This window comes from Corallococcus exiguus, from assembly GCF_009909105.1.
Classification (GTDB): Bacteria; Myxococcota; Myxococcia; order Myxococcales; family Myxococcaceae; genus Corallococcus; species Corallococcus exiguus.
This window is the reverse complement of sequence record NZ_JAAAPK010000001.1, coordinates 966,358-1,024,028: the sequence shown is the minus strand read 5'-3', so window position 1 is coordinate 1,024,028 and position 57,671 is coordinate 966,358. Positions and strand designations below refer to the sequence as shown.

The window sequence follows — 57,671 nt, the reverse complement described above, 5'->3', positions numbered from 1 at the left end:
GCGCACCATGGCCAGCAGGTCCATGGGCTCGCGTTTGAGCGGGCGCTCCTGACCGCGCGTCACCTCCAGGAAGTGGTCGATGAGCTCGGCCATGCGGTGCGCCGCGCGCACGATGTGCCCCAGGCGCGTCTCCAGGGCGGGCGTCATCGCGGCGGCGGGAATCTGCCGGCGCAGCACCTGGGCGTTGAGCGTCATGATTTGAAGCGGGCCCTTCAAGTCGTGCGTCGCCAGCGAGAAGAGCTCATCGCGCACGGCCAGGGCCTCGCGGGCGGCGGCCTCGGCGCGCTCGGTACGCAGGCGGCGTTCCTCCAGCTCGCGCGTCATCAGCACCGTGTCCACCGCGGCGCGCAGGCTGCGGCGAAGGCGCTCCGGGGTGAAGGTCTCCTTGACCAGGTAGTCCTGGGCGCCAGCCTTCATGGCGTCCACCGCGACGCGCTCGTTGCCGCTGCCGGTGAGCACCACCACGGCGGGCATCTTGGGCAGCGCCAGCTCCGCGAGCTTCTGGAGCATGCTGACGCCGTTCATGCCGGGCAGGTGGTAGTCGAGCAGCATCGCGTCCACTGCGTTGGCGGACAGGTACGCCAGCGCGTCCTCCGCGGAGGACACCGGCACCACTTCCCACTTCATGTCCGGGTCACGCGCCAGCGCGCGGCTGACCACGAGGCGGTCCGCCATGCCGTCGTCGACCAGCAGCACGCGCAGGCTCATGCTTCCGGCTCCTGCTCGGGCAGGCGCGCGGCCCTGAACCAGAAGGCATGGAGCGCCTCCGCGGTGGCCTGCAGCTGGGGACCGACTTCGGGCTTGAAGAGGTAGCTGTTGGCGCCATCCGCGTAGGCGCCCTCCACGTCCCCCTCCTCCACGGAGGAGGAGAAGATGATGACGGGGATGGCGCGCAGGTCCGGGTCCGCCTTCAGCGTGGCCAGCACCTGGCGCCCGTTGATGCCGGGCATGTGCAGGTCCAGCAGGATGAGCACCGGGCGCTCCACGTCCGCGTAGGCCCCGCGCCGGTAGAGGTAGTCCAGGGCGCTCTCGCCGTCGCGCACGCGCACCACCGGCACGGGCAGGGGCAGCCGCTTCGCGATGCGCATCAGCGCCTCCGCGTCCGGATCACTGTCCTCCACCAGCAGCAGCGGCTTCATGGTCGCGGTCCCTCGCCCAGCGTGAAGAAGAAGGTGGAGCCCTGGCCCAGCGCGGAGTCCACCCAGAGCGCGCCGCCGTGCAGCGACACCAGCCGGCGCGCGATGGCCAGCCCCGCCCCCGTGCCGCCGCCATAGGCCTGCGCGGGATGCAGGCGGCGGAACAGCTCGAAGATGGCTTCGTGGAACTGCGGCGCGATGCCGATGCCCGGGTCCTTCACGTAGAAAAGGTAGGGCGCGGTGACGTGCCGCGCCGCCTCCGGACGCGCTTCGTCCGGCCCCACGAAGCCCACCTCCACCCAGCGTGGCTCGGCTGTCTGGTACTTGGCCGCGTTGCTGATGAGGTTGGCCCACACCTGACGGATGCGGATGGAGTCACACGCCAACGTGGGCAGGCGGCGGGGCAGGCGGACCTCCACCCTGCCCTCCTGCAGCCGTGCGCCCAGCGTCTTGAGCACGTCCTCCACCAGGGTCTGTTGGTCCGTCTCCTCCCACGACAGCTCCAGCCGACCCAGGCGGCTGTACTCGAAGAGGTTGTCGAGCAGCTCGTACGTGCGCTTCGCCAACCACCCCAGGGCCTCCAGCTGCCCGAGTCCATCCGGGCCCAGCGCGGGGCCGAAGTCCTCTTGGAGGAAGGAGCTGTACTGGAGGATGCCGCGCAGGGGCTCCTTGAGGTCGTGCGCCACGGTGCCGCCAAACGCATCAAGCTCCGCGTTGGAGCGGGCCAGCTCCCGCGACAGCCGGGCCAGCTCCTCCGCGTGCCGCAGCACCACGCCCACCAGCGCGCCCTTGAGCGCGCGCGCCGCCTCCAGGTCCTGCGCGGACCACGGGGTGGAGGCGCCCTTCATCTCCTCGCGCCACACGTCGAAGGACGCGCGGGGACGCAGCCGCGCGTGGCCCGGTTCCGGCCGCACGGGCTTGTTCGGGTTGCCGGCCCACGCCACGGTGCGCGCCACCTCCGGGCGGAACCACAGCGCGAAGTGCGGCACGGACGGGTCCAGGCGCACCGCCAGCAGGCCCGCGGCCACGTCCGCGCGCGAGGCCAGCGGCGGGTACACATCCCCCAGCCGGTCCACGTGGAAGGCTTCATCCGGCAGCTCGCGCGCCGAAAGCCACGCCACCAGCGCGCGCACCTCCTCCGCGGACGGCGTGGTGCCGAGCAGCAGGGGCGACGCCTCCGGGCCCGCGCTCGCGCCCAGCACCAGCGCCACGCCGTGGGCCCCCGTGAGTTCCTTCAGCAGCGGAGCATGCGCCTCCAGCGCCTTCGCGGGGCTGCGCTCGCCCAGGTTCGGAAGGACGAGCGCGTTGAGCAGCGCCGCGTGGCGCGCCTGGGCGGCGGACTCCAGGCTCCGCTCCTCCGCGGAGAGCTGGAGCGACAACAGCCGCGCCAGCACCTCGCACGCCTGCCGCCGCGCGGCGGACACCGTGCGGGGCGCCAGGTGGTGGCAGGCCATGAGCCCCCAGAGCTGTCCGTCCTTCAGGAGCGACACGCTGAAGGACGCGCCCACGCCCATGTTGCGCAGGTACTCCAGATGGATTTCCGACACGCCGCGGAGCGCGGAGCCGGACAGGTCCAACGGGCGCTGGGGGCCGGGCAGCACCGGAGGCACCAGGGCCACGGCCTTCGCGTCCACGTCCGCGATGAGGCGCACGGGGTTGCGCGTGTAGAGGGCGCGCGCCTGCGCGGGGATGTCGCTCGCCGGGTAGTGCAGGCCCATGAAGGCGTCCACGCCCTCGCGCACGCTCTCCGCCACGACCTCACCGTGGAAGTCCGCGTGGAAGCGGTAGACCATCACCCGGTCGTAGCCGATGAGCTCCCGCACCGCGTCCGCGGCTTCTTGAAGCAGCGCGACCGTGCCCTTCGCGCGAGCCAGCGGTGACGCCAGCCGCTGCACCGCGCTCAGCGCTGTCTCGTCCGAGCCCACGTCCTCGTCCGCCAGCGGCTCCAGCTCCAGCACACGCAGGCCGTCGCTGTCATGCAGGAGCGCGGAGCAGCGCTGTCCCGACACCTCCACGGTGACGGGCCCCGGCCCCTTGCCCGCCTCCACGCGCGCGAGCAGCCCGCGCGGAAGCACGCCGGACAGGGGCTTGCCCAGGAGCGCATCCGGCCCGGCGCCGAGCAGCGCCTGGACGTTCGCGCTCACGACCGCGACGGCCTCCGTGTCCCCTCGGAAGGCGACGAGCACACCCCGGGGCTGGATGCCCCCCAGCAGGTGGATGGGCTCGCGGTCACAGACGCTGAGGTCGGCATCAGAGACGGACGGGGACATCGTGCTCTCGCATCAACCAGGCGGCGAAGGTGTCGAAGGTATCGCGGGCGCCCTGCACGACGGCCGCGTCGAAGGTCTCGGAGGCCGCCCGTTCGGACGCCCGGGTGAGGGCGTCACCGAACGCACGCCACATGGGGCCCACCTGGTCGCCATAGGCCCGGAAGAAGGTGAAGTTCCCCACGCGCGCGTCCGGCCCGAAGTGGCGCGTCAGGTGGCGCAGGATGAGCTGGCCCCCCAGCGTGGAGCCCTCCAGCACGTACGCGCAGCCCAGCGCCTCCGCCAGGCCCGGCAGCGCCGGCAGCGAGGAGGCGCGCGGCAGCCGTGCGAGCGAGGCCGTGTCGTGCCCCATGGCGCGCAGATCCGCGTCCAGCAGCGGCGTCTTCCAACGCGCCCCCAGGTCCAGCGCTGGCTCCAGGGCCGCCAGGGGACCGGCGAGCAGCGCCTCCAGGGGCAGATAGAGGCCGTAGAAGGCCTCCAACTGGCGCTGGTAGTCCGCGGGCGTCAGGTGCGCGTCCATCAGACGCACCACGCCCTCCGTGCGCTCGTGGTGGGGGCGCGTCTCCGTCTTCAGCCGCTGCATCAGTTCCAAAGTGGCCGGAGGATCGGGAGCGGCGCGGCGGGGGAAAAGAACCAATTGCGCTGAATGTTGGCCGTTCATCGCAGGCGACTGTCGTCCGTTCACTCACGCCTGCGGCGGGGGGCGCACGGAGCGTGAGGCTTCACGGGGTGCCTGTTTCCCCGGCACCACTCCACGCGGTGGCTCGACCCCCTGGACCACCCTGTCTTTACGGGCTGCGACACGACGCGTTAGCCTGGAGGCTCAACAGCTTGGCTTCCCGCGTCATGCGGGAAAGGGGTCCTGACGATGCCGTTCACCCTCCCTCCGCGCTACGGGCTGTATGAGCCGGAGACCGAGCACGACGCCTGCGGCGTGGGATTCGTGGCCCACATCCGGGGACAGCGCTCTCGGGGCATCGTGGAGGACGCGCTGGAGCTGCTCAACCGCCTGAGCCACCGCGCCGCGGCAGGGCGCGACCCGGAGACGGGCGACGGCGCCGGCATCCTGGTGCAGTTGCCGCACCGCTTCTTCAACCATGAAGCGCCGCGGCTGGGTTTCGAGCTGCCGCCGCGCCGCCAGTACGGCGTGGCGCAGGTGTTCCTGCCGCAGGAGCCGGAGGCGCGTCGCGCGTGCGAGGCGCTGTTCGAGGACGTGGTGGAGGAGGAGGGGCAGCGGCTGCTCGGCTGGCGCGACGTGCCGGTGGCGCCGGAGGAGCTGGGGCCGCTCGCGCGAGAGGCCGCGCCGTTCATCCGGCAGCTGTTCATCGCTCGGCGCCGCGTGGTGCCCAGCGCCTTCGAGCGCAAGCTCTACCGCATCCGCAAGCTGGTGGAGAACCGCGTGCAGGCGCGCGGCGTGGATCCGCAGGGGCGCTTCCACGTGGCCAGCTGTTCGTCGGAGACGCTCATCTACAAGGGACTGCTCCTGCCCCGGCAGCTGCCGCGCTTCTACGCGGACCTGCGGCACCCGGAGTTCGTCAGCGCGCTGGCGCTGGTGCACTCGCGCTTCTCCACCAACACCTTCCCCACGTGGGAGCTGGCGCAGCCGTTCCGCTTCATCGCGCACAACGGTGAAATCAATACACTGCGTGGCAACCGCAACTGGATGACGGCGCGGCGCGGGCTGCTCCAGACGGCGAAGCTGGGCGGGAGCCTGGAGCCGCTGTGGCCCATCATCGTCCCGGGCAAGAGCGACTCCGCGCAGTTCGACAACATGGTGGAGCTGCTCTACCTGGGCGGCCGCACCCTGCCCCACGCGATGATGATGATGATCCCGGAGGCGTGGGAGGGTCACAAGGAGATGGGCGACGAGCGCCGCGCCTTCTACGAGTACTCCGCGTCCCTGCTGGAGCCGTGGGACGGCCCCGCGGCCATCGCGTTCACGGACGGGCAGCTGATTGGCGCGACGTTGGACCGCAACGGCCTGCGCCCCGCGCGCTACCTGGTGACGGAGGACGACCGCATCATCCTGGCGTCGGAGACGGGCGTCATCGACGTGCCCCCGTCACAGGTGCGCCGCAAGGGCCGGCTGACGCCGGGCCGCATGCTGCTGGTGGACACCACGGAGGGGCGCATCCTGGAGGACGAGGAGGTGAAGCATGAAATCACCTCGCGCTGGCCCTACCGCCGCTGGCTCCAGCGCAACGTCTTCACCTTCGAGGACCTGCCCGCCGTCCCCGCCCCCGCGCGCCTGAAGGGCGAGACGCTGTGGCGGACGCAGCGCGCGTTCGGCTACACGGATGAAGACGTGCGCACCACGCTGGTGCCCATGGCGGAGACGGGCAAGGAGCCCACGGGCTCCATGGGCACGGACACGCCGCTGGCGGTGCTGAGCGACCAGGCCCCCACCCTCTTCAACTACTTCCACCAGCTCTTCGCGCAGGTGACCAACCCGCCCATCGACCCGCTGCGCGAGGCGCTGGTGATGACGCTGGCCACCGCGCTGGGCCCGGAGGGCAACACCTTCGAGGAGACGCCCGAGCAGTGCCACCGGCTGTCCCTGCCCGGCCCCATCCTCACCAACGGGCAGCTGGCGCGACTGGCGAACCTGCGCGGAGACACCGGCCTCTTCGAGCCGCGTCCCTTGAGCCTGCTGTACCCGCACGCGGGCGGCGCGGCGACAGCGCTGGAGGTCGCGGTGGAGCGGCTGTGCACGGCGGCGGTGGATGCCGTCGACGCGGGCGCGAGCATCCTGGTGCTGAGCGACCGGGGCGTGGACGCGGCGCACGCGGCCATCCCCGCGCTGCTGGCCGTGTCCGCGGTGCACCAGCGGTTGGTGCGCGACGGCACGCGCATGTACACGGGCATCGTGCTGGAGACGGCGGAGGCGCGCGAGGTGCACCACTTCGCGTGCCTGTTCGCCTACGGCGTGTCCGCGGTGAACCCGTACCTGGCGCTGGACACGCTGCGCGCACTGGCGGACGCGGGGGAGCTCAAGGCGGACGCGGACAAGGCGCAGGCGCAGTACCTCCACGGCCTGGAGGAGGGGCTGCTCAAGGTGATGTCCAAGATGGGCATCTCCACGCTCCAGTCCTACCGCGGCTCGCAGCTCTTCGAGGCGGTGGGTCTCCAGCGAAGCCTCATCGAGAAGCACTTCACCGGCACGTCGTCGCGAGTGGAGGGCGTGGGCCTGCCGGAGCTGGGCCGCGAGGTGGCCGAGCGGCACGCGCGCGGCTTCGGCGTCGGCGCGGACGGCGAGGAGGACCTGCTGCCCGTGGGCGGTCAGTTCCGCTGGCGCCGACAGGGCGAGCGGCACAAGTGGAACCCGGCCACCGTGGCGAAGCTCCAGGCAGCGGTGCGCGCGAACGACGCGGCGCAGTTCCAGGAGTACTCGAAGCTGGCGGACGACGAGACGCGCGAGCACAGCAACCTGCGCGGCCTGTTGGACGTGGTGACGGACGGCTGCACGCCGGTACCGCTGGAAGAGGTGGAGCCCGCGCTGGAGCTGGCGCGGCGCTTCGTCACCGGCGCCATGTCCTTCGGCTCCATCAGCGCGGAGGCGCACGAGACGCTGGCCATCGCGATGAACCGGCTGGGCGGCAAGTCCAACAGCGGCGAGGGCGGCGAGGAGTCCCGCCGCTACACCCAGGACCCCAACGGCGACTCGCGCCGCAGCGCCATCAAGCAGGTGGCCAGCGCGCGCTTCGGCGTGACGGCCGAGTACCTGGTCAACGCGGACGAGCTCCAAATCAAGATGGCCCAGGGCGCCAAGCCCGGCGAGGGCGGCCAGCTTCCGGGCCACAAGGTGGACGAGCGGATTGCGCGCGTGCGCTGGAGCACGCCGGGCGTGACGCTGATTTCGCCGCCGCCGCACCACGACATCTACTCCATCGAGGACCTGGCGCAGCTCATCTACGACCTCCAGTCCGTGAACGCGAAGGCGCGCGTGAGCGTGAAGCTGGTGAGCGAGGTGGGCGTGGGCACCATCGCCGCGGGCGTGGCCAAGGCGGGCGCGGGCTGCGTGGTGGTGGCGGGCTACGAGGGCGGCACGGGCGCCTCTCCCCTCTCCAGCCTCCAGCACGCGGGCCTGCCGTGGGAGCTGGGGCTGGCGGAGACGCAGCAGGTGCTGGTGCACAACGGCCTGCGCTCGCGCATCCGCGTGCAGGTGGACGGCGGCCTGCGCACCGCGCGCGACGTGCTGGTGGCGGCGCTGCTGGGCGCGGAGGAGTTCGGCCTGGCCACCGCGAGCCTCGTGTCCGTGGGCTGCATCATGCTGCGCAAGTGCCACCTCAACACCTGCTCGGCGGGCATCGCCACGCAGGACCCGGCGCTGCGCGAGCGCTACCAGGGCACGCCGGAAAACGTCGTGAGCTTCTTCCTGCTGCTGGCGGAGGACCTGCGCCTGCACATGGCGAAGCTGGGCGTGCGAAAGCTGGATGAGCTGGTGGGCCGGGTGGACCTGTTGCGCCAGCGCGCGGCGGTGGACCACTGGAAGGCGCGAAAGCTGGACCTGTCCGCGCTGCTCACCGCGCCGTCCGCGCCGGCCACCGAGCCGCGCCACTGCCAGACGCCGCACCGCAAGGACGTGGCGGACCACCTGGACCACGAGCTGCTCACCAAGGCGCAGTCCGTGCTCGCGGGCGGGCCGCCGTTGATGCTGACGCTGCCGGTGGCGAACACGCACCGCGCGGTGGGCGCCATGCTTTCCGGTGAGATTGCCCGCCGACACGGCGCGCAGGGGCTGCCGGACGGGAAGCTGCGGGTGAAGCTGAAGGGCTCCGCGGGCCAGAGCTTCGGCGCGTTCCTCGCGTCGGGCGTGACGCTGGAGCTGGAGGGCGACACCAACGACTACCTGGGCAAGGGGCTGTCCGGCGGACGCATCATCGTCTATCCGCCGGAGGGCAGCCGCTTCACGCCCGAGGAGAACGTGCTCGTCGGCAACACGGTGCTCTACGGCGCCACGGCCGGCGAGGTGTACCTGCGAGGACTCGCGGGTGAGCGCTTCGCGGTGCGCAACAGCGGCGCGCAGGCGGTGGTGGAGGGCGTGGGCGACCACGGCTGCGAGTACATGACGGGCGGCGTGGTGGTGGTGCTGGGCCAGACGGGCCGCAACTTCGCGGCCGGCATGAGCGGCGGCACCGCGTACGTGTTGGACCGCGAGCGTTCCTTCCGCGAGCGCTGCAACCTGGAGATGGTGGAGTTGGAGTCGCTGGTGGACGAGTCGGAAATCTGGCTCGTGCACGGGATGATTGAACGCCACCTGCACCACACCGGCAGCGCGCTCGCGCGGCGGGTGCTCGACAACTGGGAGCTGATGGTGCCGCAGTTCATGAAGGTGATGCCGTCCGACTACAAGCGCGTGCTCCAGGCGCGAAGGGCGGCGCGCAGGCCGCCACCGGCCGCGGGTGTGCAGCAACTCCACGTCGTTGGCGGGGGGGCCTGAACCATGGGCAAGCCCACGGGTTTCATGGAGTGGCAGCGCGTCCACGCACCCAAGCGGGACAAGGTGGAGCGCCTGGAGGACTGGCGCGAGCTGCACCTGCCGCTGGCGGCGGACGAGGCGAAGCGTCAGGCGGGGCGCTGCATGGACTGTGGCATCCCCTTCTGCCACCAGGGATGTCCGCTGGGGAACCTCATCCCGGACTTCAACGACGCGGTGTACCGGGGTCAGTGGAAGGAGGCGTACCAGGTGCTCAGCCGCACCAACACCTTCCCGGAGTTCACCGGACGGCTGTGCCCCGCGCCGTGCGAGGCCGCGTGCGTGCTGGCCATCGACCGGGACGCGGTCACCATCGAGCAGATGGAGAAGGAGATCTCCGAGCGCGCCTTCGCGGAGGGCTGGGTGAAGGCCCGGCCTCCGGCGCGGCGCACGGGCAAGCACGTGGCGGTGGTGGGTTCCGGGCCCGCGGGCCTGGCGGCGGCGGCGCAGCTGAACGCGGCCGGGCACAGCGTGACGGTGTACGAGAAGGACAGCCGCGCCGGAGGCCTGCTGCGCTACGGCATCCCGGACTTCAAGCTGGAGAAGGCGGTGCTGGACCGCCGGCTCGCGCTGATGGAGGCGGAGGGCATCGTCTTCCGCACGGGTGAGGATGTGGCCGTCACGCCGGGCTGGCGCGCGCTGCGCGAACAGTACGACGGCGTGGTGCTGGCCCTGGGCGCGCGCAAGGCCCGCGAGCTGGACGTGCCGGGCCGCGAGCTGTCCGGCGTGCTGCAGGCCATGGACTACCTGGAGCACCAGAACCGCGTGGTGACGGCGGGAGCGGCGCCGGACGCGCGGCTGGAGGCCCAGGGCAAACGGGTCATCATCCTGGGCGGCGGCGACACGGGTTCGGACTGCCTGGGCACGGCGCTGCGCCAGGACGCGGCGAGCGTGATGCAGGTGGAGCTGCTCCCCGCGCCGCCGCAGCTGCGCGCGAAGGAGAACCCGTGGCCGCGCTGGCCGCTGGTGTTCCGCACGTCGTCCAGCCAGGAGGAGGGCGGCGAGCGCGCCTTCGCGATGATGACGAAGCGGCTGGAGGGCGAGGACGGCCAGCTGAAGCGCCTGCACGCGGTGCGCGTGGAGATGCAGCGCGAGCCGAACGGCGCACTGAAGCTGGTGGAGGTGCCGGGCTCCGAGGAGGTGTTCGAGGTGGACCTGCTCGTGCTCGCCATGGGCTTCACCGGCCCGAACACGGACCGGCTGGCGGAGGAGCTGGGCGTGACGCTGTCGCCGCGCGGCACGGTGCAGGTGGACGCGAAGTTCTCCACCTCCGCGCCGGGCGTGTACTGCGCGGGCGACGCCAGCCGGGGCGCGAGCCTCATCGTCTGGGCGCTCGCGGACGGACGTGAGGCGGCGCGCGCGCTGGACACCTGGCTGTCCGGCACCGCCTCCGTGCTGCCCACGCGCGGTCAGGACTGCGCGTTCTAGGCACCGCGTCCCGTCAGTGGACGCGGGCCGCAGGCGCCTGGAGGAAATCGAGCGGCAACTCCCGCGGCTGCGTCCTGAAGCCGGGACGCAGCTCCAGCAGCTGCTTCACCACGCCGATGTCACGGATGGGACCCACCGTGAGCGTCGGCGCGGGCGCACCGGGAGGCACGTCCAGGGGCACGCTCCCGGCGAGCGCCTCCATCCGGGACAGGAAGCCCAGGTCCAGGTCGATGAACCATCCGCACGTGGTGCAGCTGGCCAGCTCCTGCAGCCGCTGATGCCGGCGCAGCAGGTCCGCGAACGGCCACGACGCCACGGCGGACCCGAACTGGGCATCCGGCACGGTGAACATGAAGCCCGGGCCCCCACCCGTCAGGAACTTGGACAGCCGGGCCGGGATGCCCGACGTGGGGCTGACGTGCACGAAGGCCAGGTTGTCCGTGCCCGAGAAGTCGTTCGTGCCCGTGTCCTTGAAGTGACAGCCATTGCACGTGTTGACGGAGAACTCCTTCCGCGCGCAGACCTCCGTGGCATCCGTGGGCACCACGCTGAAGCCTTCCCAGTGGGTGGGCGGCGCCACCAGCGCGTTGGCGCCCAGGAACGGTCTGCCATTGAGGGTGCGAGGCACCGTGAAGTGCGCGGTGCACCGGGTGGGGACAGTCACCGGCTGCTCGACGCCGTTCTTGACCTGCGTGCGGACGAAGGTGTCGATGTCCGGATCCGTCTGGGAATCGTGGGTCGCGTCATCGGGAGTCAGCGCCATCGTGTGGACGCGCAGGGGCCCATTGGAGGGCTTGTCCTTGCCGGTGACGGGGTGCTCGTCCGCCAGCCGGAACTCCCGCATCTCCCACGGAAACGCCAGGGCCACCTCGTTGGTGCGAATCTGGTTGAGCGCGTTCGCGTTGCCCTTCCCCGGAGCCCGTCCCCGCAGGACGACGCTCTGGGTCATCTGCGTGAGCTGTGCCTTGTAGGCCACGTTGAAGGACGTGAACGTCCCCAGCAACGCCCACTGCCGTGCCCAGGCGACGACCGGCGCGCACCCTTCGCCGGGCACGCCGTATTCGAAGATGACGGTGAAGGGCTTGAGGTTGCAGGTCGCCTCCGTGCCACCGCCCCAGGGCGAGGGGCGCGTCAGCCCGAAGATGAAGCGCAGCTCGCCCGGGTCCGTCGGCTTGTCGTCGTAGTCCCGGGTGCCGGCCAGGTCGATGCGGTTGACGATGGACAGCAGCCGGAAGGGCGCGATGTCCAGGTCCAGCGGCTTGCTCAGCACCACCTCCCAGCGGCCCGTGGAGGTGTTCTGCTGGAGGGCCGAGGTCGCGCCGCTGGCGGCGGCCCAGGGGGCAATCACTTCGTCATGCATCTTGCGGCGCGCGGGCACCGTGTCGCCGTTGGACTGGAAGTCATTGAGCCAGAGCGACAGCCAGTTCAGCACGAAGGCCTCCGGCCGCGCGCCGGAGCCCTGGGCCATCTCCCGCATGAGGTGCGCGAAGGTCCACACCCCGCCCTTCGTCCCCGCGCCGGTGCAAGGGTCCCACGTGCGCGCCGGGTCGAGCACCACGGCCGGGTCGCGGATCATCTGCGTCCGCTCCCACTGGGGCTGGGTGGAGGTCGGCACCAGCGGGCAGTTCGTGACCGGCGTCCGCGCGCCCCACCTGAAGGCCTCCGCGTCCACGGGAAGCCCCTCATAGCGGGCGACCGGGTGGCGGCCGTTGAACAGGATGGACTCCCGGGTGGTCGACCCAAGTTCGCCCGAGGCCAGGCGGCGCTCGTTCTCCTGGCGCCGCTCCAGCTCCGAGTCCGGGAGCCGCGCGAAGAGCGTGAAGAAGTCAGGACCGGGGCTCGAGGGAATCGCACCCAACCGGGCCAGCGTGTCGGAGTGGAACAGGACCGAGGGCCGCGCCGGGTCTCCCACCACGCGCACCAGGCTGTCCGCGAGGAGCCGGTTGGCCGGAGGCGGCAACTTCACGTGCACCGCCGTCGTCTCCCCCAGCGGCGTTGGCTGTTCCAGCTTCTGGACGAAGGTTCCGGCGACGGACAGGCCCGGCACGAGAGGCAGCTCACCCAGGCTCGTGCTGCTCCCCCGCGACTCCTCCGCGGCGTCCTGCCGCGAAGGTTCCTGCGCCGGATCCTTCGCGCAGCCACTGACTGCCAGCGCGGCTCCCAAGACGGCGATTCTCAACTCCTCGCACTTCCGAAACATACATGTCCCCCCGGTAATGCCAGCCTTTGCATGAACTGGCTGGCATTGACTCAACGCCGCAGGGGTGAAGTGCGCGCACGGACGTCCAACCCATGACGGGTCGCAGTCTCGCCCCGGACAAGGTGCTGCCCGCGCGAGTGATCAGCAGGGGCTCCACCCATTCCCTTCCCGACAGGCTCACGGCCTCGCGGGGTCCACACGCTTGGAGGCCCAACGCATCACGGGGCCACCCGCGTGAAGCGGAGGGCCCCGTGTCCACGGCATCGACTGGGAGAGGATGTTACGCGGGCACGGGCTCCGACGAAGCGGCGTGCTCCGGAGCGATGGGCTCGCTCGCGACGGGCGGCGTGGGGACGGCGAGCGCGGCGGTGGGGACCTCGCCCACGGTCTCTCCGTGCTGGCTCAGGTCGAGGCCCTCCTCCTCCTGCTCGCGGGTGACGCGCAGCGGGACGATGCGGTCGACGATCTTGTAGAGGATGTACGAGCCCACGAAGGAGAAGACGGAGACGACGACCAGCGCCAGCAGGTGCATGAGGAAGGTGCGCGTGCTGCCGTAGAGCAGGCCCACGTCCTTGGCGAGCACGCCGGTGAGCACCATGCCCACGATGCCGCCCAGGCCATGGCAGGGGAACACGTCGAGCGTGTCATCCAGCGCGGTGCGGCTCTTGAAGTGGACGGCGGCGTTGCTGACGAAGCTGGCGACCAGGCCCACCACGATGCTCTGCCCCACGGTGATGAAGCCGGCGGCGGGGGTGACGGCGACCAGGCCCACCACCGCGCCCACGCAGGCGCCCATGGCGCTGGGCTTGCGGCCGCGCAGCCAGTCGAAGGCGATCCACCCGAGCATCGCGGCGGCGGAGGCCGTGTTGGTGGTGGCGAAGGCGAGCGTGGCCAGCGACGACGCGGACAGCGCGGAGCCTGCGTTGAAGCCGAACCACCCGAACCACAGCATGCCCGTGCCGAGCATCACGAAGGGAACATTGGCGGGAGCATGCGTGGCGTGCGTCAGGTGCACCTGGCGGCGGCCCAGGACGATGGCGCCCGCGAGCGCGGCGAGGCCCGCGGACATGTGCACCACGGTGCCACCGGCGAAGTCGAGCACGCCCCACTGGCGCAGGAAGCCCTCCGGGTGCCACGTCCAGTGGGCGAGCGGCGCGTAGATGAAGACGCTGAAGAGCACCATGAAGAGCAGGTACGCCTTGAAGCGCACGCGCTCCGCGAACGCGCCGGTGATGAGCGCCGGGGTGATGATGGCGAACTTGAGCTGGAAGAGCGCGAAGAGGAGCAGCGGCACGGTGGGCGCCAGGTCCGGGTGCGTCTCGCCGCCCACGCCGCTGAACATGAAGAAGGTGCGCGGATCACCGATGAGGCCGTGGAAGCTGTCGCCGAAGCAGAGGCTGAAGCCCACCACGACCCACAGCACGCTGATGACGGCCATGGCGATGAAGCTCTGCATCAGGGTGGAGACCACGTTCTTCAGCCGCACCATGCCGCCGTAGAAGAACGACAGGCCGGGCGTCATCAGCAGCACCAGCGCCGTGGCGGTGAGCAGCCACGCGGTGTCCGCCGCGTTGATGGGACCGCCCTGCTTCACCTGCGCCGCCGGGGCCACCAGCAGTCCCGCCACCCCCACCGCCACCAGCAGGACCATCGCCATCCACTTCTGCATCGCCGCACCTCTCCAGAGAGCTGACGCGATGCATTGTGGGTTCTATGCGGGCTAGTTTCAACCCTCCGGAAGCTAAAACCCATCGAATTAAGTCTAAATTTCAAATCAATAGACCCAGCACACAACATTTCAGCAGCAACCACCAGGACGGCGGCCTGGTCGCTACCTTCTGTCCAGGATGCGTCCCTGCCCATCGATGGCGTAGACGGCGCCCCCGTCCAGGATGGGCTCGCTCAAGCCGCAGCGTGATGGCTGCGGGGAGAACCACACGAAGAACAGGTCGGCTCCCGATTGGAGGACATGGGTGTCGTAGGTGCTACGTCTGGAGAGGCACTGCGCCATCCGCTTGTCAGGGTTCTGGGTCTGGAGCTCCGAACCCGGGGGAAGGAACTCGTTCATCGCGACCTCAAGGGCGGCCATCACGGGGCCCTCCAGGTGGACACCTTCCTTGAACGAGTTCGGGAACACCACGGCCGCGGCCTCTTGGGGAGGCGCCCACGAGGCCTTCTTCGCCTTGTGATACCCGAGCAGCGAACACCCGGTCAGTGGAAGGCAGAGCAGGGCAAGCCACATGGACGTCTTCATCGCGAATCCTCCCTGCGAACGACTACGGCAACCATGACTGCCCCTCGAACAGGTCGAAGCTGAAGTCCCCCGCTGTTCCGGAAGCCTTCCCGATGGGGATCCATCTTCCACTTCGCAGCGCCGACACGACCCGGGAAGAGTAGTTGTAGTCGTACGCAAGGCATCCACCATTCCGAGGCCCATAGAAGAGGCGCAGTTCGTGCTCCCAGATCCGTCCGGACCTGTCCACGAAGCGGGCGGAGCCCCACGGCGACCAATCCGGCTCGTGGTTCGCGCCCATGTCCTCGCGGGAAAACTCCCAGTTGTGGGGATGCGGATGCGCGGGTCCAAGGATGACGGGGTCGCGGGTGTTGGCATCCCGGAGCGCCAGCGGCACCTTGCAGTACTTCCTGCCTCCTGCCCCATCACCTCCCAGGTCCGAGAAGTAGCTGAGGAAATAGGCCTGCTCTTGAGGGGAGTAGTACCAGAGCGCGCAGTACTCCTTGCCCTGTCGGCCATGCAGGGTCGAAGCACCGGGCATCTGGATCATCCGCTCACAGGCAACTTGAGCCAGCTCCTCGCGTGTCTTGAAGGGACCCGCCAGGGGCCCCTCGACCTCGTACATGCCATTGGCGAGCTGGCGTACACGAACGTTCGGATGCGGCGCCGAGCATCCCAGCGCCAAGAGCAACAGCATCCAGTATGGATTCGTTGGCATCCAAGCTCCTGTGGCAAACGCACGTGGGTCAGTCCTCGGAGTCGTCAGTGCCGAGTTCTACAGGCAGCGGGTTGTTCATCAGGGTGAGCCGCCCGGGGAGCTGGACCACCAGGAAGCCCTTGCCGTCGATTCGGATCTGCATGCGGTGGACGGCCTCGCCACTCTTGATCCAGGCCTCCGCTTCGTCCCGGGTCGCGAAGTCCCGCTCGACCTTGATCTTGAAGTTGGGGTCGAGGCGCTCGCGGTAGTAGTGCGCGAAGTCATCGAGTTTGCCGTGCTCACGGACGTAGAGCAGGCAGAACGCAGCGGTTTCAAACGCCTTCGACTCCCGAGAGCCTTTCCCTTGGCGCTCCATCGCGGCCCCGAGGACTTCGAGGACTTCCTCCACGTTGACTTCCGGTTTCTTGCTCAAGGGCGACGCCTTTCCGTCAGATGTGCCTCAGCACCAAAGAGCCCGCCGGTGCCACGACGAACGTGAAAGCCCCCGCGACGATAACAACGGTTCCCAGCACGACCTCTGTCTTGGGCCCCGGAGCCAGTCCAGCGCGGTTTCATGTCGGGACGTTGGGTGTGTCCACAAGCGGTAGCGATCATCACCGTGAGGATGAAGAAGGCCCCGGCATGACAACCGGGGCTTCCGTGCCGGACGCTGGGGCTCATGGGAGTCACCCCACTCCCGAGCTCCAACCGCCTTCAAGCCGCGACGGGCCTCTGTCCTGCGCAGGTCAGTTCACCTGCGCGAGCGAGCCATCGACTTCCGCGTCCTCGTTCTCAGACGCGTCCTCTACCGCGTCCACGCCCTGCGGAATCCCATCCACGTAGGTGACGACGTTGTTCGGCAGCGCGGCCACGCGCGGGCCCGGTGTCACCACGCCCGTGAGGTTCAGCGGATCCACTCCGGACAGCTGGATGCGCACGCCGGACGGAGGCGCGCGCCGCACCGCGCGCGCCATGTCCACGGCTTCCGGCAGCGCGAACTGCTCACCCACGAAGCCCGATACGAAGCGCCCACCGCGCAGCTCGCCTCGTGCCTCCATGCGCCGGTAGACGAACAGCAGGTCGCGCCACGTGGGCGCCAGCGATTCGCGCATCACCAGGTCGCGCCAGACGATGCCGTAGCGCTGGAGGAACAGCTTCGCCAGCGACTCCGTCACCTCTTCCTGCGACTTCGGCTCCGCTGGCGCCAGCAGGCTCCAGCGGCCCGGCCCGCCCCGGTTGAGCAGCTTCTGCCGCTTGCGGTGCGCCGGGCTCTGCAGGATGCGCAGGTTCTGCACCGCGTCCGCCGTCACGAGCCCCTTCGCCACCAGCTCCCACAGCGCGTCCTCCACCTCCGCCGGCAGCCGCCGCGCTCGCGTCACCAGGTCCTGGAAGAAGCACGCGCCCCGCCGCTCCAGCACGCCCACCACGTCCTTCGCCGCCGCGCTCAGGTCCGGCGGCGTCCACACGCCTCCGTCCGCCAGCACCGCGTGCGGACGCGCCGCCGCGAGCATCCACTCCAGGTCCTCGCGCACCGTGAACGTCAGCGGCGCGTTGCGCGTCGGGGATGACCGCTTCGCCACCACCGGCTCTGGCGCCTCCACCGGCGCGCCCCGGCGCGGGCCCGCGGGCTTCGGCGGATCCTTCAGCGTCACGCGCCCCCACGCCACCTCGCCCGCGTAGCACGCGCGCTCCATCAGGTCCGGCGTGTAGCCCCTCATGCGCGCGGGCAACAGGAAGCGCTCCCACGCGGAGGCCGGCGCTTCGTACCCCTGCAGCAGCCGCACCGCCTTGAGCAATCCCGTGGAGCCTCGCAGCGCGTCCACGTCCTCCAGGTGGTGCCACCGGAAGAGGAAGCGCATGAAGTCCTGCGGGCTCAGCGGTTCAATCTCGCGACGCAGCCGCCCCACCGTCAGCCGGTGGATGCGCTGGAGCAGGCGCCGGTCGCACCACTCCAGCACCGGGCTTCCGTCCGCGTCCCGAGGCACCGGCACGTCGTCCTGCGCGCGGAACTGGCCTCGCAGCACACTGCCCTGGCTCTCCAGGTTGTGCAGCGCCAGGTTGATGTCGTCCGGATCCAACAACGTCAGCCGCGCCAGCTCCGTCACCGTGGTGGGCCCCACCAGCTCCATCCGCCCACGCACCACCTGGAGCACCGCCGCGTCGCGCTCCACCGGCCGGTCGTATTCCAGCACCGGCAACACCGGCTGCGTCTGCGCGTCCGGGAAGAGCGCTCGCACCGCGTTGCCCCGCTCCGCCGACACCAGGAACCGCCCGCCCTGCCGCTCCAGCCAGGCCACGCGCCCCTGCTTGAAGAGCCCTGTCTCCAGGCCTCGCGGCACCTCCGACGCTCGCACCAGCACCAGCTGCAACAGCGCGTCGTGCAGCTCGTCCTCGTCGCGCATCGGCTGCGCGGCGTCCTCCACCACCTGCCGGATGGCGTTCGCGTCCAGCGCCCCGAACGCCGCCGCGTCCTCGGCGGGCATCGCGCGGCGCAGGGCCACGTTGCGCACGCGGCGCTCCTCGGCCGGCGCGTCGTCCAGGAAGGTGTAGGGCTGGCTGTTGATGAGCGCGTGCGCGAAGACGCTCGGCTCCGGGACGTCTCGCGCGACCAGCTGGATGCGCCCGTCCTTCATGCGCCGGAGCACCTCGCGCAGGCCGTCGATGTCCATCGCCTCGCGCAGACAGTCGTCCATCGTCTGCTTCACCAGCGGATGGTCCGGCAACTCCACGTCCCCGCCGCCGTGGTTGTCCTGGCAGCCCACCTGCGCGGGGAACACCGCCGCCAGCAGGTCCTCGCTGCGCGCGCGCTGGAGGTTCGGCGCCACGCGCTTGCCTCCCATCATCCGGTGCAGCGTCAGCGCTCGCGACGCCACCCACCGGAAGCGCGTGCCAAAAATCGGCGCCTGGAGGATGGCCTGCACCAGCACCTCCTCCACGTTGTCCGGGTGCAGGAAGTCGAAGATGTCCGCCAGCGGGAACGAGTGCTGTTCCCCCAGGCTCAGGAGGATGCCGTCCTCCGTGGCCGCCGCCTGCAACTCGAAATCGAACGAGCGGCAGAAGCGCTTGCGCAGCGCCATGCCCCACGCGCGGTTGATGCGGCTGCCGAACGGCGCGTGGATGATGAGCTGCATGCCGCCCGCCTCATCGAAGAAGCGCTCGGCGACGATCTGCGTGTGGCTGGGCACCACATCGCCCAGCATCTTCTTGCCCAGCCGCAGATAGCCCAGCAGCGCGTCCACCGCGGGCGGGGGCACGCGCAGGAGCTTCTCCAGGAAGCCCGCGGGGTCGTCGTGGCGCAGTAGCTCTTCGCGCAGCCGACCTACCTGGAGGCTCAGCTCGTCCGTGCGGCCCGGGGCCTCGCCACGCCAGAAGGGCACGTTGGGCGGCGCGCCCTTCGCGTCCTCCACCATCACCGTGCTGCCCATGACGCGCTGGATGCGCCACGCGGTGCTGCCCAGCAGGAAGATGTCTCCCGGCGAGGACTCCACCGCGAAGTCCTCGTCCAGCGTGCCCACCACCTTGCCTTCCGGCTGCGCGGTGACGCTGAAGTTGAACGTGTCCGGGATGGCGCCGCCGTTGGTGAGCGCGGTGATGCGCACGCCCCGGCGCCCCTTGAGCCGCTGGTTCACCCGGTCCCGGTGCAGATGGATGCTGCCCCGGCCCCGGCGCTCGGAGACGCCTTCCGACAGCATCTCCAGCACCTGCTGGTACTCCTCCCAGGTGAGGTCCTGGTACGGGTACGCACGCTGGAAGATGCTGAAGAGGGCGCGCTCGTCCCATTCCTCGCACGCGCACGCGGCGACAATCTGTTGCGCCAGCACGTCGAGCGGCTTCTTGGGGATTCGGACCGCGTCCAGATCTCCCTCGCGCACGGCGTTGAGGAGCGCGACGCACTCCACCAGTTCGTCGCGCGTCATCGCGAAGAGGATGCCCTTGGAGATGCCCGCCTTGTGGTGGCCAGCGCGGCCCACGCGCTGGAGCAACACGGAGATGGCCTTGGTGGTGCCCAACTGCACGACCAGGTCCACGTTGCCCACGTCGATGCCCAGCTCCAGCGACGCGGTGGCGACCATCACGCGCAGCTGGCCGGCCTTGAGGCGCTCCTCGGCGGACAGGCGCATTTCGCGGGACATGCTGCCGTGGTGCGCGGCCACCGACTGCTGGCCCAGGCGTTCGCCCAGGTCGTGCGCCACGCGCTCGGACATCTTGCGCGTGTTGACGAAGATGAGCGTGGTGCGGTGCTCGCTGGAGAGCTGGATCAGCCGGTCATAGACCTGCCCCCACATCTCGTGGCTCGCGATGGAGGACAGCTCCGCGTCCGGGATCTCGACCTTGAGGTCCCACGGACGCTGGTGGCCCACCTCCACGCGCTTGCACTCGGTGAGGGACGCGCCGGTGAGGAAGCCGGAGATGGCGTCCAGCGGCTTCTGCGTGGCGGACAGGCCCAAAAGCTGAGGGCGCACGTCGGTGAGGGCCTTGAGGCGCTCCATGGACAGCGCGAAGTGGCTGCCGCGCTTGTCTCGGGCGAGCGCGTGGATTTCGTCCACGATGACCGTGCGCACATGGCGCAGGGTGGCGCGGGCGCGCTCGGCGGTGAGGTAGAGGTAGAGGGACTCGGGCGTGGTGATGAGGATGTGCGGCGGGCGGCGCACCATCTGGGCGCGCTCGCCGGCGGGCGTGTCGCCGGTGCGCACCTGCACGCGCAACTGCTGCGGTTCGTAGCCCTCCTCGCGCGCCAGGGTCATCAGCTCCTCCAGCGGCTGGAGGAGGTTCTTCTGCACGTCGTTGCCCAGGGCCTTCAGGGGCGACACATAGAGGACTCGCGTGTGGTCTGGCAGCGTGCTGTCGAGCGCCATGCGAAACAGCGAGTCCAGCGCCGCGAGGAACGCCGTGAGCGTCTTGCCGCTGCCCGTGGGCGCGGCGATGAGCACGTCGTGGCCGGCCTGGATGAGCGGCCAGCCTTCAACCTGCGGCCGGGTGGGTTCGCCCAGGCGTGAGGCGAACCAGCGCCGCACCACCGGGTGGAAGGCGGCGAGCGCCGGATGGGCCGCGAACTCCGACGTGAAGGCGAGGGCGATTTGAGGGGACATGGCGGGCTCCCAGAGGGCCAGCCTGAACACAGGTACAGCGCGTCGTCAACGGACGCCGGGTGCCCACCCGGGGCCCAGGCCTCCCTCCAGACGGGGGGTCTGTGCCAAGGAATGCGGCGCGGTAGCCTCGTTCGGATGACCCAAGTCTTCTTCTCCGACCTGGAGACACACTCGCCCAGCGGGCGCTTCACCCTGACCGCCCGCTCACCCCACAACGGGGCGATCCTCCGCCGCGGCGGGCGGAAGGCTTCCTGGTGGTGGGGCAGGCGCACCGCGTTCCAGAACGAGTTCCGCTTCCAGTTGCTCGAACACATCCGCGGGAGCGCCGAGCCTCGCCTTGTCTGGGAGCGGTGGCAGAAATGGAACGAGAGCAGTCCGCACCAACTGTTCGTCTCGGACACGGGCTGGTCCATCCTCCGGACCCACGGCCCTCAGCTCATCGCCGTGTCTCCCTCGGGACGCGACGTGCTTCGGGTGGACATCCTCGGTCCCAGGGAAGGGAAGGTGGGACGCAATGCGTGGCAGGCCGACCACGCCACGTACACGACCGCGGGGCTGTTCTGGTCGAAGCATGCGTGGCCCTACTTCTTCCGCGACGCCGAGACGGACTTCTTCATCTGGCGGACCCACAGAGGGCAGCGGCTGGTGCTCGACCTCACCCACGCGGCCATCCTCCCGGAGGCGGATGTCCGGGCTCGCGAATGGGATGCCGCGGAGCAGCGCGATGCGTCCGCGCTGCTGGCGATGCTGACGGAGCAGCTCCAGGAGGTTCAAGCGCTCCTGTCGAAGTCATCCACCGCTCCGCAGAAGGAAGTCCCTAGCGAGTTGCGGAAGCACCTCGACAGGGTGGTGGGCGCCGTCGTGCTGGTGGGCGCACACCGCATCCACGCGTGCCTGCCACTCCTCCAGCAGTGGGAATCCGTGGAGGATTGGAGCAGCGTCTCGCGCAGTTCCGTGTTCCACGAAGCGTCCCTGGAGGAGCAGGCCTTCCGCCCCATCGTCCAGCAGTCCCTCCGGCGGCTGGGGGTCCAGCCCCGGGGCTTCGCGGCCTATTCCTTCCTCGACGCGAAGCATGAACGGTACGCGATCCCAGAGTGCCTGCCGGACCGGCGCGAGCGGGCAGCGACCCTGGAGAAGACGATGTCGGCCTGGGAAGTCCTCCAACGGGTGGGAGCACCGGACCTCATCCATCACGGGACCGAGATCTCCGACGACGTGGAGCGCGCGTTCGAGCACTGGGAATACGACTTCCAGGCCGACGGCCAGTGGACGACGCTTCAGTTGCGCTGGGAGCTGAACTCGCGCCCGCCCTTCATCGCCGAGCTCCAGGAACGCCCTGCCTCCTGGCTCCAGTCGAACGCGCGCGAGCGGGCACTGCTGGAGCGCTAGGCTGGAGCCACGGCTCACCTCAGCCAGACATCGCAGTGCGGACAGCGGTCCAGCGACAGGGTGGGCGATCCGTCCGAATCCGTGTTGTCGAAGTCCCGCAGGTTGTTCCCGCATCCCGGACACAGCAGGTGGAAATACGTGCTGACCATGGAGGTCAGGCTGGCGCAGATGAAGCCCGCCGCGAAGGGGACCCCCGCCAGGTCCCACCCGTCCGGAGGAGGCGCGCGCCGCAGGAAGAGCCAGAGGCCCCCGCCCAGCAGCCCCACGACACCGCCCGCGAACACCACGGTGTTGTGCAGCGCCAACCGCCTGCTGAACTCCTCGCGGATCCTGACGAACCGCTGGAAGTCCAAGTCCCTCCGGTCGGACACAGTCAGCACCGTCCCCGTGGCGGGCGAGCTGTCCTGGACCGCTTCCCGCGCCGACGCCGCCAGCGCGCGGTGGTTCTCCGCCGTGGACTGGAGCGCGGAAGCGACCCCCGCGAGGTCCCGCAGGAGCTCCCGGATGGACTCTTCGGAGAGCGAGCCCCTTGGGGAGGCGGTGAGCTCCTGCCCCTGGAGCTGGAACGGAGCACCGCGAGCCTGGAGCTGGCGCAGCGCATCGCGGACGACGGGTTCGCCCAACAGGCGGATGACCGCCGCTGGATTCGCGCCCCGGATGAGGAACGCCGCATCCAGCGCGGACTGGCCCACCTGGATGTCCCGTTCCTTCGAGGCCCCGCGCCAACGCAGCCCCCACCCCTGGGGGAACAGCGCGAAGTCCTGAGGCAGCTTCACCCCCAGCGTGAGACGAAGCCGTGAGGCTCCCGTGCGCAACAGGGACACCTCCACCGGATGGCCCCGGTAGCGCCCCGCCAGCAGCACGCGCGTGGACGACGGGAACGGTGACAGCTCCAGGATGGGGCCCAGTGCCCGCCAGCGACGCCGGGCCCATGCGCGGCGCCACGCCCGGAGCGTCAGGGGTGTCAGCGCCAGTACGGTCGCGACGGCAAGCCCGAGGAACCCAGGGGACATTGTGAAGCCCAGGCTAAACGCGGATCCAACACGGAGAAAGCACGGCGTCCAACGGTGCCTCCCCACCCCGGTCCGAGTGAAGCGTCCGAGCACGGAACGTCCGGGAGAAAGTGGCCGCGCGGGACGGGAACCCAGGCACACTGAGCGCCTTGAAAAGGAGCCACACCATGAGCTGGGAAGAAGACCTGCAGGGCCGTGAGCCCCCGCCCTCCCTGGAGACGCTCATCGTCCCGCGCGTGCGCGACCTGGGCGATGGCTTCCACGTGCGCCGCGCCCTGCCCTCCGCGCGCCGCCGCATGGTCGGCCCCTTCATCTTCCTGGACCAGATGGGCCCCGCGGACTTCGACCCCGGCCGCGGCCTGGACGTGCGCCCCCATCCGCACATCGGCCTGTCCACCGTCACCTATCTCTTCGAGGGCGAAATCCTCCACCGCGACTCGCTGGGCTTCGTGCAGCCCATCCGCCCCGGCGCCGTGAACTGGATGACCGCCGGCCAGGGCATCGCCCACTCCGAGCGCACCGGCCCCGAAACCCGCTCCGCCGGTGGCCGCCTCTTCGGCATCCAGGCGTGGATCGCCCTCCCCAAGCAGCACGAGGAGGTCGCCCCCGCCTTCGTCCACCACCCCGCGGACACGCTCCCCATCATCGACGGCGAGGGCATCCACCTGACCGTCATCGCGGGCCAGGTGCATGGCGGCAAGTCCCCCGTGCGCGCCCACTCCGACCTCTTCTACGCGGACGCGAAGATGGAGGCGGGCTCCCGCTTGAAGCTCTCCGCCGAATACGAGGAGCGAGGCCTCTACCTCGTCGAGGGCACCGTGGAGGTGGAGGGCACGCGCTTCCAGCCCGGCGAACTGCTCGTGTTCAAGCCGGGCAGCGAAATCATCCTCAAGGCGGAGTCCTCCGCGCGGATGATGCTCCTGGGCGGCGAGCCCATGGACGGCCCGCGCTACCTCTTCTGGAACTTCGTGTCGTCCTCCAAGGACCGCCTGGAGGCCGCCAAGGCGGACTGGAAGGAAGGCCGCTTCGCCGCCGTGCCCACGGAGACGGAGTTCATCCCCCTGCCTCCGGATGATCCGCCGGCGCCCGTGCGCTACCCGTAGAGCCGGCGCACCGGCGCGAGCGTGCCCGCGGGCCGCTGCGACTTCGCCTGCGACCACGTCAGCCGGTACGTCGCCGCCGTCCCGTCGAAGGCGATGGGCTTCACCTCGGGTGAGCCCGCGCCCGACGCGCGCAACGTCTCCGCCAGGAAGCCGCAGGCGAAGAAGGGGTTGTCCGCCAGCACGTCCTTCACCCACAGGGTGGCGTCCTGCTTGGACAACTCCTCCACCCGCACCTCGTTGAAGTTGTTGCCCGCGCGCAGGTTGTACGGCACGCGCTCCAGCGTCTTCTGCGGCCCCAGGTGCGTGACCAGCTGCATGCTCGCCCGCCCCACGGACGTCTGCTGGAAGCCCTTCAGGTAGCGGGCGCCCAGCTCCAGGTAGGCCGACTCCAGGGACTGGCCGGGGAAGACGTCCCGCGCGGCCACGTCCAGGAAGACGCGCCACTGCTCCAGCGAGTAGTGGGGGCGCAGCGGCTCGGACAGGTTCAGGCCCGCGGCCTTCAGCTTCTGGCGCCCGTCACGCGTCAGGTACGGCCCCAACGCACGCACGAAGAGGGCTTCCACGCTCTGGGCGAAGATTTGCTTTTCGGATGGGACCATGCCCCCAGGGTGGGGGCGCGCCTGCGCATCCGGAAGGGTGGCCGCAATGCATCCGTCCACGAGTCGTCAAACCCGTAGGATTTTCAGCCTCGCGGCAGACGCACCGTGAAGGTCGTCCCCTGGGCCTCGGTGGAGGTCACCTTCACGGTGCCGCCGTGGGAGTGGACAATCTGAGCGGTGATGTAGAGCCCCAGGCCCAGCCCTCCGGCCGCGCCACGCTCCCGGTCGCTGCGGCCGGCGCGGCGCCACGCGGCGAAGAGGTGCGGCAGCTGCTCCGCCGGAATGGGCGCGCCCAGGTTGTGCACCCGCACCACGGCCTCGCCATTCAGCCCCTCCGCGCTCACGCGCACGGGTGAATCCGAAGGGCTGAACTTGAGCGCGTTGGACACCAGGTTGCCCACCACCTGCTCCAGCCGGTCCGCGTCCCACGCGCCGCGCCCGTCCCCCTGCATGTCCAGCAGCACCTCGCGCTGGGGCTGGCTGGCGCGCACTTCCTCCACCGCGCCGCGCACCACGTCGAACAGGTCACACCGCGAGCGCACCACCGGCAGCCCCGCGCCCAGCCGCGCCCTGGCGAAGTCCAGCAGCTGGCGGATCATCCGCTCCATGCGCTCGGCGCTGGTGAGGATGCGCTCGGTGAAGACGCGCTGGCGGTCGGACAGCTCCCCCTGGCGCTGGAGCTGCTGCGCGGACATGGACAGCGCGTTGAGCGGGTTGCGCAGGTCGTGGCCCAGGATGCCGATGAACTGCTCGCGGAAGTCCTCCGCGTTGCGCAGCTCCGTGACGTCCTGACCGGTGGCGATGACGGCCTCCACCGCGCCCGTGGGGCCGGTGGCCGGGGACATCGTGTACTCGAAGTGCCGCGGCCCCTGGTCCGAGGACAGGGTGACGCGTCCGCGCTGCACCTGGCCCGTGCGCCGCGCCGCGTCCAGCGCCGTCGCGTAGGACTCCAGCTGCGGGTCGATCACGCGAATCGCGTCCATGCTCCTGCCCGGCACGTGCACGTGATGCGAGCCACGCGACGCGGCCACGGCCTGGTTCGCGTAGATGAGCGTCCCGTCGCCGTCATAGAGCGCGATGGGGTCCGCCGCCGCGGCCATGGCCAGCTCCAGGAGGCGGCGCTGCTGCTGCACCTGGTCGGAGAGGACGCGCACCTCGCGCTCGGCGCGGCGCAGGCGCAGGAGCGCGTGCACCTGGGCCACCAGCTCCTCTGGATCCACCGGCGCCACCAGGTACGCGTCCGCGCCGTGCTCCAGCCCCTGCGCCCGGTCCGCGGCGCCCACCGCCTGCGCGGACAGGTGCAGCACCAGCGCGCTGCGAGTGCGCGGGGAGGCCTTCAGTCTCCGGCACACCTCCAGGCCGCTCATGTCCGGCAGGCGGACGTCCAGGATGACCAGGTCGGTGTGCTCGTCCGCGAGCGCCAGCGTCTCTCCGCCCGTGCCCGCCTCCAGGACCTGGAAACCCGAAAGGGACAGCACGCGCGACGTGACGTAACGGCTGGCCAGGTCGTCATTGACGTTGAGGATGATGGGCGCGGAGGACATGCGAGCGGATGGAACCGTGGCCCTTCTTCGTAATGGCTGCCCCCGGGCGCGCCAAGTGTTGCACGTGGGAAAATGTCTTCTCCGACGGAACAGCCAGGGGAACGGGCGTCCGCCGCCGCTCGCTGGATGACAGGGTGGCTCCCGCGCCAGCCGGATTCGCGATAGGGATGGTCCATGCGCCCTCCCTGCCGCCCGCTTCCCGCTGATGGTCGCTTCCTCCAGGCCGTGGGGCCCACGCCGCTCGTGCCCGTGCGGCTGGACCCGGAAGGTCCGACCATCTGGTGCAAGTTGGAGTTCCTCAATCCCAGCGGGTCCACGAAGGATCGCATCGCCCGGTACATGCTGGAAAAGGCGTGGCGTCTGGGGGACCTGAGCCCGGGCGGCGACGTGGTGGAGGCGTCCAGCGGCTCCACCAGCATCGCCATGGCGTTGGCGAGCGCGCAGATGGGCTGCCGCTTCACGGCGGTGATGCCGGAGGGCGTGACGGAGGAGCGGCTCATCGCCATCCGCGCCTACGGCGGCGAGGTGGAGCTGGTGCCGCGCTCGGAAGGCATCCGGGGTGCCATCGCGCGGGCGGAAGCGCTGGCGAAGGAGCGCGGCGGCTACGCGCCCCGCCAGTTCGAGAACCCGGACAACGCGGAGGCGCATCGCGTGTGGACGGGGCAGGAAATCCTGGCGCAGGTGCCGGGCGGGCTGGTGCACGGCGTGGTGAGCGGCGTGGGCACGGGCGGCACCATCGTGGGCCTGTTCCAGGCGTTCGCGGAAGCGGGCTGTCCGGTGACGCCCTTCGTGGCGCGGCCCATCGCCGGGCTGGGCTGCGACATCGAATGTTGCAGCTTCAGCGCGCGCGTGCCGGGCGTGGTGGACGGCCTGTCGCGGCTGTACCGCGAGGCGGACATGCCGGGCCGCGTGGAGCTGGATATCTCGGATGACCTGGCCATGCGCACCGCGCGGGCGCTCATCCGCCGGGGCTTCCCGGTGGGCCCGTCCTCCGGCCTCAACTACGCGGCGGCGGTGGAGGCGGCGAAGCAGTTGGGCCCGCAGGCCCAGGTGGTGACGGTGTTCCCGGACCGCATGGAGCGCTACTTCTCCACGGAGCTCGTGCAGCCCCGGGCCGCGCCCAAGGCCAGCTGAAGGCCCCTACGTGCGCATGCGCACGCGCGTCTCGTGCACCGTGTCCGGAGGCGGCGCGGTGCGCTCGCGCTCCTGGGCGCGCATCAGGCGCAGGATGCTGGGCCCCAGGACGTCAATCTCCGTGGAGGCGTAGGCCTCCGTGCCGAAGCGGCGGATGGAGTCCGTCTGCCGCTCCAGGATGCGCACGTCCTGCCCGAAGATGTGCAGGCCCACCGGCAGCACGAAGGGCACCGCGGCCTTGAGCAGCCAGCGCGGCACGGGCAGCTTCACCGTCACCACCGCGTACACGAGCGTGTCCCAGTCATCCACCGGAGTCATGGCGGAGTTGACCAGGATGTGGCTCTTCTCTCCGATGCGGTACTCCACCTGCGCGATGGACGGCATCAGGAAGCGGTCGAAGTGCTGCACCACCCCGCCCCCCGGCGCGAGCAGCCGCCCCACGAGCCCCTTGGGCGCGGGCTCGCCCAGGTACTCCGCCTCCACGCGGTCCGCGCTCCTGCGCACCACCACGTCGATTTCGTTCTTCTTCTCCGCGGTGCGGAACAGGCCACCGTGGAGGAAGGCCGTGTGCGGCACGTCCAGCGTGTTCTCCAGCACCGCATGCAGCGAGCCCGGCGCGCGCAGCACCCGGCGCACGGTGGTGTACTCCGCCGCGTCCAGCAGCGGGAAGCGGAAGGGCTCCGACGTGGGCTCCACGCCGGGCGTGGAGTAGACCCAGACGAAGCCGTCCTGCTCGCGCGTCGGGTAGGAAGCGGCGCAGCGGGAGCGGGCCTCGGGCTCACCCACCAGGCCGGGGATGAGCCGGCACTGGCCTCCGGTGTCGAAGCGCCACCCGTGGTAGCCGCACTCCAGCTGCCCGTTCTGCACGCGCCCCAGTGACAGCGGCACGTTGCGGTGCGGACAGCGGTCCATCAGGGCGCCGGGCTTGCCGCCCTCGCCCCGGAAGAGCACCAGGGGCGTGCCCTGCAGCGTGCGCGCGAGCGGCTTGTCCCCCAGCTCGCGCGACGTGCAGAGGATGAACCAGGAGTGCGGAAGCCGGACGACGGAGATGTGACTGGGGGACGCACCTGGGGTGCGCCCCTCCTCGCGGGCGGTCATGCGCCCAGTCTAATGGGCCCGGGCCTCCGTGCACGCCCCCTTCAGGCGGGCAGGTCGGCGAAGCGTTGGGCGGCCTCCGGGTTGAGGGGCTGAGGCATCACCCCGCCGCTCATCCTCCGGCAGGACTCTTCGCAGCGGCGGCACGCGTCCGCGCAGGCCTCCATCATCCCCTCGTCGCCCATCTCCTCGCAGGCGGTCGCGCAGGCGGCGCACACCTCCGCGCAGGCGAAGCATGTGCGCGAATGCAGGTCCGAACCGCGCAGCATGAAACGCGCGCTCGTCTCGCAGATGTCCGCGCAGTCCATCAGCAGCCGGAGGTGCCCGGGCTCGGCGAGCCTGCCTCCCTGCTTCAGGCAGTCCGCCAGGGTCTCCAGGCAGACGCGGCGACAGGCCGTGCAGTTGTCGATGCACACCCGAATCGCGTCGTCGCCTCGCATCACTTCGGCATTCGCCATGGTGGGGGTCCTTTCGGGCCTCACGGTGGGCACGCGCGGGGACGCCACCATCCCGCCGCGCGCGCCCGACTGGCCGGTTGCTTCCGGACTAGAGCTTCAGCCGCCGCAACCGCAGGGCGTTGCCGATGACGGACACCGAGGAGAGGCTCATCGCCGCGCTCGCGAACAGCGGGCTCAGGAGCAACCCGAAGACGGGGTACAGCACGCCCGCCGCCAGCGGCACTCCCAGCAGGTTGTAGACGAAGGCGAAGAAGAGGTTCTGCCGGATGTTGCGCAGCACGGCCTGGCTCAACCCACGCGCCCGAGCGATGCCTCGCAGGTCGCCCTTCACCAGCGTCACGCCCGCGCTCTCCATCGCGATGTCCGTGCCCGTCCCCATGGCGATGCCCACGTCCGCTCGCGCCAGCGCCGGTGCGTCGTTCACGCCGTCGCCCGCCATCGCCACCACGCGCCCCTGGGCTTGCAGCGCCTTCACCGCGTCGCCCTTCGCGTCAGGCTGCACGCCGGCAATCACCTCCGTGATGCCCAGCCTGCGCGCCACCGCGTGCGCCGTCGTCGGGCTGTCTCCGGTGAGCATCACCACGCGCAGGCCTTCGTCCCGCAGCCTCGCCAGGGCCTCCGGCGTGGACGGCTTCAGCGGATCCTCCACCCCCAGGAGCCCCGCCGCGCGGCCATCCATCGACACCAGCACCACCGTCTGGCCCTCCTGGCGCAGCGCCTCCGCGCGCTCCGTCAGCGCCTCCACCTCCACGCCCAGGCTCCGCATCAACGCCGCGTTGCCCAGCGCGACCTCGCGTCCTCCCACGCGGCCCCGGACGCCCTGCCCTGGCACGGACTGGAAGTCCTCCACGCCACCGGGGGACACGCCTCGCTCCCTCGCGCCCGCGACCACAGCGGCGGCCAGCGGATGTTCGCTGCCTCGCTCCAGGCTCGCGGCCTGGCGAAGCAGCTCGGAGGCGTCCACACCAAGCGCGGGCTCCACCGTCACGAGTCGCGGCTTGCCCTCCGTGAGCGTGCCCGTCTTGTCCACCACCAGCGTGTCCACCGCCGCCATCCGCTCCAGCGCCGCCGCGTCGCGGATGAGCACGCCCATTCGCGCGCCCTGCCCCGTCCCCACCATCACGGACATGGGCGTGGCCAGGCCCAGCGCGCACGGGCAGGCGATGATGAGCACCGCCACCGCGTTCACCAGCGCGTGCGCGAGCCTCGGCTCCGGACCCCACACGCCCCAGACCACCGCCGTCACCACCGCCACCGCGATGACCGCGGGCACGAAGATGCCGGCCACCCGGTCCGCCAACCGCTGGATGGGGGCGCGCGTGCGCTGCGCCTCGGCCACGCGCTGGACGATGCGCGACAGGAGCGTGTCCTGCCCCACTCGCTCCGCGCGCATCACGAGCGTGCCCGTGCCGTTCAGCGTGCCACCCGTCACCTTCGCGCCCGGGCCCTTCTCCACCGGCACGGGCTCACCGGTGACGAGCGATTCATCCACCGCGCTCGCGCCCTCCAGCACCTCGCCGTCCACCGGCACCTTCTCACCGGGGCGCACGCGCAGGCGCCATCCGGCGTGCACCTGGGACAGCGGCATGTCCTCTTCGTGGCCGTCGTCCGAGATGCGCCTCGCCGTGGCGGGGGCCAACGACAACAGGGCCCGCAGCGCACCGGACGTCGCGTGGCGGGCGCGCAACTCCAACACCTGCCCCAGCGCCACCAGCGTGAGGATGATGGCCGCGGCCTCGTAGTAAACGGGCACGGTGCCGCCGTGTCCCGTGCGCGCGCCTTCCGGCAACAGGTGCGGGAACAGCGTGACTCCCACGCTGAAGACGTACGCCGCGCCCGCGCCCAGCGCGATGAGCGTGAACATGTTCAGGTGCCGGCTCTTCACCGACGCCCAACCCCGCTGGAAGAACGGCGCCCCCACCCACAGCACCACCGGCGTCGCCAGCGCGAACTGCGCCCACACGAGCGCCGAGGGCGACAGTCCGTGCCGCACCGGCAGCATGTCCGACATGCCCAGCAGCATCAGCGGCGCGCTCAGCACCAGGCCCACCCAGAACCTTCGCGTCATCGAACGCAGCTCTGGATCCGGCGGCTCCTCCACCGTCACCGTGCGTGGCTCCAGCGCCATGCCGCACTTCGGGCAGGTGCCGGGCCCGTCGCTCACCACCTCCGGGTGCATCGGGCAGGTGTATTCGACGCGCGTCTGGAGGACGGGCGGCGCTTCGGACTCCAACGCCATGCCGCACTTCGGGCACGCCCCTGGCGCGTCCTGCCGCACCTCCGGATCCATGGGGCACACGTACACGGCGCCCGGCGCGGCGGGCGGTGGCGGCGTCCGGGGCTGGAGGAACCGCGCGGGGTCCTCCTGGAAGCGCTCGCGGCACTTCGGGCCGCAGAAGAACCAGGTGTGCCCTTCGTGCTCCCAGCTCCCGCCCTTCGGTGCGCGAGGGTCCACCTCCATGCCGCACACGGGGTCGATGGCGGGCCCCTCCCCGCCCACGGAGGGCGGCGACCGGGGTGAAGGCGGAACAGGGTGATGCGGATGGTGATGCGTCATGGGAAGCCTCCTTTCCCCGGGCCAACGCGGCACCCGGCGCGCTCTTACACATGCGTAACCCTCCCTCCCGAAGCCCGTGCCGCCCGCGCTCGTCCCACTGGGAGGCAGGGCGCCAGGCGGGCCTGGGGGTTTGTCCGCACGGGGCCTTTTCCGGTAGGACGCGGCGCCAGCGGCCTGGAGTTCCGGGGGCTTGCGCGTCTGGCCGCGACGAGTCCGACGCGAAACGGCCAGGAAAATCCGCTCGCTCCGTATGGCCAGGGAAGCAAGGTCGGGGCCCGACCAGAGAGGGCATCGAATGCGACGCATGTGGGGGACGTGGGGGGCGCTGCTGGGCCTTCTCACCGGCGGCTGTGATGCCATCGACCTGTCGGAGCTCACCCAGCGCGACGCGAAGACCCGCGTTCGCCCGGAGCCTCCTGGCGAGCACTGCGAGTTCGGCGGAGACGCGGTGGAGTCCGGCCTGGACCGGGACCGCGACGGGGAACTGGACGACGCGGAGGTCTCCTCCACCGACTACGTCTGCGACGCCGCCCTGCCCCAGGTCCGCACCCGCGCGCGGACCGAGCCACACGGCGCGAACTGCACACTGGGGGGACGGGCGGTGCAGTCCGGCCTGGACCAGGACGGCAACGGGCAGCTCGACGACGCGGAGGTCTCCGCCACCGACTACGTCTGCGCCACCTCGGTCGCCAACGTGCTCCTGCGCGTGCGGCCGGTGACTCCGGGCGCGCGGTGCACGATGGGCGGGCAGGTGTCTCACGCCGGCCATGACGCCAATGGCAACGGGCTGCTGGAGGACGAGGAGATTGCCCAGGAGGTGTACGCCTGCGACGAACCGGCCCCCGTGCTCTCACGCGCGCGTTCGCTCCCGGCCTTCACCGCGCCCTGTGAGGGCGATGAAAGCGGCGGCGTCGCGGTGGAGGCCGGCCTGGACCTGGACGGAGACACCGCGCTCTCGATGTCCGAAGTCGAAGCCACTCAATACGTCTGCGACCTGGAGCCGGCCGACCTGAAGCTCCGCCACCAGGCGGAGGCCGCGGGGCCGAACTGCGCTCGGGGCGGCACGCGCGTGGACGCCTTCCAGGACCTGGATCACGACGGCCAGCCGGACCGCGATGGCTTCGCGACGACCCTGTACGTGTGTCAGGCCGCCCGCGTGCACGACGGGGACTTCGTGGTGTCGAGCCCCGTGGACCTGGTCGCGCTCGAGGGCGTCACCCACCTGCGCGGCGGGCTGACCCTCTCCGCGCCCACGCTCACCGACGCGTCCCTGCCCGCCCTCGCTGTCATCCAGAAGGGCTTCACGGCCCGGGGCAACTCGAGCCTGCGGCGGCTGTCCCTGCCCGCCCTGCGCTTCGTGGGCGGAGACGTGACGGTGAGCGCCAACGCCCGGCTGGATTCGCTCATGCTGGGCACGGCGACGGCCTTCCCCCTGTGGGTCGAGCGCAGCCTGTTCGTGGAGGACAACCCCATGCTCCCCACGCTGAACGGGCTGGCGGCGGTGCAGCCGCGCGACAGCATCATCCTGCGCGCGAACAACGCGCTGGTGGAGCCCGGCCAGCTGCTCAACATCACCCAGCTCCTGGGGTCCCTCATCATCGAGGACCACCTCCGGATGGAGCAGATGCCCTTCTACCGCCTGGTCCGGGTCCACGGGGATGTGCGCATCACGAACAACGCCGCGCTGGCGAGCACCTTCGGGCTGGGCGAATTGACGTCCGTGGACGGTGCGCTGGAGCTGCGCGAGAACGCCGTGCTGGAGTTGCTCAAGCCGCTGGGCAAGCTCAGCTCCGTGGGTGAGCTGGGCATCATCGGCAACCCGCGGTTGACCGACACGACGGGGTTCGACCGCCTCTCCTACGCGGGCCGCGTCTTCATCCAGGGCAACCCGCAGCTGGAGAGTGTGGGCGACATGCCGTCGCTGGAGCAGATCACGCAGGACATCACCCTGAAGTACAACGCGAAGCTCCAGCGCGTGCACCTCCTGCCCCGCCTGCGGAGCGCGGGCGCGGTGGTGACCGTGGGCAACACCGTGCTGACGTCCCTGGAGGGCTTCCACCCCCTGACCCGGATGGGCTCGCTGCAGGTGCTGGGCAACCCGGCGCTCAAGTCCCTGGGCGACCTGACGTCGCTGCGCGAGCTGGAGACCCTCAGCGTCCAGGGCAACATGGCGCTCACGGACTTCGGCCTGACGGAGCTCGCACGCGTGTCGTTGGACTTCGTCGTCGTGGACAACCCGAAGCTGCCCACGTGCCGGGCCACCGCGCTCGCGGCGAGCGTGTTCCAGGGCGAGCCGTGGGGGCTGACCATCGAAAGGAACGACGACGCCGCGACCTGCCCCTGAGGCCCCTGAGCCGAGGGCCGCCTCAGCGGCGCGGCTTGCAGGAGCAGTCCAGACAGCCGTGCGCCGCGCACGCGCCGCAACCGCGCTCCAGCGAACGCTTGAGCGCGAGCCGTGCACGGTGCAACCGCACGCCCGCGTTGTTGGGGGTGATGCCCACCTCGCGCGCCACGTCCGGCACCGCGCGCCCCTCCAGGTCCACCTCGCGCACGAGCTGGGCGTACTCAGGCTTGAGCGTGGGCAGCAGGTCCGCGAGGCACGCGCACACCGCGCCCTTCAGCTCCGGGTCCTCGGTGGCGGAGTCCGCGTCTCGCGCCTCCACCTCCAGCGCGCGTCCCTCCGCGACCTGCCGGCGGTGGTGATCCACCAGGGCGTTGCGCAGCAGGCGGTAGAACCACGCCACCGCGCCCTCGCCGTCCTTCAGCGCCCCGCCCTTCTCCAGGGTGCGGGCGAAGGCCGTCTGGAAGAGGTCCTCCGCGACGGCCCGGCTGCCCACCCGCCGCTCCACGAAGGCGAGGAAGCGGCGCTGATGGGCCAGGAGCGCCGCCACCACGTCCTCGCGGTCCGGGGGCAGCCCTGCGTTTGGCCCTTCAGCCTCCATGCGACTCCCTGACGACTACGGAGGGCCGTTGCCCTGGCGCACCGAGTTCAGCTCCACCGCGGTGGCGTAGATCTGCGCCCACGCACGGTACTTGAACTTCGACAGCGTGCCCTTCTGGTCGTTCGCGTAGTCGAACATGTCCTGGCGGAACTGCGCGTCCGCGGCCTTGCGGGCCTCCGGCTTCAGCGGCGTGCCCTTGCGGTCGTAGTAACGCAGCAGGTCGTAGCCGTAGTCGTGCGTCTTGGCCGCCTTGTCGAACTCCTTCACCGGGCCAATCTGGCCGGGGACAGAGGCGTAGCCGAGCGGATCCTGCATGCGCTGGCCGTGCGGCGTCTGGATGGCGTAGGGCTTGTAGCCCATCACCTGCTCGAAGTCCGCCGGAGGCGGGCGCGCGCCGGTGAGGTACTCGTTCATCAGCTTGCCGTGATCGCCCGGGGGCGCCTTGCTGATGGCGCCCGTGCGCTGGGCGGCGGTGGTGCCAGGGGAGAAGGAGTCCTTCACCACGTTGCGCGCGGCAGGGGCGGCGGGGCGCGCGGCGGTGGATTCCGTACCGGAGGAGGTCTGCGGCTGGCGGACGGGCGAGTTGCGGATGATCATGGGGGCCTGGGGGAGAAGTCTTCTCGATTTTTCGGAAACCGCCGCCCCAAAGTTGCGGATCCCCAACCAAAGTCGCGCAGAATGCATGCAACGCACCGCGTGGTGCACTGGGAGACACTGTGAAGAGCTACCCGTATTCCGAAGGAATCAAGGAACTGCGCGCCGGCAACTTCGAGAACGCGCAGCGTCTGGTCGAGCAGGCGAAGAAGCAGGGGGACGCTTCCGTGGAGGAGCTCACCGCCATGGCGTTCGCGATGGACGGGCACAACCAGCGCGGGTTCGCCACGGAGCTGCTGCAGGAGGCGCTGAAGCAGGAGCCCTCGGCGGTGGATCCGGCCTGTGCCCTGGCCATGTATCACCTGGAGAAGCAGGAAGACGCCCAGGCCGCGGCCGTCCTCAAGCCCGCGCTGGACGCAGCTCCGGATCACCCCAAGGCGAACCTGTGTATGGCCATGGCCCTGGCGAAGACGGAGGCCGCCAAGGCCCGCGCTCACGCCGCCAAGGCCGCGAAGGACACCGACGCGGACGTCCGCGCGCAGGCGGAGGCGCTGGACAAGGTGCTCTCCGAGCACGAGCCCCGCTAAAGGCCTCAGTCGCCGCGCTTGAAGTCCTCCGTGCGGACGCCATAGCGCTTGAGCAGGCGGTGCAGGCTCTCGCGTTCCATGCCCGCGCGCTCGGCCGCGTGGGTGACGTTGCCGGAGAACTCCTGCATCAGCGCGGTGAGGTAGTCGCGCGACACGGCGTCGCGCACGCGGTCCACCGCCTCTCGGTAGGGCTGCTTCGCCAGTGCCTCCGCTGGCAGCGGCCCCTGGGTCGCGGAGGCACGGGCGACGGTGAGCTCGGGCGGCAGGTCCTCCGGAGTGATTCGGGGGCCCGCCGCCACCGCCACCGCGCGCGCCACCGCGTTCTGCAGCTGCCGCACGTTGCCGGGCCAGGGCGCGGCGGTGAGTGCCTGGAGTGACGGGGGCGTGAAGCCCTCCAGCTCCGGCCGGTTCGCGCCAGCGAGGAAGTGCATGGCGAGCAGCGGGATGTCCTCGCGGCGCTCGCGCAGGGCGGGCATCCGCACCGTCACGCCGCCCAGCCGGTAGTAGAGGTCCTCGCGGAAACGCCCCTGCGCCACCTCCTGTGCCAGGTCCCGGTGCGTCGCCGCCACCACGCGCACGTCCACCGTCACCGGCGTGGTGGTGCCCACGCGGCGGATCTCCTTCTCCTGGAGCGCGCGGTTGAGCTTCACCTGCACGGGCAGCGGCAGGTCGCCCACTTCGTCCAGGAAGAGCGTGCCGCCGTGGGCCTCCTCGAAGAGGCCGGCCTTCGCGCCGGTCGCGCCGGTGAAGGCGCCCTTCGCGTGGCCGAAGAGCTCGCTCTCCACCAGCTCCGCCGGCAGCGCGCCGCAGTTCACCGCGACAAAGGGCTTGTCGCGGCGAGGGCTCTCGCGGTGCAGCGCGCGGGCGGCCAGCTCCTTGCCGGTGCCCGTCTCGCCGGTGAGCACAACGGTGAGGTCGCGCGCCGCCACCTGCGCGAGCAGCGCGTGCGTCTTCTGGAGCGCGGTGCTGGTGCCACGCAGGCCGTGGAAGTCCGGCATGCGCGCCACGCGGGCAGCGAGTCCCTGTGCATCCCGCCGTTGGCGCTGGCGCTCCAGGGCACGGGCGACCACCAGGGCCACCTCGTCCGGGTCGAAGGGCTTGGACAGGTAGTCGTATGCGCCGTCCTTGATGGCCTCCACGGCCTTGGGGATGCTCGCGTAGGCGGTGACGAGGACGACCTCCGTGTCCGGCGCGCGCCGCTTCACCTCGCGCAGCACCGTGAAGCCGTCCGCGCCCGGCATCTGGATGTCCGTGACGACCACGTCGAATGTGCGCGCGGAGACCAGGGCCAGCGCCTGCACACCGTCGGGCGCGGTCGTCACCGCGTACGCGTCCCCGAGGATGCGCGCGAACAGCTTGAGCATGTTCTCCTTGTCGTCCACGACGAGGACCGAGGGCTTCGCGCCGCTCATGCCGCAGCCTCCTGTTCACGCGACGGCGCGGGCAGGGACAGCGTGAAGCGCGCGCCGCCCAGGGCCCCGGAGTCCACGTCGATGCGGCCGCCGTGCGCCTCCGCGATGGCCTGACTCACCGCGAGCCCCAGCCCCGTGCCGGAGGGCTTCGTCGTGAAGAAGGGCTCGAACAGCCGCGCCCGCGCTTCCGGCGTCACCCCGGCCCCCGAGTCCGACACCGCCACGCGCGCGCTCCCGTCCGCGTCCACCGCGATGCGCACTTCCACCTGTCCTCCCTCGCCCGCGGCCTCCGCCGCGTTCTTCACCAGGTTGAGCAGCACCTGCCGCAGCCGGGGCGCCTGCACCCAGGCGGTGCCCTCTCCGTGCACGTCCACCGTCACGGTGCCCAGGCGCGTGGCTTCACGCAGGCGGGAGACGACCTCCTCGCACGCGTCGCGCAGCGCCACCGGCTCACGTGGCCCGCGGCCCGGACGCGCCAGGTCCAGCAGTCCCTCCACGATGTCCTGGCAGCGCACCGCCTCCTCCTCCACCACGCGCAGGTCCTCCGCGAGCGTTCCCTCCGCCCGCCGCTGCAACAGCCGCACGTAGCCGAGGATGACGCCCAGCGGGTTGTTGATTTCATGCGCCACGCCCGCCGCCAGCCGGCCAATGCCCGCCAGCTTCTCGTGCTGGACGAGCCGCGCCACCGCGTTGCCGATGTACACGCCCACCCCGGCCGCGAACAGCGTGGCCCCACCCAACAGCAGCAGCGCCCAGCGGAAGCTGTCTCGCTCCACCGCGCCCACGTGCGCCTCGAAGGCATCCATGGACGCGTCCGAGTCCGCCGTCAGCCCGTCCACCCGCGCCTGGATGCGCGACACCCACTCCAGCGCGCGCCCATGCGCCGCCTCCACCGCGCCCGCGTCCTTCGCCATCACCGCGGGCAGGAGCGTGTCCCGGTAGAGCGTGTCCAGCGCGTCGCCCGACGCCTGGATGTCCGCCACCGCCGCGCGCTCTTCCGCGTCGCGCGCGTGCTCCGCCAGCCGCCGCGTCAGCGCCTCCACGCGGGCGCGGGCCTCGGTGTGGAAGCGCCGGTGGCTGTCGTTGCCCAGGATGATGGTGTGCGCCAGATGCGCGTACTGGTCCCTCACCGCCGTGGCCAACTCCCGCGCCTCCCGCGCGCGGCCGCCCACCTCGCGCAGCGCACGCGTGCCCTCGTGGATGTCCGCCAGCCGGCCGAGCGCATAGCCCGACGCCGCCGCGAACAACGCCACCAGCGCGCCGAACGCGAGCAACACCCTGCGGGTCGTGGTGCCAGAGACAGGTCCCATGGGAAGCCCTCTTATACGGCGCGCGCCCCTTTTCGCCCGCGCCTGGCGCATGTCCGCCCCAGGCCATCCAAAGCCGCATTCCCCTTGCGCCCCTCCCCTCCGGCCGAGCATGACTCGCACGAGGCGGCGCGGGCCCACCTTTGGGGGACACCCGTTGCCAGGAGCCACTCATGGCGATGCGCTTCAAGAACCTGGATGGCAGCGGACCGCAGGCCTTCACCCGCGTCCTCAAGTGGGCCGTCACGGATAAGCTCACGGGCAAGCGCCGCAGCTCGCCCGCGCGCGCGGTCGTGCCGCACGTGGAGCCGGACCTGACGGTGCTCGCCACCCCGCCCGCCCCGGGCGAGGGCGCGCGCCTGACGTGGCTGGGCCACGCGAGCTGGCTGGTGCAGTTGGACGGAGTGTCGCTGCTCATCGACCCGGTGCTGCGCGACGCCATCAACGTCGTCATTCGCCGCAACGTGCCGCCCGGCGTGCCGGTGGAGAAGCTGCCGCGCATCGACGCGAGCCTGGTGTCCCACAACCACTACGACCACCTGGACCTGCCCACGCTCAAGCAGGTGGGCGCCCGCATCGTCACCGGCCTGGGCCACGCGCCGGTGTTCCAGGGCCAGGGCCTGCCCTTCCACGAACTGGATTGGTGGGAGTCCACGCAGGTGGGGCCCGTGCGCGTGCACTACGTGCCGTCCCAGCACTGGAGCCGCCGCGGCCTCAACGACGCCAACCAGATGCTCTGGGGCGGCTTCGTGGTGGAGGGCTCCAGCGCGCGCGTCTACCACTCCGGTGACACCGCCTACTTCCAGGGCTTCAAGGAGATTGGCGCCAGGTTCCCCAAGCTGGACGCGGCGCTGCTGCCCATTGGCGCCTACGACCCCGCGTGGTTCATGCGGCTGCAGCACATGAACCCGGAAGAGGCGGTGCAGGCCTTCGAGGACCTGGGCGCGATGGCCTTCTTCGCCATGCACTGGGGCACGTTCAAGCTCACGGACGAGCCGTTGGACGAGCCGCCCGCCCGCCTGGACGCGGAGTGGCTGCGCCGGGGCTGGCCGCGCGACCGCGTGCACGTGCTGCCGGTGGGCGGCACACACACCGTGCGGCAAGGTTGAGCGCTGGCGGGGCTTGTGGTCTCAAGCGGGCATGCTCCTGCCCACCCTCGCAGCCCTGGTCCTCACGCAGGCCCCACCCCCACTCACCACCGTCTCCGAGCAGAGCGGCTGGAAGCGCACCGGCCGCTACGCGGAAGCAGAGAGCCTCTGCCGCGCCTTCCCCAAGGCGTTCCCCGGCAAGGCCCGCTGCGACACGCTGGGCACCACGCCCGAAGGGCGCCCCATGGTGGCGCTCATCGTCAGCCAGGACGGCACGCTCACCGCGGACGCCGCGCGCAAGAAGGGGCGGCCCGTCGTCTTCTTCCAGGGCGGCATCCACGCGGGTGAAATCGACGGCAAGGACGCGGGCTTCTGGCTCCTGCGCGACGCGCTCCAGAACCGGGCGTCCACGCCGGACCTGCTCAAGGGCGTCACCGCCGTCTTCGTCCCCGTCTTCAACGTGGACGGCCACGAGCGCTTCAACCCCAACCACCGCCCCAACCAGGTGGGCCCGGAGGAGATGGGCTTCCGCGTCACCGCCCAGAACTTCAACCTCAACCGCGACTACGTGAAGGCGGACGCACCGGAGATGGTGCTGCTCTTGAAGTACCTCAACGCGTGGGACCCGCTCGTCTACGTGGACCTGCACGTCACCGACGGCGCCAAGTTCGAACCCGACGTGTCCGTGGGCCTGGAGCCCCAGAAGTCCGGCCCGCCCGCGCTTCAGGCGCTGGGCACGAAGCTGGTGGACGAGCTCTTCACCGGCCTCACACCCCAAGGGCACCAGCCGCTGCGCTTCTATCCGTCCTTCCTCGTGGACGACGACCCCACCAGCGGCTTCGCCTACGGTGTCCCCCCGCCGCGCTTCAGCCATGCCTTCTGGTCCGTCCACCACCGCTTCGGCGTGCTCGTGGAGACGCACTCCTGGAAGAACTACGAGCAGCGCGTGAAGGCCACCCGCGACGTGCTGGAGGGCCTCTTGAAGCTCGTGTCCCGCGACGGCGCCGCGCTCCTGGCCGCCGTGAAGGCGGAGGACCAGAAGGCCGTGGCCGGCGAGGTGCGTGAGGTGGTGCTCGGCTGGAAGAACACGTCCAAGCGCGAGGCGATTGCGTTCAAGGGCTACGCCTACGAGCGCCTGCCGTCGGACATCTCCGGCCAGCCGTACATCCGCTACGACGATACGCAGCCCCAGACGTGGAAGGTGCCGTACCTGCCGGACGTGCAGCCCGCCGTCACCGCGAAGCTGCCCGAGGGCGGCTACCTGGTGTCCGCCGCGCACGCCGCGTGGGTCGCGCCGAAGCTGGCCGCGCACGGCATCGCGTTCCAGCGCCTCACCCGCGCGGTGCCCGCGGCGAAGGTGGAGTCGTTCCGCTCGAAGGACTTCCAGTTCCAGGTGCGCTCCAACGAAGGCCACCAGGGCCTCACCGCGAATGGCGAGTGGACGCCGGACACGCAGGACCTGCCCGTGGGGACGCTCTACGTGCCGGTGGCGCAGAAGAACGTGCAGCTGGTGGCGCACCTCTTCGAGCCCGCGGGGCCGGACTCGCTCCTGGCGTGGGGCTTCTTCAACGCCCACTTCGAGCAGAAGGAGTACATCGAGGACTACGTGCTGGAGCCCTACGCCCGGGAGCTGCTGGCGAAGGACCCCGCGGTGAAGGCCGCGTTCCAGGAGCGCCTGAAGGACGCGGGCTTCGCCAAGGACCCGCGCGCCCGCCTGCGCTTCTTCGCCGAGCGTCACCCGACCTGGGATGAACGCCTGGGCCTCTATCCCGTGTACCGCGCCGCCAGCGCGCCACCGAGCCTGGTCCCGGCGAAGTAGCGGGGAAAGAAGAAGCCCCCGGCCCGCTTCCCCCGTGAGGGGGCGTCGCGGAGCGGGGGCTTCGGATTCAGCGCCGCGCTCCCGGTCCATGAGGCACCGGGAGCGCGTTTTCATTTCCGACTAGCCGATGGGCTTCTCGCAGACGCACGCGCTGACGTTGCAGGTGAAGCCCGGCGCGCAGCCGCCGCAGTCCGGCTTGCAGACGCAGGCGCACAGACCGGGGTCCGCGCCGAAGCCGGTGCCGCAGTTGAGCGCGCCCGTGTCGCAGACGCAGCCGCAGGCGTTGTTGTCGAACTTGTAGCCCGCGGCGCAGGTCGCGGACTGCACGCAGCTGCACGTGCAGGAGTTCGTGTTGCACGTCTCGAAGGTGCCGCACGTGCCGCCGCAGTCCGGCGCGCAGCTGAAGTCACACACCGCGCGGTCCGTGTTGCACACCTGGCCGGCAGGGGCCGTGCCACCGCAGTCCGCCGGGCACTCGCACTTGTCCGTGGTGCGGTTGCAAGCGAGCTTGCCCTTGCAGAAGTCCGGGTCGTTCGGATCGTAGTACTGCGTGTCGGACGCGCACGGCGGCGGGTTGCCGTCCGGCTTGACCGTGCGGTCGATCCAGTAGCGGTACGACAGCGCGGCCTGCGTCTTGCCGGACTCCCTCGGACGGCACGCGCCGTAGAAGGACACGGTGCGGTTGATGCCGTCCACGTCGAAGCCGTTGGTGCGGCTGCGCGGCAGGTCCCCGATGCTGGGGCAGATGGCCGGATCCACCACCGCATCCACCGCGACCTTCAGCGACGCGCCAATCGGCGGCTTGAGCGTGCGGTAACCCACCGACGCGATGACGCTGTCCACGATGGCGTTGATGGTGTTGGTGATGGAGGTGTTGTCCCGGATGCTGCCGGACACGCCGCCCGTGGCCTGGATGACGTCCAGGTGGCGCGGGGTCTTGTTGTCCTCACCCGCGTAGCACGGGGAACCGTCCGGCGGGCAGATGATGCCGTGCACCTGGATGGACTGGTTCGTGGGGTTCTTCGTGGTGCCGGACACGGTGCCGGTGTTGAGGAAGTACTCGGTGTAGTTGGCCACCGTGTCCGTGGACTGGTCCTTCACGTCCGTGAGGATGACCACCACCACCTTGGCGCCCGGACGGATCTTCGTCTCCGGGCCGCCCGTGGACGCGGCCATGTCGTTGATGGCCTTGCGCGCGGCCTCCAGCGGGCGCTCGCTGCCGTCACCGCCCAGGGCCACCCAGCAGTTGGTGTTGGCCGTACAGGTGGTGTTGGGCAGCGGCGTGTACGTGGGGTTCTGGGTGGTGCCACCCTTCACGGCGCACACGTTGTTGTTGCACACCGCGTTCTGGGTCAGCCACGCCTTGAACTGGTCGATGTTGGTGGTGAAGGGACGGATGATGTTGCGGTTGGCGCTGTTGCCCACCGTGTAGCTGGTGGTCACCATGGACACGCGCCAGTCCAGCGTCGCGTTGCCCAGCTTGTTGGCCACCGCCGTGCCCGCGTTCGCCAGCGACGTCTGCGACGACGCCATGGAGCCGGAGTCGTCCACCACGAAGAGGAAGTCCACCACGGCCGTGTTGCCGGTGAAGACCTCGCACTGCACCGCGTCCGCGTCGCCGAACTGCGCCAGCGCGGAGCCGCCCGCCGTGTCCGCCATGGTGAAGAGGCTGCCCGTGGCCGACTCGTTGTAGCGGGCCGCCGGCGTGATGGCGAGCACCACCACCACGCTCGCGTTGGAGCGGTGCACGTACTGCGCCTGGATCTTGAACGGGCCGTTGATGCCCGCCGAACCGCCGAGCGACTCGGTGCTGTTGGGCACCAGCTGGCGCGCCAGCGAGTTGGTGAACGACTTCAGCTCCGTCGTGCCGGCGAGCCCGTAGCGGGAGACCGCCGCGGGGAAGCCGTCCCAGGTGGTGAACGTCTGCGTGAACTCCACGTCCGCCGGCGCCAGGAGCGGCGTGCCGGTGCGGATGCCCGACTCGTCGGTCGAGGGCGTGGTGGAGCCGCTCAGCGGAGCGCGCTTGTACGCGATGAACGTCACCTGCTTCGTGTCGTCATAGCCCATCACGCCCACGGTCTGGCCGTTGGCCTTCAGGTTGAGGAGGTTGGCGTCCTTGAACGTGTTGGGCAGCGCGAGCCGGAGGTCCGCGCCGCTGTCCTCCTTGAAGGTCACCGTGCGCAGGTTCTGCACGCGGCACGCCTTGCCGGCGGGCGTGGTGGCCGCGCCGTCCGCGGGGTCCAGCGGGTTGAGCTCGCCGGGGTCCACCTTGCCGTTCTGGTTGGAGTCCTCCGCGCCGTCGGGAATGCCGTCGCCGTCCGTGTCCGGCTTGTTGGCGTCCGTCTTCGTCGTGGGGTCCGCGTCGCCCACGTAGCCGCAGTTGTTGCGCGGGGCCGCGGCCGTCGTCACACCACGCTCCACGCCGTCGAGCAGGCCGTCACCGTCGGTGTCCGGGTTGGTGGGGTCCGTCTCGCCGGGATCCACCTGGCCGTTGGAGTTGGGGTCCTCACCGAGGAAGCCGTTGCGGCCGGCGCCGTCCTGGAGCCCGTCGCAGTCGGTGTCGGTCAGGCGCGGGTCGGTCTCACCGGAGTCCACGCGGCCGTTCTTGTTCGTGTCCTCAACGCCGTCCGCCACGCCGTCGCCGTCCGTGTCGGCGCTGTTCGGGTTGGTGCCGGTGGCGATTTCAACGGAGTCCGGGATGCCGTCGAAGTCCGCGTCGGGGATGGACGCGGCGCAGTCCGCCTTGCGCGGATCCGTCTCGCCCGGATCCACCTTGCCGTTCTTGTTCACGTCCTCGGCGCCGTCCGAACAGGTGTCGCCGTCCGAGTCGGGCTTGAGCGGATCCGTGCCCGTCTGCTTCTCCAGGCCGTCCGGCAGGCCGTCGCCGTCGGTGTCGCGCAGGCGGGGGTCCGTCTCGCCGGGGCTCACCGAGCCGTTCTTGTTCGCGTCCTCCACGCCGTCCGGGATGCCGTCACCGTCGGAGTCCGCGGTGTTGGGGTCCGTCTCCGTGGCGTCGCGCTTGCCGTTGCGGTTGGCGTCTTCCAGGCCGTCCGGCAGCCCGTCATCGTCCGTGTCCGCCTTCACCGGCGAGGTGCGCGTCGTCGGATCCTGGTCCGCGCGGAAGTTGCAGTTCGGATCCGTGCTGACGCTAGACGTGCGGCCGACTTCCACGCCGTCACGGATGCCGTCGCCGTCCGTGTCGCGCAGGCCGGGGTTCGTCTTCAAGCCGCCGGCGTAGACCGTGGAGAACTCCTCCTGGTCCGTCAGGCCGTCGCAGTCCGAGTCCTTCGTGGCGTTGTTCGGATCATACGGGTCGACGGGGACTTCGCCGGGGTCGGGGTCGGGGTCGATGATGACGCCGGCGTCCTCGACATAGCCGGCGTCGAAGCCCGCATCGACGACGCCTGCGTCGGAGCCTCCGTCGGTGGGGATGGGATCAGGGCCAGGGCCGGGGTCCGGGTCGGTGCCGCCACACCCCGCCATGAGCGTGGCGGCAAGCAGCGTGCCGGAGAAGAGTCGGATCCAATTGCGCATAACGGGTCAGCACTCCGGGAAGGGGGGTTACGGAGAACACCCGCAGCATAGAGGGATGCGCGCCCGATTCCGATGTAGGTGCGCCCTGGGGCGGAGAGGGAATCACGATTCGTAAACTTGGCGTCCACCACTGTCGCCTGTTTCCGACTGCACTGTCTTTACGGGAGCCAGGAGGGCTCGGTTATCGTCCGCCCCGTGCCTGTGTTCGGTCTTGCGGCGGTATGGGGGGAAGCGGCTTCGCCTGAGAAGGCGGCAGCCGTCGTGGAGGGCCTGGGTGCGCTCTTGCCGTCCGCGCAGTCGATGCAACTCGTGGTGGCGTTTCGCGACGAGGCCGGCGCGCTGGAGGTGAAGGTGGAGGTGCCCGGCTATCCGCGCGCGGCGGTGGAGCGGCTGGGCGAGGAGGTCCGCAAGAGCGGCGGCACGTTCGTGGAGCTGTGGCGGCTGCCCAAGGCGGAGCGGGATGCGCTGCGCTCGCGCACGCTGTCAGGCGGCACGCCCTTCGCCGGCAACGAGCGCACACAGGCCGCGCAGGAGCTGCGGCAGCACCTGGAGGATCTGGCCGCGCGAGGTCCCCTGCCCGCTTCGTCCGCGCCGAAGACTCCACCGCCATCCGAGGCACCGCCCGCGCCCCAGGCTGCTCCCGCCGAAAGTGGAGGCGCGCCGGAGACCGGAGCGTCCGAGCAACCATCGCCGTCGGATCCGCCCGCGCCATCCCCCGTATCATCCGGCGATGAATCCCAGCGCCGCGCCCGTCGCTTCGCGGTGAAGCTGGAGATGGAGTTCCGCACGGAGCTGGACTTCGTGCGCGAGCACGCGCTGAACATCAGTAACGGAGGACTCTTCGTGCGCACGGCACACCGCCCGCCGCAGGACAGCGTCGTCATCGTGGACGTCAAGCTGCCCAACGGCCAGCGGCTACAGGGCGAGGCGCTGGTGGTGCACGTGGTGGACGAGCAGTACACCGGGGGCGTGGGGCTTGCCTTCCTGAGCGACGACGCCACCTTCTCGGCGACGCTGGACGGGTATCTGGCGAGCCTGGCCGGGGAGAAGGCGTGACGTTGGAGGAAGACCCGACATCCGAGTGGCCGCGCGACCTGGGTCGCTTCCAGCTGCTGTCGCGGCTGGGACGCGGCGGCAACGCGGAGGTGTTCCGCGCGAAGATGATCCAGGGGCCCTATGTGGGGGAGGAGATGGCCCTCAAGCGCGTGCGACCGGAGCGCCTGCGGGACCCGGAAGCGCGCGAGCAGCTCTTTCACGAGGCGGAGCTGGCACGGTGCCTGGATCATCCGCACATCGTGGGCTTCCGGGAGTACGGCGAGCTGGCGGACGGGCCCTACCTGGCGCTGGAGCTGGTGGACGGAACGGACCTGGGGCGCGTGCTGGCGCAGTGCCGGCGCCGGCGCATCGAGCTGCCCATCGACATCTCCGTGATGATGGTGCGCCACGTGCTGGAGGCGCTGGCGTACGCGCACAAGGCCACCAATTCCAAGGGCCTGCCGCTGGCGGTGGTGCACTGCGATGTGTCTCCGCACAACGTGCTCCTGTCGCGCGGCGGAGAGGTGAAGCTCGCGGACTTCGGCGTGGCCCGCTCGCGCGCGGGGCTGGAGGTGGATCTGCGGCGGGTGGGCAAGCAGAACTACCGCTCGCCGGAGCTCCTGGCGGGCGAGGTCTCCGTCGCGGTGGACCTGTGGGCGGCGGCGGTGTTGCTGTACGAGCTGCTGTCCCTGGAGTCGCCCTACGAGGAAGGGACTGCCGAGGAGGTGGAGGCCTCCATCCGGGGCCTGCGGTTGACGCCCGTGCGCATGGTGGCGCCGGAGGTGTCGGATCCGCTGGCGCTGGTGTTGGACCGGGCGCTCGCGCCGCACCCGTCGCAGCGCTTCTCCTCCGCGGAGCAGTTCGCGCGGGCGCTGGCGGCGCTGAGCGACGACCGCGTGGCGACGCCGCTGGCCGTGGCCGCGGTGGTGCGCGGCCTGATGGGCGCGGAGCCGGTGACGGGCTGAGCCGTCACGCCACCTGTTGATCCGAGGGCGCGATGATCCCCGCGTCGCCTTCGACGACGAGCTTGCTGCGGCCGCCGCCCTGCTTCACCACTCGCACCTGCACGCCGATGCGCTCGGCGAGCCCGCTCACGTGGGAGATGATGCCCACCTGGCGGCCGGTGGCCTGGAGCGCGTCGAGCGTGGCGAGCGCGACCTCCAGCGTCTCCGGATCCAGGGTGCCGAAGCCCTCGTCGATGAAGAGGGTCTCCACCTGCGTCGTCTCCGACGACAGCGAGGCCAGGCCCAGCGCGAGCGCGAGCGACACGAGGAAGCTCTCGCCGCCGGAGAGGCTGGCCACGCTGCGGACCTCGTCGCCCATGTCGCCGTCCACCACCTGGAGGTCCAGGTCGTGGCCGGGCACGCGCTCCAGGCGGTAGCGGCGGGCCAGCTCGCGCAGGTGCGCGTTGGCGTGCAGGAGCAGCGCGTCCAGGGTGAGGCTCTGGGCGAAGACCTTGAACTTCTTTCCGTCGTGCGAGCCGATGAGGTCGCCCAGCGTCTTCCACACCTCCGCGTCGGCGCGGCGCAGCTCCAGGGCCCGGGCCTCCGCGCCATGACGTGCGCGGGAGGCGTCGTCGTGGTCCAGCTTCGCGCGCAGCAGGGCCACGGCGCGGTGGCGCACCTCGACATCGGTGCGCAGGCGTTCGCAGAGCTCCGCGACGTCTGCTTCCGCGAGCGTGGGAAGCCCGGAGGCCTCATGGCGGACGCGGCGCTCACGGCGCTCCACGAGGACAGCGCGGGCCTGGGCCACGGACTCGCGCAGGGCGTTGAGCGCGCGGGCCTCCGAGTCGCACCAGGCTGCACCGCGCGACAGCAGGGCCTTGAGCTGCTCCAGGGTGGTGCCATGTCCGGCGAGGCGTTCCCCGAGGACGGCCTGGGCGGTGTCGAGCGTGCGGGCGGCCTCGGTGCGCAGGCGCACGGCGTCCTCGGCGCGGGCGGTGGCCACCTTCTCCGCCTGCTGGAGGGCTTCGGAGTCCTCGCGGGCGCGCTCGTAGGTGGACTGGGCGGCGTCGATGCGCGCCTGGACTTCCACGCGCACCTCCTGCGTGGGGCGACCCTGGAGCAGCCGGGCGCGGGCCCTGGACGCATCCTGGAAGGCCGCGTCCTTGAGGCTCGCGCGGTGGGCGGCGGTCTCCGCGTCCTCGTGCCGGGACTGGAGGCGGACTTCTTCACGGGCACGCAGGCCCTGCTGTTCCTCCAGGCGCTTGCGAGAGGCCTCCAGCTCCGCGAGCTTCTCGCGCCACTTCGTCACGCGCGCCAGGCACTGGCCCTGGAAGCGCACGGGGTCCTCCGCGAGCTTGTCCTTCCAGGGGGCAGCCTCGCTGGCGAACGGAGGGGACACTTCGGTGAGGGCGCGCTCGCGAGCGTCGCGGGCGGCGTCCCGGCGCAGGAGCGCATCGCGGTGGGACTGGGACGCGCGGGACCAGGCGTCCTCGGCCTTGCGCAGGGCATCGGCCGCGCCTTCGCGCCGGGTGCGCCGGGTCTCCAACTGGGCCCGGGCCTCGCGAGCAGCGCTGGCGCGGGCTTCCGCGGAAGCCTCTTCGTCACGAAGGGTCGCGAGCCGCGCGCGCACGTCTTCCTGCGCCGAGCGGATCCACGCCTGAGTGGTGGTGGCCTCCGCGTCGTCGGGAGGCGACGCAGCGGCACTGACACCCTGTTCGGCGTGCTCCGCGCGGGACCACCGTTCGCACGCCGCGCGCCAGGCTTCACGATGCGCCGTGCGCTTGCGGGCCGCCGTGTCGCGCCGTGATTCGGCCTGGGTCGCGGCGGTGTCCGCGGTCGCCTGCCGCACGCTCGCCGCGCTCTCCTGCTTCGCCGCGGCATCCCGAGCGGTCTCCAACTCCAGCACCCGGGCCGCGGCCTCGGCGACCAGCCCCTCCAGCGCGGAAGCCTCCCGGGCATACGGATGTTCGAGCGCGCCGCACAGCGGACACGGCTCACCTTCGTGCAGCGCGGCCCGGTGCGAAGCCAACCCCTGCGTCGCCTCCGCGCGCGACTGCGCACGACGAGCCTCGTGGAGCATCGCATCCTGCGTCGCCCGCCGCGCCGCCGCGTCCTTCGCCTCCTCCGCCGCGCGCAGGGAAACCTCGCGGTGCGCCTTCACCTCCGCCGCCGCGTCACCTTCCGCCGTGCCCTCCGCCCGAGCACCTTCACCCGCGAGCGTCAGCGCCCCCAGAACATCCTGTCGCGCCAGCAGCGCATCCCGGAGCGCCCGCCGAGCCGAGCCGCCATCCTCGCCCAGCGCGGCTTCCGCATGCGTCGCCAGGGCCTGCGCCTGCGCTTCCAATTCGACCGCGCCCTGGTGCTCCTCGCGGCACGACTGGGCCTCGTTGCCCAGACGGTCCGCGTCCTTCCCCAACCGGTCCGCGTCCGCGCCCGCCGACTGTTCGTCCTTCAGCGCCCCCGCGAAGCGCTCCAGCTCGCGCTGCCAGCGGGGCCACTCCGTGGCCAGGGACTCCCAGCTCGCATGCGACACGCGCCACGCTTCGGCCGCGTCCACCAGCACCTGGGCCTTCGCTTCCGCCGTCTGCACCAACTCCAGCGCATCTCGGGCTGACGCTTCCGCGGTCTTCGCCTGCTTCGCCAGCTCCGCGGCCTCACGGGCCTCGCGCTCCGCCTCCGCGCGGCGCGTGTCCAGCGTCGCGGCCTCCTCCAGCGCCGGACGCACCGACGCCTCCGCATCCAGCGCCGCGGCCCGCGCGGCCTCCGCCTGCATCCGCACCTGCCGCTGCGCCGCAGCCGCCGCGAGCGCCGCTTCCGCCTGCGAGGCCCTCTCCAGTTGCTCGGCCTCCGCCCTCACGCAGCCCTGCTCCGCGGCCTCCACCGCCGACACCACCGCGCGGAAGCCCTCCGCCGCGCGCACCGACTCCAGCAGCGCCTCGCGAGGCGCCGCCGCCTCCCGCTCCGAGTCCGCCCGGGCTACCGCGCTTTCGGCCTGCTGCTCCTGCTCCACGAACTCCGCGCGCTGCGCGTACCAGGACCGGGCCGCCTCCGCCTCGCGCGACCGGGTCTCCTCGCGGACCCGCGCCGCCTCCTCCTCGCCCAACTGGACGCGCACGCCCTCTCGGTCCGCGTCCGACATCAGCGCGATGGCCGCGAGCCCCAGCGACAGCCGCTTCAGCTCCTCCTGCTCCTTCGCGTTCTTCTCGTGCGCGGCGATGGACACGCGGCTGTACACCTCCGTGCCCGTCATCCGCTCCAGCAGCTCCGCGCGCTCGTTCGCGTCCGCGCGCAGGAACGCCGCGAACTCCCCCTGCGCCAGCAGCGCCGAGCGCCGGAACTGATCGAACGACAGCCCCAGCCGCTCTTGGATCGCGTGGAGCACCTCGCCCTTGGTGCGGCCGAACAGCTGCCCCGAGACCACGTCCGTCAGGCTCAGCTCCTGCGGCCGGAAGCGACCCTCCGCGCGCTCACGCGCACGCCATACGTTCCACCGCGCCCGGTAGCGCCGCCCGTCCTTGCCCAGGAAGTCCACCTCCGCGTGGCCCTTGCCCGCCCCGCGCCGCAGCATGCCGCGCACGTCGTACGCGGACAGTCGCGCCTCTTCCTCCTCGTCCGCCCGGCCCACCAGCACCTTGCTGGGCCCGCCCAGCCGGGGCGTGCGGTCGAACAGCGCCAGGCACAGCGCATCCAGCAGCGTGCTCTTCCCCGCGCCCGTCGCGCCGGAGATGGCGAACAGCCCCAGCCGGTCCAGCGGCGCCCGGTCCAGCTCCAGCGCGAAGTCCCCCGCGAAGCTCGTGAGGTTGCTGCCGCGAATCGCCAGGATCTTCACGACGCGTCCTCCTGCACCTGCGTGAGCAGCGCGTGGAACGACTCCAGCAACCCCGGCGAGGGCGCCTCCTTGAAGTCCCGCGCATACCGGGCGAGGAACACGTCCTCCGGCGTGCGCTCACGCAGCGACAACCCCGGCCGCACGTCCGCCAGCGCCCCGCCCGTGCCCGTGTAGAACGGCGTCAGCTTCACCAGCCGCGCCGCCCGGCCCTCCAGCGCCTTCTCCACCTTGTGGCGCAGCGCCGGCTCCGGCCGGGGCAGCGACACGCAGACCTCCAGGTACGGACGCATCGACTCCGGAGCCTCCGCCTCGCACGCGGGCAGCGCCGCCAGCAGCTCCAGCACCTCCGACAGCGGCGCCGCGTCCCGCGCGGGCACCCGCATCATGTCCGTGGTGCGCGGCACCGTCAGCGGACGCACCTGTGTCAGCGCCCCGTCCTCCACGTCCAGCACCAGCACCTGATGCCGGTAGTGCGCCTCCGACAGCGACAGCGGCAGCGGAGACCCGCTGTAGCGCACGCCCTCGCGGCCGCCCACGCGCTGCGCCTTGTGCAGGTGCCCCAGCGCCGCGTACGCGACGTCCTCCGGGAACAGCTCCACCGGCAGCGCATGCTGGTTGCCGCCCAGGATCTTCCGCTCGCTCAGCTCCGACAGCTCCGAGCCCGTCATGTAACAGTGGCCCATGGCCACCAGCGCCTGCCCGGACCTACGCCGCCTGCGCGCCGCCTCCAGCACCTCCGTGTAAACAGAGCGCACGCCCTCCACCAGCCGGTCCCCTTCGCTGTCTGGCACGGACGGCAGGTCCGAGGGCCGCAGGTACGGGACCGCCGCCACCCACGCGCCCACCTTCCCGCGCCCGTCGTGCACCGGCACCACCAGCCGCTCCATATCCAGTCCGCCCCGGTGGCGCGGCAGGCCGCCCACCACGCGCACGCCCAGGGCGTGGAACAGCGGATCCGGCGCGTCCAGGCGCGCGGCGGAGTCGTGATTGCCGCCCACCACCACCACGTCCAGCTTCGGCAGCGTGCGCCGGGCACGCGCGATGAAGTGGTACCAGGCCGCCTGCGCCTCCGCGCTGGGGTTGGCCGTGTCGAAGATGTCCCCGGCCACCAGGAGCGCATCCACCTCCTGGGACTCCAGCGTGTCCAACAGCCACGTCAGGAACGCGGCGTGCTCCGCTTCGCGTGAGACGTCATACAGCGTGTGGCCCAGGTGCCAGTCCGACGTGTGCAGCAGGCGCATCCGGCGTTCACCCTCCCTCGTGGCCCGGTGGCGGGTGCGAGCCGGGCAGCCTCCCCCGGTCCCATCCCCGACTCCAAGCGGCGAGCCCCCGCTCCCTTACCCGCCCCCTCTGACATTGTCGAAAAAGGGCGTCATTCCGCGAGCTTGCATCCGTGGCCTGCCCGACGCGTCCCGTCCTCCCCACCCCACGCGCCACGGAGCCTCCGCACGCGGGCCGCACGACCCAGCGGGGCACACCCGTGGCATGAGGGGCCTGCGCCATGCGTGCACTCCGCGCAGGGCGCATGCGCGTGAAGGAACGCGAGCCACGTGGGATTCCACACGTTTGCATGCGCGCGGCGACCCTTCCCCCAGGTCCACGCACCCATGCAGCAAGCCTGCCCGGCGCACGGAGGTGCATCCGCGATCGGATTGATGGTTCACGCGTCGCGTGGCCAGTGCACAATGCGCCGTCATGCTTTCCGGTGTCTTCTCTCCGCTCGGCATCCTCGCGTCCCTGCTCGTCCTGGGCGCCCTGGTCCTCGCCACGCTGTTCCAGCTCAAGCGCCGCCAGCGCGCCGCGTGGGAGGTGTTCGCGAAGGCGCACGGCCTCTCCATCGCGGATCGGCGGATGGAAGTGCAGGGGCGCTACCAAGGGCGGGCGCTGCTCCTGGCCACGGGCAAGCGCGGCGCGAGCAGCAAGAAGCGCCACACCGTGACGGTGCTGCGGCTGGACCTGGAGGGCGCGCTGCCCGCGGACCTGCTGCTGGAGCACGAGCGCCCCGAGGACAAGATTCCCGGCGCCGCCACGCCTCGCGACGAGGTGGTGGGTGACGCGGAGCTGGACGCGGCCTTCCAGGTGGAGGGGCTGGCGCCGGAAGCGCGCCCCATCATCCTGGATCCGGGCGTGCGTCAGCGCCTGCTGGGACTCAAGGGCCACCGCCGCGTGAGCATCAAGGGCGGCTGGCTCCAGGTGGAGCAGCGCGGCGTCCCCGCGAGCGCCGCCGCGCTGGAGGCGTTGCTCCGCGCGCCTCACGACCTGGCCCGCGCCGTCACCGAGGCCGCCCCCGCGACGAACGCCGTGGAGGCCTCGCCGCACGCGGAGACGTCACGGATGGACGAAGAGCTGCCCGGCTCCGAGCACGCCTGAGCCGCGTCCGGCGTTGCGTCAGTTCCGACGACGCCGGGCGCGCAGCCCCAGCAGGCCCAGCCCCACCCACGCCGCCGGAGCCAGACCGGTGGTCGCGCAGTCACAGCTCCAGGGGTCGATGATGTCGTTGCCCTCGTCCCCAAACCCGATGGGCCCCGCATCCACCGCCATTCCCGCATCGGGTTCGGGGCAAGCGATGCACACGGTGACGGTCTCGCCCAGGGTTTCGCGTCCCAACGAGTCCGTCACGACGACATCGAGGAAGTGGGGCCCGGGCTTGAGCCCCGAGATGTCCCAGCGGCCGGGAGCGCCCCCCACGGAGTAGGTGGGCCCCGGGCCCTCGCGTGTCTCCAGCAACAGCCAATCCACCCGGAAATCCGCGCGCGCGCAGCCCACGTCGTCGATGCACTCGCAGGAGAAGTCGGCCAGGGGCCCTGACAGCCGTTCGTCCTGGAGCGGGGCGACGATACGGGCCAGAGGGGGCTGGTCCTGCCCCACGACGAGCCGGAAGGACAGCTCCGCATCGGGTTGCAGCCCATTGCTCGCCACCACCACCACGTCCACCTCCCCCAGCTCAGTAGGTATCCACGTGAGGTTGCCCAGCGCATCCAGGCCCATCCCCGGAGGCGCGGTGCGCAGGGCATACGTCGGCGCGGGCCGTCCGCGCGCGTGCACGCTGAGCCGATAGGGGAAGTACGTCACGGTCCGGGTGACGGGCACGGTGGTGAAGACCGGAGCCAGCGGGTCCTGATCCGCTTCCGTCACGACGAGGGTGAGCGACTCCAGGCCCGGCGCGGACAGCGTGAAGGTGGCCGTGCCGTCCTCGTTGTCCGCATCCTTCGCGGCCGCCAGCACCACCTCCTGGGGCTCCAAGGTGGCTGGGTCGAACGTAAGCGACGCCCCTTCCCGCACCGTGAGGTCCGCGTCGCCGTCCGTCCGCTCCACCGTGACGGTGAGCGACTCACCCGGGTCGCCAGGCCACGCGAAGCCGGCCAACGCCACGCTGAAGGACGCCGTGCCCCCTTCCACCACCCTCAACGACGACACGGACAGCACCAGGTGCAAGGGGTCGGGGATTCCCGCCTCCGGCAAAGGCGTTGGAAGGGCAGGAGTCCCCGCCCATGCCGTGGAAGACAGACAGACCCCGAGCCAGCACAGGAGCAGGTGGCGCATGACCTTCACGCTACCGCGTCCGTGCTCCTTCAGCCTACCCGCGCGAGCGCCTCCACGTACTGCTCGCGCACGCGCGTGGCCAGGGCCGCCGAATCCGGCCCGAACGTCTCCGGAGGCAGCGCCGGCATCACCTGCACCGTGACGGTGGCGCGAGGGCTCATCCACGGCCCGTCCCCATCCACCAGCTCCCGCGTGCCACGCACCAGCACCGGCACCACCGGCACGTGCTCCTCCAGCGCCAGCTGGAACGCGCCGCGCTTGAAGGGCAGCAGCTCCCCGGGCGAATAGGTGCCCTCCGGGAAGATGAGCACCGGGATGCCCTTGCGGAGCCACCGGCGGCACGGGCCCAACAGCTGCTCCATGGACGTGGAGCTGCCGCGCACGATGGGCACGTAGCCCAGGAGCGTCATCATCCAGCCCACCAGCGGCGTGCGGAACAGTGACGCCTTCGCCACGAACTTGTACGGCGTGAACAACCCCATCACCGCCAGGATGTCCGCGAACGACTGGTGGTTGACGACGTAGACGCAGGGCCCCTTGGGCAACAGCTCCCGTCCCTCCACCCGCACGCGCCAGCCAGGGGACGCGTGCAGCCACAGCCCGTAGCACCACCGGCACACCAGCACGTGCAGCCACTGACGGTTCGGGTCCAACGGGTACGCCACCACGAACAACACCGCGCCCAACGTGAAGAGGATGGGCGCGGTGACCAGGAACAGCGCGAAGAACCACAGCGAGACGACGTAGCGCATGCGAGAGGAGGAGCTTCCGTTCAGCGCGACGCCGGGGGCGTCCGGTCCGTCAGGAGTACCACGTTCCAGGCAGCCAGCTCACGCCCGGCCCGGCCGCCCGCGCGCCCTCCGAAGGAGTTCGAGTGGAGCCTTCGGTAAGCCGGAGGAGCACCCGAGCGCCGGGGCAGGCAAGACGTCAGGCCCGCATCATTCTCCTGCAATGCGCTTGCAGGGCCGCCAGATTAGCGCCTTAAGGTGCCCGACGAACCCGGAGGGAGAACCGCATGGACGCGCAGGGAGTTCACATCGAAACCCATCCCCGTGAAGGCGAGCCGGTGTTCAGCGCTGGGCGCCCGGACCCCTGCACCCTGGTCCTCTTCGGCGCCACGGGCGACCTGGCCGAACGCAAACTATTCCCGGCCCTCTTCGAGCTCGCCCGCGCCGGCTTGCTCCCCGAGAACTTCGCCATCGTCGCCTACAGCCGCTCCAAGCTGGAGGACGGCCCCTTCCGCGAGCACGTGAAGGAGGGCCTGAAGAAGTTCGCCCGCACGCAGCCCCTGGATGAAGCCGCGGTGAAGCGCTTCACGGAGAGCATCGAGACCGCCTCCGGCGGCTACGACGATCCGGAGGCCTTCAAGCGCCTGGGCCAGAAGCTCCAGGACCTCTCCAAGCGCCGCAAGACGGACGGCAACCAGCTCTATTACATGGCCACGCCGGCCTCCACGTTCCCGCAGATCATCCAGAGCCTCTCCGGCGCGGGCCTGCTCAAGCGCGAGGAGCAGCCCGGCCAGAAGCCCTGGCACCGGCTCATCATCGAGAAGCCCTTCGGCCACGACCTGGAGAGCGCGAAGGCCCTCAACAAGACGCTGGGCTCGGCGCTGGATGAGAAGCAGATCTTCCGCATCGACCATTACCTGGGCAAGGAGACGGTGCAGAACATCCTGGTGTTCCGCTTCGCCAACGCCATCTTCGAGCCGCTCTGGAACCGCCAGCACATCGACCACGTGGAAATCACCGCGGCCGAGGCCATTGGCGTGGAGGGCCGCGGCGGCTTCTACGACGAGACGGGCGTCATCCGGGACATGGTGCAGAACCACCTGCTCCAGGTGCTGGCCCTGTGCGCCATGGAGCCCCCGGTGTCCTTCGCCGCGGAGGACATCCGCGACGAGAAGAACAAGGTCTTCCGCGCGCTGCGCCCCGTTGAAGGCGGCGAGGTTCCCCAGCACGTGGTGGTGGGCCAGTACGAGGGCTACCAGGAAGAGAAGGGCGTGAAGAAGGGCTCGCGCACGCCGACCTACGTGGCGATGAAGATGAACATCGACTCGTGGCGCTGGCAGGGCGTGCCCTTCTACCTGCGCGCGGGCAAGAACCTGAAGAAGCGCCTGACGGAGGTGTCCATCCACTTCAAGTCGGTGCCCATCGGCCTGTTCAGCGGCGGCGGCGCCACCTGCCAGCGGCTGCAGCCCAACGTGCTCACGCTGCGCATCCAGCCGCACGAAGGCATCGCGCTGTCCTTCGAGTCCAAGATTCCCGGCGAGGACGTCAACATCGGCGGCGTCACCATGGACATGGACTACGCGGAGAGCTTCAAGAAGCCCGTGCCGGAGGCGTACGAGCGGCTGCTGCTGGACTGCATGCGCGGCAACGCCACCCTCTTCGCGCGCCAGGACAGCGTGGAGCAGGCGTGGGGCTACATCACGCCCATCCTCCAGGCGCTGGAGACGGACGCGGGCGGCACGGTCCACACCTACGCCAAGGGCAGCAAGGGCCCTGACGCCGCGGACGCGCTGCCCTCGAAGAACGGCCGACGGTGGTCCACGCTATGAGCCAGCCCCTCGTCGTCCCCCCGGAGCGGCTCGCCCGCGAGGCCGCGGACTGGATGGCGCGTGAGCTTACGAAGGCGCTCGCGACGAAGGCGCGCGTGAGCCTGGCCCTGTCGGGCGGCAACACGCCCAAGCCCGCGTACCGGCTGCTCGCGGACCACAAGCTCCCCTGGGAGCGCGTGGACGTGTACTTCGTGGACGAGCGCTTCGTGCCGCCGGACCACAAGGACAGCAACTACCTGCTGGTGAAGGAGTCGCTGCTTGAGCCGCTGAAGTTGCCGGACGCGCAGGTGTTCCGCATGCAGGGCGAGCGCACGGACCGCGACGCCGCCGCGCGCGACTACGAGAAGACGCTGCCCGCGAAGCTGGACGTGGTGCTCATTGGCGTGGGCGAGGACGGCCACACCGCGAGCCTCATGCCCGGCCACCCTGCCCTGCAAGAGCGCACGCGGCGGGTGCTGGCGGTGGAGCAGAGCGCGAAGCCGCCGCCGTGGCGGATGACGTTGACGTTCCCCGTGCTCCAGGGCGCGGGGGCGGTGCTGGGGCTGGTGGCCGGCGAGGGCAAGCGGGACGCCATGCGGCGCATCCTCGCGGGGGATATGTCCCTGCCCGCGTCGCACGTGACGAACACGCAGTGGATGTTGGATCCCGCCGCCCACGGGTGAGGCGGGCCCTCTGGAGGGGACGATGAGCACACAGACGAAGCCGGCGCAGTTCGGCGTGGCGGGCATGGGCGTGATGGGCGCGAGCCTGGCCCTCAACATCGCGGACCACGGCTTCAGCGTCGCCGTATGGGACCGCCACCCGGAGAGCATCCAGAAGGTCCAGCAGGCGAATCCGAAGCAGGCCCTGCAGGGCTTCCCGGAGCTGGAGAAGTTCGTCGCCGGCCTGGAGCGCCCGCGCCGCATCCTCCTGATGATCACGGCCGGCGCCCCCGTGGACGAGATGATGGGGCGGCTGTTCCCCCTGCTGTCGCCCGGCGACGTCATCATGGACGCGGGCAACTCCTGGTACCTGGATACGCGCCGCCGTGAGGCGCTGTGCAAGGAGAAGGGCTTCCACTT

At 70.9% G+C, this 57,671-nt stretch carries 40 protein-coding genes (2 of these 40 only partly in view); 15 read left to right on the top strand and 25 right to left on the bottom strand.

Features of this window, described 5'->3' with window-relative positions:
- The 4 genes in view from GTZ93_RS04205 to GTZ93_RS04190 are tightly spaced (each overlapping or abutting the next) and all read right to left on the bottom strand, a layout consistent with a single transcriptional unit that may run on beyond the window.
- Nucleotides 1-708, bottom strand: the 5' portion of a protein-coding gene (locus GTZ93_RS04205; protein ID WP_139914848.1) for a hybrid sensor histidine kinase/response regulator. The gene continues 480 nt to the left of window position 1, outside the view; the window shows 708 of its 1,188 coding nt (coding positions 1-708); its start codon is at nt 706-708; its stop codon lies off the left edge, out of view.
- Nucleotides 705-1,139, bottom strand: coding sequence for a response regulator (locus GTZ93_RS04200; RefSeq protein ID WP_139914847.1), 435 nt, complete (start codon nt 1,137-1,139; stop codon nt 705-707). The genes GTZ93_RS04205 and GTZ93_RS04200 overlap by 4 nt, the downstream gene beginning before the upstream one ends.
- Nucleotides 1,136-3,406, bottom strand: coding sequence for an ATP-binding protein (locus GTZ93_RS04195; RefSeq protein ID WP_139914846.1), 2,271 nt, complete (start codon nt 3,404-3,406; stop codon nt 1,136-1,138). Before GTZ93_RS04195 ends, GTZ93_RS04200 begins: the two co-directional genes overlap by 4 nt.
- A complete protein-coding gene (locus tag GTZ93_RS04190) occupies nt 3,387-3,986 on the bottom strand; it encodes a biliverdin-producing heme oxygenase (protein WP_139914845.1) in 600 nt (199 codons plus the stop codon). Before GTZ93_RS04190 ends, GTZ93_RS04195 begins: the two co-directional genes overlap by 20 nt.
- A gap of 285 nt (nt 3,987-4,271) precedes the next feature.
- Here GTZ93_RS04190 and gltB point away from each other — a divergent pair, with 285 nt between their 5' ends.
- Both gltB and GTZ93_RS04180 read left to right on the top strand, forming a co-directional pair.
- The gene (gene gltB / locus GTZ93_RS04185) at nt 4,272-8,843 is read left to right on the top strand and encodes a glutamate synthase large subunit (RefSeq protein WP_139914844.1); all 4,572 of its coding nucleotides are present in this window, start codon (nt 4,272-4,274) and stop codon (nt 8,841-8,843) included.
- A gap of 3 nt (nt 8,844-8,846) precedes the next feature.
- Complete coding sequence (locus GTZ93_RS04180; protein ID WP_139914843.1) at nt 8,847-10,307, top strand: glutamate synthase subunit beta; 1,461 nt, start codon at nt 8,847-8,849, stop codon at nt 10,305-10,307.
- 13 nt (nt 10,308-10,320) lie between these two features.
- Here GTZ93_RS04180 and GTZ93_RS04175 read toward each other — a convergent pair whose 3' ends face one another.
- From GTZ93_RS04175 to GTZ93_RS04150, 6 genes are all read right to left on the bottom strand, one after another.
- On the bottom strand, nt 10,321-12,486 hold the full coding sequence (locus tag GTZ93_RS04175; protein ID WP_139914842.1) for a hypothetical protein: 2,166 nt from the start codon (nt 12,484-12,486) through the stop codon (nt 10,321-10,323).
- A gap of 301 nt (nt 12,487-12,787) precedes the next feature.
- On the bottom strand, nt 12,788-14,176 hold the full coding sequence (locus GTZ93_RS04170; protein WP_139914841.1) for an ammonium transporter: 1,389 nt from the start codon (nt 14,174-14,176) through the stop codon (nt 12,788-12,790).
- Nucleotides 14,177-14,338: 162 nt separating this feature from the next.
- Entirely contained in the window at nt 14,339-14,761 is a 423-nt protein-coding gene (locus GTZ93_RS04165; RefSeq protein WP_139914840.1) for a hypothetical protein, read from the bottom strand.
- Nucleotides 14,762-14,783: 22 nt separating this feature from the next.
- Nucleotides 14,784-15,458, bottom strand: coding sequence for a hypothetical protein (locus GTZ93_RS04160; protein ID WP_139914839.1), 675 nt, complete (start codon nt 15,456-15,458; stop codon nt 14,784-14,786).
- A 28-nt stretch (nt 15,459-15,486) separates the two neighbouring features.
- Nucleotides 15,487-15,870 (bottom strand): hypothetical protein, encoded by a 384-nt coding sequence (locus GTZ93_RS04155; RefSeq protein WP_139914838.1) that lies wholly within the window; start codon nt 15,868-15,870, stop codon nt 15,487-15,489.
- Between the two features lie 313 nt (nt 15,871-16,183).
- Nucleotides 16,184-20,527, bottom strand: coding sequence for a DEAD/DEAH box helicase (locus GTZ93_RS04150; RefSeq protein ID WP_167547807.1), 4,344 nt, complete (start codon nt 20,525-20,527; stop codon nt 16,184-16,186).
- Between the two features lie 135 nt (nt 20,528-20,662).
- Between GTZ93_RS04150 and GTZ93_RS04145 the strand changes: the two genes are divergently transcribed.
- Nucleotides 20,663-21,916, top strand: coding sequence for a hypothetical protein (locus tag GTZ93_RS04145; protein ID WP_139914836.1), 1,254 nt, complete (start codon nt 20,663-20,665; stop codon nt 21,914-21,916).
- 14 nt (nt 21,917-21,930) lie between these two features.
- Here the strand turns inward: GTZ93_RS04145 and GTZ93_RS04140 are convergent, their stop codons facing one another.
- Nucleotides 21,931-22,929, bottom strand: coding sequence for a TFIIB-type zinc ribbon-containing protein (locus GTZ93_RS04140; protein WP_139914835.1), 999 nt, complete (start codon nt 22,927-22,929; stop codon nt 21,931-21,933).
- Between the two features lie 167 nt (nt 22,930-23,096).
- On the opposite strand from GTZ93_RS04140, the gene GTZ93_RS04135 reads away from it, so the two are divergent.
- Entirely contained in the window at nt 23,097-24,032 is a 936-nt protein-coding gene (locus GTZ93_RS04135; RefSeq protein WP_120593383.1) for a pirin family protein, read from the top strand.
- On the opposite strand, the gene GTZ93_RS04130 is transcribed toward GTZ93_RS04135, so the two are convergent.
- Together GTZ93_RS04130 and GTZ93_RS04125 are read right to left on the bottom strand one after the other, a co-directional pair.
- On the bottom strand, nt 24,023-24,631 hold the full coding sequence (locus GTZ93_RS04130) for a DUF2378 family protein (RefSeq protein WP_120574385.1): 609 nt from the start codon (nt 24,629-24,631) through the stop codon (nt 24,023-24,025). The genes GTZ93_RS04135 and GTZ93_RS04130 overlap by 10 nt on opposite strands.
- 83 nt (nt 24,632-24,714) lie before the next feature.
- Nucleotides 24,715-26,175 carry a sensor histidine kinase gene (locus tag GTZ93_RS04125; RefSeq protein WP_139914834.1) on the bottom strand — a complete coding sequence of 487 codons (1,461 nt, stop codon included), beginning with the start codon at nt 26,173-26,175 and terminating at the stop codon, nt 24,715-24,717.
- A gap of 174 nt (nt 26,176-26,349) precedes the next feature.
- Here GTZ93_RS04125 and GTZ93_RS04120 point away from each other — a divergent pair, with 174 nt between their 5' ends.
- Complete coding sequence (locus tag GTZ93_RS04120; RefSeq protein WP_139914833.1) at nt 26,350-27,309, top strand: PLP-dependent cysteine synthase family protein; 960 nt, start codon at nt 26,350-26,352, stop codon at nt 27,307-27,309.
- A gap of 6 nt (nt 27,310-27,315) precedes the next feature.
- Here the strand turns inward: GTZ93_RS04120 and GTZ93_RS04115 are convergent, their stop codons facing one another.
- From GTZ93_RS04115 to GTZ93_RS04105, 3 genes are all read right to left on the bottom strand, one after another.
- Nucleotides 27,316-28,407: an aromatic ring-hydroxylating oxygenase subunit alpha gene (locus GTZ93_RS04115; RefSeq protein ID WP_139914832.1), complete on the bottom strand. Its 1,092-nt coding sequence runs from the start codon at nt 28,405-28,407 to the stop codon at nt 27,316-27,318.
- 41 nt (nt 28,408-28,448) lie between these two features.
- A complete protein-coding gene (locus tag GTZ93_RS04110; protein WP_139914831.1) occupies nt 28,449-28,862 on the bottom strand; it encodes a four-helix bundle copper-binding protein in 414 nt (137 codons plus the stop codon).
- An 88-nt stretch (nt 28,863-28,950) separates the two neighbouring features.
- Complete coding sequence (locus GTZ93_RS04105) at nt 28,951-31,419, bottom strand: heavy metal translocating P-type ATPase (RefSeq protein WP_139914830.1); 2,469 nt, start codon at nt 31,417-31,419, stop codon at nt 28,951-28,953.
- A gap of 295 nt (nt 31,420-31,714) precedes the next feature.
- Between GTZ93_RS04105 and GTZ93_RS04100 the strand changes: the two genes are divergently transcribed.
- Entirely contained in the window at nt 31,715-33,763 is a 2,049-nt protein-coding gene (locus tag GTZ93_RS04100; protein ID WP_139914829.1) for a DUF7151 family protein, read from the top strand.
- 22 nt (nt 33,764-33,785) lie between these two features.
- Here GTZ93_RS04100 and GTZ93_RS04095 read toward each other — a convergent pair whose 3' ends face one another.
- Both GTZ93_RS04095 and GTZ93_RS04090 read right to left on the bottom strand, forming a co-directional pair.
- Nucleotides 33,786-34,361 (bottom strand): RNA polymerase sigma factor, encoded by a 576-nt coding sequence (locus tag GTZ93_RS04095; protein ID WP_139914828.1) that lies wholly within the window; start codon nt 34,359-34,361, stop codon nt 33,786-33,788.
- A 15-nt stretch (nt 34,362-34,376) separates the two neighbouring features.
- On the bottom strand, nt 34,377-34,958 hold the full coding sequence (locus GTZ93_RS04090) for a hypothetical protein (protein ID WP_139914827.1): 582 nt from the start codon (nt 34,956-34,958) through the stop codon (nt 34,377-34,379).
- A 119-nt stretch (nt 34,959-35,077) separates the two neighbouring features.
- Here GTZ93_RS04090 and GTZ93_RS04085 point away from each other — a divergent pair, with 119 nt between their 5' ends.
- On the top strand, nt 35,078-35,542 hold the full coding sequence (locus GTZ93_RS04085) for a hypothetical protein (RefSeq protein WP_139914826.1): 465 nt from the start codon (nt 35,078-35,080) through the stop codon (nt 35,540-35,542).
- A 5-nt stretch (nt 35,543-35,547) separates the two neighbouring features.
- Here the strand turns inward: GTZ93_RS04085 and GTZ93_RS04080 are convergent, their stop codons facing one another.
- Both GTZ93_RS04080 and GTZ93_RS04075 read right to left on the bottom strand, forming a co-directional pair.
- Nucleotides 35,548-36,954, bottom strand: coding sequence for a sigma-54-dependent transcriptional regulator (locus GTZ93_RS04080; protein WP_139914825.1), 1,407 nt, complete (start codon nt 36,952-36,954; stop codon nt 35,548-35,550).
- A complete protein-coding gene (locus GTZ93_RS04075) occupies nt 36,951-38,264 on the bottom strand; it encodes a sensor histidine kinase (RefSeq protein WP_139914824.1) in 1,314 nt (437 codons plus the stop codon). Before GTZ93_RS04075 ends, GTZ93_RS04080 begins: the two co-directional genes overlap by 4 nt.
- Nucleotides 38,265-38,434: 170 nt before the next feature.
- Here GTZ93_RS04075 and GTZ93_RS04070 point away from each other — a divergent pair, with 170 nt between their 5' ends.
- Together GTZ93_RS04070 and GTZ93_RS04065 are read left to right on the top strand one after the other, a co-directional pair.
- Nucleotides 38,435-39,370, top strand: coding sequence for an MBL fold metallo-hydrolase (locus GTZ93_RS04070; RefSeq protein ID WP_120593396.1), 936 nt, complete (start codon nt 38,435-38,437; stop codon nt 39,368-39,370).
- A 31-nt stretch (nt 39,371-39,401) separates the two neighbouring features.
- On the top strand, nt 39,402-41,168 hold the full coding sequence (locus GTZ93_RS04065) for a M14 family zinc carboxypeptidase (protein WP_139914823.1): 1,767 nt from the start codon (nt 39,402-39,404) through the stop codon (nt 41,166-41,168).
- Between the two features lie 120 nt (nt 41,169-41,288).
- Here GTZ93_RS04065 and cglD read toward each other — a convergent pair whose 3' ends face one another.
- Nucleotides 41,289-44,702 carry an adventurous gliding motility lipoprotein CglD gene (cglD, locus tag GTZ93_RS04060; protein WP_139914822.1) on the bottom strand — a complete coding sequence of 1,138 codons (3,414 nt, stop codon included), beginning with the start codon at nt 44,700-44,702 and terminating at the stop codon, nt 41,289-41,291.
- 261 nt (nt 44,703-44,963) lie between these two features.
- Between cglD and GTZ93_RS04055 the strand changes: the two genes are divergently transcribed.
- Nucleotides 44,964-45,758: a TIGR02266 family protein gene (locus GTZ93_RS04055; RefSeq protein ID WP_257978888.1), complete on the top strand. Its 795-nt coding sequence runs from the start codon at nt 44,964-44,966 to the stop codon at nt 45,756-45,758.
- Entirely contained in the window at nt 45,755-46,702 is a 948-nt protein-coding gene (locus GTZ93_RS04050) for a serine/threonine-protein kinase (RefSeq protein WP_180945973.1), read from the top strand. Before GTZ93_RS04055 ends, GTZ93_RS04050 begins: the two co-directional genes overlap by 4 nt.
- Nucleotides 46,703-46,706: 4 nt before the next feature.
- Here the strand turns inward: GTZ93_RS04050 and GTZ93_RS04045 are convergent, their stop codons facing one another.
- Nucleotides 46,707-50,510, bottom strand: a complete 3,804-nt coding sequence (locus GTZ93_RS04045) for an AAA family ATPase (RefSeq protein WP_139914820.1) — start codon at nt 50,508-50,510, stop codon at nt 46,707-46,709.
- A complete protein-coding gene (locus GTZ93_RS04040; RefSeq protein ID WP_139914819.1) occupies nt 50,507-51,751 on the bottom strand; it encodes an exonuclease SbcCD subunit D in 1,245 nt (414 codons plus the stop codon). Before GTZ93_RS04040 ends, GTZ93_RS04045 begins: the two co-directional genes overlap by 4 nt.
- 454 nt (nt 51,752-52,205) lie before the next feature.
- On the opposite strand from GTZ93_RS04040, the gene GTZ93_RS04035 reads away from it, so the two are divergent.
- On the top strand, nt 52,206-52,880 hold the full coding sequence (locus tag GTZ93_RS04035) for a hypothetical protein (protein ID WP_120579324.1): 675 nt from the start codon (nt 52,206-52,208) through the stop codon (nt 52,878-52,880).
- Nucleotides 52,881-52,898: 18 nt separating this feature from the next.
- Here the strand turns inward: GTZ93_RS04035 and GTZ93_RS04030 are convergent, their stop codons facing one another.
- Together GTZ93_RS04030 and GTZ93_RS04025 are read right to left on the bottom strand one after the other, a co-directional pair.
- Nucleotides 52,899-53,945 (bottom strand): MYXO-CTERM sorting domain-containing protein, encoded by a 1,047-nt coding sequence (locus GTZ93_RS04030; RefSeq protein WP_139919393.1) that lies wholly within the window; start codon nt 53,943-53,945, stop codon nt 52,899-52,901.
- A 137-nt stretch (nt 53,946-54,082) separates the two neighbouring features.
- Nucleotides 54,083-54,805, bottom strand: a complete 723-nt coding sequence (locus GTZ93_RS04025) for a lysophospholipid acyltransferase family protein (RefSeq protein ID WP_120579326.1) — start codon at nt 54,803-54,805, stop codon at nt 54,083-54,085.
- A gap of 263 nt (nt 54,806-55,068) precedes the next feature.
- Here GTZ93_RS04025 and zwf point away from each other — a divergent pair, with 263 nt between their 5' ends.
- The 3 genes in view from zwf to gndA are tightly spaced (at most 22 nt apart) and all read left to right on the top strand, a layout consistent with a single transcriptional unit that may run on beyond the window.
- Nucleotides 55,069-56,610 carry a glucose-6-phosphate dehydrogenase gene (gene zwf, locus GTZ93_RS04020; protein WP_139919394.1) on the top strand — a complete coding sequence of 514 codons (1,542 nt, stop codon included), beginning with the start codon at nt 55,069-55,071 and terminating at the stop codon, nt 56,608-56,610.
- Entirely contained in the window at nt 56,607-57,272 is a 666-nt protein-coding gene (pgl, locus tag GTZ93_RS04015; RefSeq protein WP_120579328.1) for a 6-phosphogluconolactonase, read from the top strand. Before zwf ends, pgl begins: the two co-directional genes overlap by 4 nt.
- Nucleotides 57,273-57,294: 22 nt before the next feature.
- Nucleotides 57,295-57,671, top strand: the 5' portion of a protein-coding gene (gene gndA, locus GTZ93_RS04010; RefSeq protein ID WP_139919395.1) for an NADP-dependent phosphogluconate dehydrogenase. It continues 1,051 nt past the right edge of the window; only the first 377 of its 1,428 coding nucleotides appear in the window; it begins with the start codon at nt 57,295-57,297; its stop codon lies off the right edge, out of view.

Bases quoted from the DNA above. Each gene is read 5' to 3' on its own strand.
- GTZ93_RS04200 (WP_139914847.1), bottom strand. From the start codon at position 1,139: ATGAAGCCGCTGCTGCTGGTGGAGGACAGTGATCCGGACGCGGAGGCG.
- GTZ93_RS04195 (WP_139914846.1), bottom strand. From the start codon at position 3,406: ATGTCCCCGTCCGTCTCTGATGCCGACCTCAGCGTCTGTGACCGCGAG.
- GTZ93_RS04190 (WP_139914845.1), bottom strand. From the start codon at position 3,986: ATGCAGCGGCTGAAGACGGAGACGCGCCCCCACCACGAGCGCACGGAG.
- gltB (WP_139914844.1), top strand. From the start codon at position 4,272: ATGCCGTTCACCCTCCCTCCGCGCTACGGGCTGTATGAGCCGGAGACC.
- GTZ93_RS04180 (WP_139914843.1), top strand. From the start codon at position 8,847: ATGGGCAAGCCCACGGGTTTCATGGAGTGGCAGCGCGTCCACGCACCC.
- GTZ93_RS04170 (WP_139914841.1), bottom strand. From the start codon at position 14,176: ATGCAGAAGTGGATGGCGATGGTCCTGCTGGTGGCGGTGGGGGTGGCG.
- GTZ93_RS04165 (WP_139914840.1), bottom strand. From the start codon at position 14,761: ATGAAGACGTCCATGTGGCTTGCCCTGCTCTGCCTTCCACTGACCGGG.
- GTZ93_RS04160 (WP_139914839.1), bottom strand. From the start codon at position 15,458: ATGCCAACGAATCCATACTGGATGCTGTTGCTCTTGGCGCTGGGATGC.
- GTZ93_RS04150 (WP_167547807.1), bottom strand. From the start codon at position 20,527: ATGTCCCCTCAAATCGCCCTCGCCTTCACGTCGGAGTTCGCGGCCCAT.
- GTZ93_RS04145 (WP_139914836.1), top strand. From the start codon at position 20,663: ATGACCCAAGTCTTCTTCTCCGACCTGGAGACACACTCGCCCAGCGGG.
- GTZ93_RS04140 (WP_139914835.1), bottom strand. From the start codon at position 22,929: ATGTCCCCTGGGTTCCTCGGGCTTGCCGTCGCGACCGTACTGGCGCTG.
- GTZ93_RS04135 (WP_120593383.1), top strand. From the start codon at position 23,097: ATGAGCTGGGAAGAAGACCTGCAGGGCCGTGAGCCCCCGCCCTCCCTG.
- GTZ93_RS04130 (WP_120574385.1), bottom strand. From the start codon at position 24,631: ATGGTCCCATCCGAAAAGCAAATCTTCGCCCAGAGCGTGGAAGCCCTC.
- GTZ93_RS04125 (WP_139914834.1), bottom strand. From the start codon at position 26,175: ATGTCCTCCGCGCCCATCATCCTCAACGTCAATGACGACCTGGCCAGC.
- GTZ93_RS04120 (WP_139914833.1), top strand. From the start codon at position 26,350: ATGCGCCCTCCCTGCCGCCCGCTTCCCGCTGATGGTCGCTTCCTCCAG.
- GTZ93_RS04115 (WP_139914832.1), bottom strand. From the start codon at position 28,407: ATGACCGCCCGCGAGGAGGGGCGCACCCCAGGTGCGTCCCCCAGTCAC.
- GTZ93_RS04110 (WP_139914831.1), bottom strand. From the start codon at position 28,862: ATGGCGAATGCCGAAGTGATGCGAGGCGACGACGCGATTCGGGTGTGC.
- GTZ93_RS04105 (WP_139914830.1), bottom strand. From the start codon at position 31,419: ATGACGCATCACCATCCGCATCACCCTGTTCCGCCTTCACCCCGGTCG.
- GTZ93_RS04100 (WP_139914829.1), top strand. From the start codon at position 31,715: ATGCGACGCATGTGGGGGACGTGGGGGGCGCTGCTGGGCCTTCTCACC.
- GTZ93_RS04095 (WP_139914828.1), bottom strand. From the start codon at position 34,361: ATGGAGGCTGAAGGGCCAAACGCAGGGCTGCCCCCGGACCGCGAGGAC.
- GTZ93_RS04090 (WP_139914827.1), bottom strand. From the start codon at position 34,958: ATGATCATCCGCAACTCGCCCGTCCGCCAGCCGCAGACCTCCTCCGGT.
- GTZ93_RS04080 (WP_139914825.1), bottom strand. From the start codon at position 36,954: ATGAGCGGCGCGAAGCCCTCGGTCCTCGTCGTGGACGACAAGGAGAAC.
- GTZ93_RS04075 (WP_139914824.1), bottom strand. From the start codon at position 38,264: ATGGGACCTGTCTCTGGCACCACGACCCGCAGGGTGTTGCTCGCGTTC.
- GTZ93_RS04070 (WP_120593396.1), top strand. From the start codon at position 38,435: ATGGCGATGCGCTTCAAGAACCTGGATGGCAGCGGACCGCAGGCCTTC.
- GTZ93_RS04065 (WP_139914823.1), top strand. From the start codon at position 39,402: ATGCTCCTGCCCACCCTCGCAGCCCTGGTCCTCACGCAGGCCCCACCC.
- cglD (WP_139914822.1), bottom strand. From the start codon at position 44,702: ATGCGCAATTGGATCCGACTCTTCTCCGGCACGCTGCTTGCCGCCACG.
- GTZ93_RS04040 (WP_139914819.1), bottom strand. From the start codon at position 51,751: ATGCGCCTGCTGCACACGTCGGACTGGCACCTGGGCCACACGCTGTAT.
- GTZ93_RS04035 (WP_120579324.1), top strand. From the start codon at position 52,206: ATGCTTTCCGGTGTCTTCTCTCCGCTCGGCATCCTCGCGTCCCTGCTC.
- GTZ93_RS04025 (WP_120579326.1), bottom strand. From the start codon at position 54,805: ATGCGCTACGTCGTCTCGCTGTGGTTCTTCGCGCTGTTCCTGGTCACC.
- zwf (WP_139919394.1), top strand. From the start codon at position 55,069: ATGGACGCGCAGGGAGTTCACATCGAAACCCATCCCCGTGAAGGCGAG.
- pgl (WP_120579328.1), top strand. From the start codon at position 56,607: ATGAGCCAGCCCCTCGTCGTCCCCCCGGAGCGGCTCGCCCGCGAGGCC.